Origin of the sequence: Vreelandella nigrificans (assembly GCF_002374315.1) — a bacterium.
Taxonomy (GTDB): domain Bacteria; phylum Pseudomonadota; class Gammaproteobacteria; order Pseudomonadales; family Halomonadaceae; genus Vreelandella; species Vreelandella nigrificans.
In genome coordinates, this window is record NZ_NWUX01000016.1 from 57672 (window position 1) to 102391 (window position 44720).

41 protein-coding genes (1 of these 41 only partly in view) are annotated in these 44720 nt (G+C 53.9%); 22 read left to right on the forward strand and 19 right to left on the reverse strand.

Annotated elements, in window-relative coordinates; translation table 11 throughout:
* Positions 1-314, forward strand: the end of a protein-coding gene (locus CPA45_RS15895; RefSeq protein ID WP_096653163.1) for a TRAP transporter large permease. Its footprint begins 982 nt before the window's first position; only the last 314 of its 1296 coding nucleotides appear in the window; its start codon lies off the left edge, out of view; its stop codon occupies positions 312-314.
* 323 nt (positions 315-637) lie between these two features.
* Here CPA45_RS15895 and paaZ read toward each other — a convergent pair whose 3' ends face one another.
* The 12 genes from paaZ to paaF all read right to left on the reverse strand — a co-directional run bounded on the left by paaZ (position 638) and on the right by paaF (position 13206).
* A complete protein-coding gene (gene paaZ, locus CPA45_RS15900; RefSeq protein ID WP_096653165.1) occupies positions 638-2680 on the reverse strand; it encodes a phenylacetic acid degradation bifunctional protein PaaZ in 2043 nt (680 codons plus the stop codon).
* A 112-nt stretch (positions 2681-2792) separates the two neighbouring features.
* A complete protein-coding gene (gene paaE / locus CPA45_RS15905; protein WP_096653167.1) occupies positions 2793-3875 on the reverse strand; it encodes a 1,2-phenylacetyl-CoA epoxidase subunit PaaE in 1083 nt (360 codons plus the stop codon).
* Positions 3876-3894: 19 nt separating this feature from the next.
* A complete protein-coding gene (paaD, locus tag CPA45_RS15910; protein ID WP_244287632.1) occupies positions 3895-4494 on the reverse strand; it encodes a 1,2-phenylacetyl-CoA epoxidase subunit PaaD in 600 nt (199 codons plus the stop codon).
* Positions 4478-5317: a 1,2-phenylacetyl-CoA epoxidase subunit PaaC gene (gene paaC / locus CPA45_RS15915; protein WP_096653169.1), complete on the reverse strand. Its 840-nt coding sequence runs from the start codon at positions 5315-5317 to the stop codon at positions 4478-4480. Before paaC ends, paaD begins: the two co-directional genes overlap by 17 nt.
* A gap of 11 nt (positions 5318-5328) precedes the next feature.
* Positions 5329-5610, reverse strand: coding sequence for a 1,2-phenylacetyl-CoA epoxidase subunit PaaB (gene paaB / locus CPA45_RS15920; protein WP_022521442.1), 282 nt, complete (start codon positions 5608-5610; stop codon positions 5329-5331).
* Positions 5611-5691: 81 nt separating this feature from the next.
* Positions 5692-6678 (reverse strand): 1,2-phenylacetyl-CoA epoxidase subunit PaaA, encoded by a 987-nt coding sequence (paaA, locus tag CPA45_RS15925; RefSeq protein ID WP_096653171.1) that lies wholly within the window; start codon positions 6676-6678, stop codon positions 5692-5694.
* Positions 6679-7001: 323 nt separating this feature from the next.
* The gene (paaK, locus tag CPA45_RS15930) at positions 7002-8315 is read right to left on the reverse strand and encodes a phenylacetate--CoA ligase PaaK (protein ID WP_096653173.1); all 1314 of its coding nucleotides are present in this window, start codon (positions 8313-8315) and stop codon (positions 7002-7004) included.
* Positions 8316-8395: 80 nt separating this feature from the next.
* Complete coding sequence (pcaF, locus tag CPA45_RS15935) at positions 8396-9601, reverse strand: 3-oxoadipyl-CoA thiolase (protein ID WP_096653175.1); 1206 nt, start codon at positions 9599-9601, stop codon at positions 8396-8398.
* A complete protein-coding gene (gene paaI / locus CPA45_RS15940; protein ID WP_096653177.1) occupies positions 9598-10080 on the reverse strand; it encodes a hydroxyphenylacetyl-CoA thioesterase PaaI in 483 nt (160 codons plus the stop codon). The genes pcaF and paaI overlap by 4 nt, the downstream gene beginning before the upstream one ends.
* Positions 10073-11623, reverse strand: coding sequence for a 3-hydroxyacyl-CoA dehydrogenase PaaH (gene paaH / locus CPA45_RS15945; RefSeq protein ID WP_096653179.1), 1551 nt, complete (start codon positions 11621-11623; stop codon positions 10073-10075). The genes paaI and paaH overlap by 8 nt, the downstream gene beginning before the upstream one ends.
* A gap of 1 nt (position 11624) precedes the next feature.
* A complete protein-coding gene (gene paaG, locus CPA45_RS15950; protein WP_096653181.1) occupies positions 11625-12416 on the reverse strand; it encodes a 2-(1,2-epoxy-1,2-dihydrophenyl)acetyl-CoA isomerase PaaG in 792 nt (263 codons plus the stop codon).
* A 16-nt stretch (positions 12417-12432) separates the two neighbouring features.
* Positions 12433-13206 (reverse strand): 2,3-dehydroadipyl-CoA hydratase PaaF, encoded by a 774-nt coding sequence (gene paaF, locus CPA45_RS15955; RefSeq protein WP_096653183.1) that lies wholly within the window; start codon positions 13204-13206, stop codon positions 12433-12435.
* A gap of 369 nt (positions 13207-13575) precedes the next feature.
* On the opposite strand from paaF, the gene paaN reads away from it, so the two are divergent.
* Positions 13576-15252: a phenylacetic acid degradation protein PaaN gene (paaN, locus tag CPA45_RS15960; protein WP_096653185.1), complete on the forward strand. Its 1677-nt coding sequence runs from the start codon at positions 13576-13578 to the stop codon at positions 15250-15252.
* Positions 15253-15263: 11 nt separating this feature from the next.
* Positions 15264-15878 carry a phenylacetic acid degradation protein PaaY gene (gene paaY, locus CPA45_RS15965; protein ID WP_096653187.1) on the forward strand — a complete coding sequence of 205 codons (615 nt, stop codon included), beginning with the start codon at positions 15264-15266 and terminating at the stop codon, positions 15876-15878.
* Between the two features lies 1 nt (position 15879).
* Here paaY and paaX read toward each other — a convergent pair whose 3' ends face one another.
* On the reverse strand, positions 15880-16806 hold the full coding sequence (gene paaX / locus CPA45_RS15970; RefSeq protein ID WP_096653189.1) for a phenylacetic acid degradation operon negative regulatory protein PaaX: 927 nt from the start codon (positions 16804-16806) through the stop codon (positions 15880-15882).
* A 229-nt stretch (positions 16807-17035) separates the two neighbouring features.
* Positions 17036-17923: a LysR family transcriptional regulator gene (locus tag CPA45_RS15975; protein WP_096653241.1), complete on the reverse strand. Its 888-nt coding sequence runs from the start codon at positions 17921-17923 to the stop codon at positions 17036-17038.
* 129 nt (positions 17924-18052) lie between these two features.
* On the opposite strand from CPA45_RS15975, the gene CPA45_RS15980 reads away from it, so the two are divergent.
* From CPA45_RS15980 to CPA45_RS16000, 5 genes are all read left to right on the forward strand, one after another.
* Positions 18053-19816 (forward strand): acyl-CoA dehydrogenase family protein, encoded by a 1764-nt coding sequence (locus tag CPA45_RS15980; RefSeq protein WP_096653191.1) that lies wholly within the window; start codon positions 18053-18055, stop codon positions 19814-19816.
* A complete protein-coding gene (locus CPA45_RS15985; RefSeq protein WP_096653193.1) occupies positions 19813-21009 on the forward strand; it encodes a CaiB/BaiF CoA transferase family protein in 1197 nt (398 codons plus the stop codon). The genes CPA45_RS15980 and CPA45_RS15985 overlap by 4 nt, the downstream gene beginning before the upstream one ends.
* Positions 21010-21073: 64 nt before the next feature.
* The gene (locus tag CPA45_RS15990; protein WP_096653196.1) at positions 21074-22213 is read left to right on the forward strand and encodes a TAXI family TRAP transporter solute-binding subunit; all 1140 of its coding nucleotides are present in this window, start codon (positions 21074-21076) and stop codon (positions 22211-22213) included.
* Positions 22214-22269: 56 nt separating this feature from the next.
* A complete protein-coding gene (locus tag CPA45_RS15995) occupies positions 22270-24228 on the forward strand; it encodes a TRAP transporter permease (protein ID WP_244287633.1) in 1959 nt (652 codons plus the stop codon).
* A gap of 80 nt (positions 24229-24308) precedes the next feature.
* On the forward strand, positions 24309-24662 hold the full coding sequence (locus CPA45_RS16000; protein ID WP_096653198.1) for a hypothetical protein: 354 nt from the start codon (positions 24309-24311) through the stop codon (positions 24660-24662).
* A gap of 76 nt (positions 24663-24738) precedes the next feature.
* On the opposite strand, the gene CPA45_RS16005 is transcribed toward CPA45_RS16000, so the two are convergent.
* From CPA45_RS16005 to CPA45_RS16020, 4 genes are all read right to left on the reverse strand, one after another.
* Positions 24739-25215 (reverse strand): LabA-like NYN domain-containing protein, encoded by a 477-nt coding sequence (locus CPA45_RS16005; RefSeq protein WP_096653200.1) that lies wholly within the window; start codon positions 25213-25215, stop codon positions 24739-24741.
* A gap of 173 nt (positions 25216-25388) precedes the next feature.
* Entirely contained in the window at positions 25389-25904 is a 516-nt protein-coding gene (locus CPA45_RS16010; protein WP_096653202.1) for an AmiS/UreI family transporter, read from the reverse strand.
* A 101-nt stretch (positions 25905-26005) separates the two neighbouring features.
* Positions 26006-27610 (reverse strand): methyl-accepting chemotaxis protein, encoded by a 1605-nt coding sequence (locus tag CPA45_RS16015; RefSeq protein ID WP_096653204.1) that lies wholly within the window; start codon positions 27608-27610, stop codon positions 26006-26008.
* 107 nt (positions 27611-27717) lie between these two features.
* Positions 27718-29175 carry a uracil-xanthine permease family protein gene (locus tag CPA45_RS16020; protein ID WP_096653206.1) on the reverse strand — a complete coding sequence of 486 codons (1458 nt, stop codon included), beginning with the start codon at positions 29173-29175 and terminating at the stop codon, positions 27718-27720.
* Between the two features lie 473 nt (positions 29176-29648).
* Between CPA45_RS16020 and uraH the strand changes: the two genes are divergently transcribed.
* From uraH to CPA45_RS16090, 14 genes are all read left to right on the forward strand, one after another.
* The gene (uraH, locus tag CPA45_RS16025; RefSeq protein ID WP_096653208.1) at positions 29649-30002 is read left to right on the forward strand and encodes a hydroxyisourate hydrolase; all 354 of its coding nucleotides are present in this window, start codon (positions 29649-29651) and stop codon (positions 30000-30002) included.
* 78 nt (positions 30003-30080) lie between these two features.
* The gene (locus CPA45_RS16030) at positions 30081-31286 is read left to right on the forward strand and encodes a urate hydroxylase PuuD (protein ID WP_096653210.1); all 1206 of its coding nucleotides are present in this window, start codon (positions 30081-30083) and stop codon (positions 31284-31286) included.
* A gap of 161 nt (positions 31287-31447) precedes the next feature.
* Positions 31448-32191, forward strand: coding sequence for a GntR family transcriptional regulator (locus CPA45_RS16035; protein WP_208858530.1), 744 nt, complete (start codon positions 31448-31450; stop codon positions 32189-32191).
* Positions 32191-32877, forward strand: a complete 687-nt coding sequence (locus CPA45_RS16040) for an aspartate/glutamate racemase family protein (protein ID WP_096653212.1) — start codon at positions 32191-32193, stop codon at positions 32875-32877. Before CPA45_RS16035 ends, CPA45_RS16040 begins: the two co-directional genes overlap by 1 nt.
* 111 nt (positions 32878-32988) lie before the next feature.
* The gene (gene puuE, locus CPA45_RS16045; RefSeq protein WP_096653214.1) at positions 32989-33927 is read left to right on the forward strand and encodes an allantoinase PuuE; all 939 of its coding nucleotides are present in this window, start codon (positions 32989-32991) and stop codon (positions 33925-33927) included.
* A gap of 3 nt (positions 33928-33930) precedes the next feature.
* Positions 33931-34707 carry an IclR family transcriptional regulator gene (locus tag CPA45_RS16050; protein ID WP_096653216.1) on the forward strand — a complete coding sequence of 259 codons (777 nt, stop codon included), beginning with the start codon at positions 33931-33933 and terminating at the stop codon, positions 34705-34707.
* 49 nt (positions 34708-34756) lie between these two features.
* The gene (locus CPA45_RS16055; RefSeq protein WP_096653218.1) at positions 34757-35593 is read left to right on the forward strand and encodes a bifunctional allantoicase/(S)-ureidoglycine aminohydrolase; all 837 of its coding nucleotides are present in this window, start codon (positions 34757-34759) and stop codon (positions 35591-35593) included.
* Between the two features lie 126 nt (positions 35594-35719).
* Entirely contained in the window at positions 35720-36208 is a 489-nt protein-coding gene (locus CPA45_RS16060) for an ureidoglycolate lyase (RefSeq protein WP_096653220.1), read from the forward strand.
* Between the two features lie 353 nt (positions 36209-36561).
* Positions 36562-38349: a glyoxylate carboligase gene (gene gcl / locus CPA45_RS16065; RefSeq protein ID WP_096653223.1), complete on the forward strand. Its 1788-nt coding sequence runs from the start codon at positions 36562-36564 to the stop codon at positions 38347-38349.
* Positions 38350-38515: 166 nt separating this feature from the next.
* A complete protein-coding gene (hyi, locus tag CPA45_RS16070; RefSeq protein ID WP_096653225.1) occupies positions 38516-39292 on the forward strand; it encodes a hydroxypyruvate isomerase in 777 nt (258 codons plus the stop codon).
* Between the two features lie 75 nt (positions 39293-39367).
* Entirely contained in the window at positions 39368-40252 is an 885-nt protein-coding gene (locus CPA45_RS16075; RefSeq protein WP_096653227.1) for a 2-hydroxy-3-oxopropionate reductase, read from the forward strand.
* Between the two features lie 187 nt (positions 40253-40439).
* Positions 40440-41768, forward strand: a complete 1329-nt coding sequence (locus CPA45_RS16080; RefSeq protein WP_096653229.1) for a glycerate kinase type-2 family protein — start codon at positions 40440-40442, stop codon at positions 41766-41768.
* Entirely contained in the window at positions 41765-43240 is a 1476-nt protein-coding gene (gene pyk, locus CPA45_RS16085) for a pyruvate kinase (RefSeq protein ID WP_096653231.1), read from the forward strand. The genes CPA45_RS16080 and pyk overlap by 4 nt, the downstream gene beginning before the upstream one ends.
* Positions 43241-43472: 232 nt before the next feature.
* The gene (locus CPA45_RS16090; protein WP_096653233.1) at positions 43473-44201 is read left to right on the forward strand and encodes a GntR family transcriptional regulator; all 729 of its coding nucleotides are present in this window, start codon (positions 43473-43475) and stop codon (positions 44199-44201) included.
* A 132-nt stretch (positions 44202-44333) separates the two neighbouring features.
* Here CPA45_RS16090 and CPA45_RS16095 read toward each other — a convergent pair.
* Positions 44334-44720: 2-oxo acid dehydrogenase subunit E2 (locus CPA45_RS16095; protein WP_208858531.1), on the reverse strand; the 387-nt coding region annotated here is incomplete at its 5' end.

The following is a 44720-nucleotide window of genomic DNA, read 5'->3' on the forward strand; positions in this document are numbered from 1 at the left end:
ACGTCGTGCTGGGATGCGTCTTTGAAAGTATGTCGATGATGCTACTTACGGTGCCGGTATTCTTCCCGGTAGTGGCGGGGTTAGGTTATGACCTAGTGTGGTTTGGCATTCTGGTGGTCATTGTTATCGAGATCAGTTTGATAACGCCCCCTGTCGGAATGAACGTATTTGTGTTGAGGGCCGTATTGCCGGACGTATCAACAGGCACTATCTTCCGTGGCGTTACGCCTTTCTGGGTCGCCGGTACTATACGGGCACTGCTCGTGCTTATATTCCCCGCTATTGTGCTTTTCCTGCCGCGATTGCTGTATTAAAAAGGCGCTATTAGTGCGGTTCTATGAACCTTCTCGCTAAACAAACGGATGACAGAGCGTATGCCCTGTCATCCGTTTTTTGTTGCCACTATTCGGCAGGCATGAGGCGAGGCAGGCGGCGTAAGCTAAACCGTTTCGCACACACCCAACCCAGCAGCGCTGCGCGCTGCTTTTGCGCCGGGCCGCCGCGGCGGGTGCGCTTCGCCTACCACGCACTACACTTTCTGAAAAAGTTCGAGGGTTGTATACATCGTAGCGCGGGTAACGCATGGCGAGGGACGAGCCTTAAGGCACCCGCGACGGTGGCTGTATTGGCTGGGGCGTTACTGCCGCTTTGCCACCAGCGTTAGAATGTCGTAGCTGGCGACTAGTTCATCGTTTTGATTGGTCACCGCTACGTCCCACATCACCACACCTTGTGGGTGGCCATCAGGAGATGTCCGGCCCTGATCAATCTTGCGCTTACAGGTTAGGCGGGCGCGGATAGTGTCGCCGACCAACACAGGTGTAATAAAGCGCAGCGTATCCAGGCCATAGTTAGCCAGTACAGGGCCTTCGCCTGGGTAAACGAATAGACCCGCAGCGGCAGACAGCACAAAGTAGCCGTGGGCAATGCGTTGGCCGAACTGGGTCTCTTTGGCGGCAATGTCGTCGAAGTGCATATAGAAGTGGTCGCCGGAGAGGCAGCCAAAGTTGACGATGTCGGCTTCAGTGACGGTACGGCGGTGGGTTAGCAGTGACTCGCCGACTTGCAGATCGTCAAAATGGCGACGGAACGGGTGGACGTCATTCTCGATAACCTTGGCGCCACGCACGTACTCCCCTGTCACCGCCGCTACCATGGTTGGAGAGCCCTGGATGGCAGTACGCTGTAGATAGTGGTGAACCGCACGAATGCCGCCGAGTTCCTCACCGCCACCTGCGCGACCGGGCCCGCCATGTTTTAGCATCGGTAGTGGGGAGCCGTGGCCAGTGGATTCCTTTGATGCCTGGGCATCCAGAATCTGCAGCCGGCCGTGCTGGGCGGCCAAAACGGGGATCATTTCAGCCGCAATGGCGGGGTCTTTTGTGGTCAGCGTGGTCACTAAGCTGCCCTTGCCCTTGGCGGCGATGGCCAGAGCTTCATCGATGCCGCTGTAGGGCATTAGCGTCGCGACGGGGCCAAAGGCTTCAATGTCGTGAGCGCCGCCGTCGTTCAGCGGATTACGGCTGATCAACAGGTGGGGAGTGATGAAAGCGCCGTTTTCCACACCCTGGCCGACAGGCTTGACGCTGCCGTCTCTGCCGAAGACGCACTCACTGGTCTCTAGTAGCTGTTCAATTGCATGATTAACGTCTCTCAATTGGTCACGGGAAGAGAGCGCGCCCATGCGCACGCCTTCCTCGTGGGGGTCACCTACCACGATCTTGGCAAGCCGCCCCTTAATGCTGTCTGCTAATGCATCCATGTGTTCAGCGGGCACTAACACCCGGCGGATCGCGGTACATTTTTGGCCCGCTTTGGCGGTCATCTCTTTGACGACCTCTTTGGCGAAAATCTCGAACTCTTCGTCTTCCGGGCTAATATCTGGTGCCATGATGGCGCTGTTAAGAGAGTCGGCCTCGGCGTTGAACGGGATGCTTTTCGCCATGATGTTCGGGTGGCTTTTCAGCTTCAGTGCAGTGCTCGCCGAGCCAGTAAAGGTGACAAAGTCCTGCTCTTCCAGGTGATCCAATAAGTCACCCGCACCACCGATGATCAGTTGCAGGGCTCCCTTGGGCAGTAGACCAGAGTCATTAATCACTCTTACGGCCGCTTCGGCCAGATAGCTGGTGGCGGTTGCTGGTTTAAAGATACACGGCATACCGGCCAAAAAGGCGGGGGCGAACTTCTCCAGCATGCCCCAGATGGGGAAGTTAAACGCATTAATATGCACAGAGACGCCGCGGCGGGGCACCAGAATATGGGTGCCATTGAAGTGGTTATCCTTACCTAGTTGGGTCACCGGGCCTTCATGGGCCACATTGCCGGAGGGCAGTTCCTTGCGGCCCGTGGAGGCGTAGGTAAATAGGGTGCCGAAACCGCCGTCGATGTCGATCCAGGAGTCGGCTTTGGTGCAGCCGGTATGGTGGGAGATGGCGTAGAGCTCATGCTTGTGCTCCTGGATATAGGTCGCCAGCTCTTTAAGAATGGCGGCCCGCTGCTGGAAGTCCAGTGCCAGCATATTTTTTACGCCGGTGTTGCGGGCGTACTCCACCGCTTCGGCAAAGTTGATGTTTTCTGCGTGAGTATGTGCAACGGTTGTGCCATTGATGGCGCTTAGCAGTGCTTTGGCTTCGGTGTTCCCGAACCACTGGCCTGCAATGTAACTCTGTAAAACTGGCATTGAGCGTTCTCCCGCCCGTCTTTTTGGGATCAGTTGTTGGTATGAGCTGTTGGTATGAGCTGTTGGTATCAGTTGTTGATATCAGGGTAAATAAAACCGACGTTACTGCCGGTTACACATCGTCATAGTCGAGTACGACCTTGTCGCTGATCGGGTAGCATTGGCAGGACAGCACGTAGCCGGCATCGATTTCGTAATCTTCCAGGGCGAAATTGGCATCCATTTCCACCTCTCCTTCGATGACTTTTGACTTGCAGGTGGAGCACACCCCAGCCTTGCATGAGAAAGGAATATCCGCGCCGTGCTCGTTACCTGCGTCCAGAATGCTCTGGGTATTGCGGGGCAGGTTATATTCAATGGTGCGGCCGTCGATGATCACTTTGATGTGTGAGGTTTCGGTATCCACTTGACCCACCTTCGCCGCCTGGCGGCGCTTGGCACCAGCCGTCGGTAGCCCCGCAGTGAACAGCTCAAAGTGCACTTTTTCCTTGGATAAACCGTGTTGGGTGAGAACATCACGCACTGTTTCGGTCATTTCTTGCGGGCCGCAGATGAAAGCAGCATCGAGCTTGGGTACGTCTACCCAGCGGTCAAACAGGGCGTTGCACTTGTCGGCATCTATGCGCCCGTTATATAGATCGATTTCTTGTTTCTCGCGGCTGAACACGTAAATAATGTTGAGGCGTTCCAGGTAGCGATCCTTGAGATCCTGAAGGCGTTCGCGAAACAGCGTTCCCGTGGTGGAGCGATTACCATAGATCACGGTAAAGCGGCTGTTTGGCTCGCTTTCCAGCGTGGTGGAAACAATCGACATAATGGGCGTGACGCCACTGCCGGCAGTCACCGCCAAATAGTGTCCTTCGCGGCTGGGGTCGAGCGGTACGAAGAACTTGCCTTGTGGTGGCATTACTTCCAGGTTGTCGCCGGGCTGCAGTTGCTGGTTGGCAAAGGTGGAAAAACTGCCGCCCGGCACCAGCTTGACGGCGACTCTCAGCTCATGTTCGTGGACACCGGTGCAAATCGAGTAGGAACGACGGACTTCCTCACCTTCGATGTCATGGCGCAGCGTTAGGTACTGCCCTTGGGTAAAGCGAAAGGCGTCCAACAGGTCATCGGGAACGTCGAAGGCAATGGAAACGGCATCATGGGTTTCCTTGCGCACATCCTTGACGGTTAGGGCGTGAAATCGGCTCATGGGAAATGGTCTCGTCGTTTTACAGACACTTGAAATAATCAAAAGGCTCCAGGCAGTCGCGGCAGCGGTAGAGCGCCTTGCAAGCCGTGGAGCCGAATTCGCTGACACGTTCGGTGGCATTGCTGCCGCATAAAGGGCAAGGCACTACCGGGTCGGGTTGGCCGGTTAGGCTACGCTTGCTGGCGCTTCCCACCGGCGGCGCGATGCCGTAGGCGCGCAATTTTTCGCGCCCAGTTTCGGTCAGCCAGTCGGTTGTCCAAGCGGGTGATAGGCGGCGCTGAATCAGCGGGTCTGAGTAGCCAGCAGCCACCAGCGCTTCATGGATATGCTGCTCAATAACTTCCGTGGCCGGGCAGCCGGAGTAGGTCGGCGTCACGCTGACCGCTAGCCGACCATCAACCCAATCGATATCCCGCACAATTCCCAGCTCAACCACGCTGACCACCGGTACTTCCGGGTCTGGCACTTCCTGCAAAACGGCCAGCACGGCTTCAACATCGCCTTCGTCACCGGCTGGCGGCAGGCCGCTGCGGTCGCTACCGATCAAGTCACTGGAGGGCCAGTCATCGGTAAGTCTGTTATCGATAGGCGCAGACGGATGGTTACCAGACGGTCGCATCGGGATATGCCCTCGGCAGATATTGCATTTCCGCCAATAGAAAGCCCAGGTGCTCGGTGTGATGGCCAACTTTACCGCCGGTATACATCCAGGCGTCGTAGGCAGGGCGTGACAAGGTGGCTTCTTCAAGTACCTCTTCCACGGTGACTTTCCAGCGGGTGGCCAGCGTGTCTGGGTCTGGCGCAATGCCGGCTTCCAGCATGGCCTGATCAATCTCGTCGATCTGCAATAGCTCGCCGGTGAACTGCCACAGATTATCGAGGGCACGCTGCATGCGGGCATGGCTCTCTTCAGTGCCATCGCCCAGGCGAATAACCCACTCAGAGGAGCGGCGTAGATGATACGTCGCTTCTTTTAGCGACTTGGCCGCCACTTCAGCAATGCGCGGGTCGTTGGCGTGGGTCAGCCCCTCAAGCAAGTGTACGTGCCAGGCATCGAATAGAAACTGGCGCCCCATGATGTCGGCGAAGTCGCCGTTGGGTTGTTCGACGAGCAACAGGTTACGGAAGTCTTGAGCGTCGCGACGAAAGGCCAGATGGTCGGCATCGATCTTGTCAGCCATCAGTTCAGAAGCCATCAGTTCAGAAACATAGCCCAGCCAGTTGCGTGCCTGACCGAAGAGGTCGAGACCCACGTTCATTAAGGCCAGCTCCTCTTCCAGCGCTGGGGCCTTGCCGCACAGTTGCGCGTGGCGCTGGCCGAGTATCAATGCGTTGTCGCCAAGGCGCAGCAGGTAATCGATCAACGGTGTTTGTGTTTTTTGAGCTGTGTTTTTCTGAGCCGAGCTTCGATGAGCCGCGCTTTGATGAGATATGTTTTGCATCACTGCCTCCCTTACATGTGGCCGACTTCTTTCGGCAGTTTGTAGAAGGATGCGTGGCGATAGACCTTATCGTTAGACGGGTCGAACAGCGGCTCTTTCTCATCGGGAGAAGAGGCCGTGATTTCGCTGGCCGGAACCACCCAGATGCTCACCCCTTCATTGCGACGGGTGTAAAGCTCGCGGGCGTTTTCAATGGCCATGCGGCGATCGGCGGCGTGTACGCTACCAACGTGCTTGTGATTAAGGCCGTGCTTGCTGCGTATAAAAACTTCGAAGAGGGGCCAGTCAGCCATGAGGAAAGCCTCTGTGGTCAAAGGAGCCCCGTGTCGCAGGGCTCTCGATTGTTTTAAGAATCAAAAATCAGGTCTTAAGAATCAGGCCGCTCGGCGTTGTCGTTTGGCGGCATGAGCCACGGCGGCTTCACGAACCCAGGCACCGTTATCAATGGCGTTACGGCGTGCCTCTACACGCTCGCGGTTGCAGGGGCCGTTGCCCTTGACTACATCGAAGAACTCTTGCCAATCGATTGCACCGAACTCGTAGTGGCCGGTCTCTTGGTTATATTTGAGATCCTGATCCGGAGCAGTGCAGCCCAGTAGCTCAAGCTGCGGCACGGTTTGGTCAAGGAAGCGCTGGCGCAGCTCATCGTTGCTGTGGCGCTTGATCTTCCAGGCCATTGACTGGGCGCTGTTGGGAGAGTTTTCGTCGGATGGGCCGAACATCATCAGGGCTGGCCACCAGAAGCGGTTAATGGAGTCCTGCACCATGGCTTTTTGGTCGTCAGTGCCTTCTTGCATCATGGTCAGCAGAATCTGATACCCCTGGCGCTGGTGGAAGCTCTCTTCCTTACACACACGAATCATGGCGCGTGCATAGGGGCCGTAAGAGGTGCGCTGTAGCGGTACCTGATTGACGATTGCAGCGCCATCGACCAACCAGCCAATCGTGCCCATATCAGCCCAGTTGAGTGTTGGGTAGTTGAAGATGCTGGAGTACTTGGCGCGGCCGTCGTGAAGCTTGTCGATCTCTTCGTCGCGGTCGGCACCCAGGGTTTCCATGGCGCTATAGAGATACAGGCCGTGACCTGCCTCATCCTGAATTTTGGCCATTAGCTGTAGCTTGCGCTTGAGCGTTGGCGCCCGTGTCAGCCAGTTGCCTTCCGGCAGCATACCGACGATTTCTGAGTGGGCGTGTTGCGAGATCTGGCGGATCAGGGTCTTGCGATAGGCATCCGGCATCCAGTTCTTTGGCTCTATCTTGATTTCATCATTGATGCGCTCCTGGAACTGGCGTTCCTCAGGGCTCATCTCATCAAGCGTTCTGAGCTTGCTGGTACCGGTTTCAACGAGCTGCGCGTACATGGAGACCTCCGCGGCGTCGGTATGTCAGGGGGTTGAACTTATCTTCTTTGAAGTATAGTGACACATAATTATTTATCAACAGGTATCTTTGTGTGTCGCTTTAAGACTTTGTGATAATGAATAATGAGAAAACTAACCAGATACAAAGGCATAGGCCACTTTTTAGGCGACACTTAACGTTTTGTGATTGTTAAATTTAGGAGGGTTTTAGGTATCAAAAAAGCCCTCGGAGGGGCTTTTGAGATGGCAGGACAAGTCTTTAGTTGATTGCCATATGATTCGAGCAATCTTAGTCAGGCCCCGTTAGGTGCCAGCGAATTGCATTAACGCAGATCTTTAACGCGTCTGGCCTTGCCCAACGAGCGCATAACGCTTTCTACCGGGCACACTTCAACCTGGCTGCTAATGCCAATGTAAGTCTTGATGGCGTGCTGAAGCTGTTGCGCGGCTTGTTCGCAGGCCACGGGGTCGCGGGCGATGTCATGATGATTCGCCTCTACACGTACAAGCACCGTGTCCATATTGCCTTGACGGCTGACTTCGATCTCGTAGTGGGGAGAAAGTGCCGCGATCTTAAGCAACTGCTCTTCGATCTGGGTTGGGAACACATTCACCCCGCGAATGATCAGCATGTCGTCGCTACGGCCTGTGATCTTGTCGATACGCCGCATGGGGCGTGCAGTGCCCGGCAGCAAACGGGTCAGGTCGCGGGTACGGTAGCGAATCACCGGCAGGCCTTCTTTGGTCAAGGTGGTGAATACCAGCTCGCCGTATTCGCCGTCGGGTAGCACTTCGCCACTGGCTGGGTCGATGATCTCGGGGTAGAAATGATCTTCCCAGATGGTCGGGCCATCCTTGGTTTCCAGGCACTCCATGCCCACGCCGGGGCCCATCACTTCCGACAGGCCATAGATATCCAATGCGTCGATACCCAGGCGCTTCTCAAGAGCAGTTCGCATGCTGTCGGTCCAGGGCTCAGCGCCAAAAATACCGGTACGCAGCGGCAGTGTGTGGGGGTCGATGCCTTGGCGCTCCATTTCGTCCGCGATGTTGAGCATATACGAGGGAGTGACCATGATGATGTCCGGCTGGAAATCACGGATCAACTGAACCTGTTTCTCGGTTTGACCACCCGACATGGGGATCACCGCGCAGCCCAGGCGTTCGGCACCGTAATGGGCACCCAGCCCGCCGGTGAATAGGCCGTAACCGTAGGCTACATGCACTTTGTCGTTGCGACTGCCGCCGGCAGCGCGGATTGAACGCGCCACCACATCGGACCACACATCAATATCCTTCTGGGTGTAGCCCACCACCGTGGGTTGCCCAGTGGTGCCACTGGAGGCGTGAATGCGCACGATCTCGCTCATTGGCGTGGCTAACATGCCAAACGGATAGTTGTCGCGCAAATCGGCCTTGGTGGTGAAAGGCAGTTTGGAGAGGTCTTCCAGCGCCTGAATATCATCGGGGTGCACCCCGGCCTTGTCGAAGGAGTGGCGGTAGAAGGGCACATTGTCGTAGGCGTGTTTCAGGCTCCACTTCAGGCGTTTGAGTTGAGTGGCGCGCAGCTCGTCGACGCTGGCAGTTTCCAGAGGATCGAGCGTTGCAGTGTCGATAGGTGTAGCGGGCTGAGTCATCGGGGCTCCGGTCAGGCAAGTTGTTATTGGACTAGTTTCTAAATGCGCCATGGTCAATTGGAATGGCTTTAGTAATGGGCTTATAAGCGCTCAATGATCAGCGCAATACCCTGGCCGACACCAATACACATGGTGCATAGCGCAAAGCGTCCTTGCCGACGCTCGAGTTCATGCAGCGCGGTGGTGACTAGCCGAGCGCCGCTCATACCCAACGGGTGGCCGAGTGCAATGGCCCCCCCGTTGGGATTGACGTGTTCGGCATCATCGCTAAGGCCCAGGTCGCGCATGACCGCTAACGCCTGGGCGGCGAAGGCTTCGTTAAGTTCGATGACATCCATCTGCTCCAGAGTAAGCCCGGTCTGGGCCAACACCTTGCGGGTGGCGGGAGAAGGGCCAAACCCCATGATGCGGGGCTCTACCCCAGCGGTGGCCATGCCCACCACGCGAGCGCGTGGTTTGAGGCTGAAACGTTCGGCCTGCTCGGGAGACGCCATTAGTAGCGCACAGGCGCCATCGTTAACCCCCGAGGCATTACCCGCTGTAACACTGCCACCTTCGCGGAAGGGCGTGGGTAGTTTGGCTAGCTGCTCTGCGGTGGTAGAGGCACGCGGGTGCTCATCGGCATCCACGACCAGCGGGTCTTGTTTACGCCTGGGGATTACGACGGGCACGATCTCTTCGGCCAGACGACCAGTCTCCATGGCGGCTGCGGTGCGCTGCTGGCTGCGCAGGGCGAAAGCATCTTGATCTTCCCGAGAAATACCAAATTGCTCGGCCACGTTCTCAGCGGTTTCGGGCATGGAGTCCACGCCAAATTGTGCTTTCATGGCGCGATTGATAAAGCGCCAGCCGATGGTGGTGTCGAAGATATCGGCTTGGCGTGAGAAGGCTTGTTCCGCCTTGCCCATCACGAAGGGTGCCCGGGACATGGACTCCACCCCGCCAGCGATCATCAGCCCTGCCTCGCCAGTTTTAATGGTGCGGGCGGCGTTGCCGATGGCGTCCATGCCGGAGCCACACAAGCGGTTAATAGTGGTGCCGGGCACTTCCACCGGAAGCCCAGCGAGCAGCGCGGACATGCGTGCTACGTTGCGGTTGTCTTCGCCCGCCTGATTGGCGCAGCCGTAAAAGATATCGTCAATCAGTGACCAGTCGACGCTTGGGTTGCGTTCCATCAGGGCGCGCATGGGGATGGCCCCCAGGTCATCGGTACGCACGCTTGAAAGTGCGCCACCGTAGCGACCTATTGGGGTGCGAACAGCATCAATGATTAGCGCGTCTTTCATCGGTTATCTCCAGCTGCAGTATTTTCTGCGTCAGTATCTTCCAAGCGGCGTACGCTGCCGCGAATTTTGTAGGAGCGCCCACGGAACAGGGCAACGGTATCGCCGCGCTGGTTGCGCAGCGTGATGTCATAAATGCCGGTGCGACCGCGGCGGCTGCGCTCTTCGGCGGTGGCGGTGATCTCGTCTCCCAGCTGGCCGGGGCCGAGATAGTCGATACTGCAACCGGAAGCTACTGTGGCTTCATCGTAGCTGTTGCAGGCAAATGCGAAGGCTGAGTCAGCCAGGGCAAACAGAAATCCGCCATGGCAGTTGCCGTGCCCCTGCACCATGTCTTGACGCACGGTCATGGTCAGTTCGGCGAAGCCGGGGGCCACGCGAGTAATACGCATGCCCAGCCCTTGGCTGGCATGGTCGCGGGAAAACATCGCGTCGGCACAGGCTTCCGCCAGCTGTTGTGGGGTCAGTTGGGTATCACTCATGAAAGCTTTCCTCGCTCAAGGCTTTGCGCCGCAGCAGGAACGAGCTGCGATAGCGCTCTTCGCCGTAGCTCTGCTGTAGATGCGTAAGGGTGCGGTGAACGAAGGGTAGGCCTAGAGAATCGGCCCAGGCCAAGGGGCCGCGGGGATAGTTGACGCCAGCCTGCATGGCCAGGTCGCCATCCTGGGCGCTGCAGACACCCTGCAAGACGGCGTCGGCGGCTTCATTGGCGAGCATGGCCACGGTGCGCAATACCACCAGCCCCGGCGTGTCGGTCAGCCAGGCCACGTCCATGCCCAGGCGCTGGAAGAAGGCGGTCGCTAGTTGGCGGGCCTCGGGTGATGTTGTGTGGCTGGCAGCAAGCGCGATAGCGCTGGCGCTACGGTAGTCCAGGCATAGGTCGAAAAGGACCAGGGCTTCCAGCCCTTCATTGACTGCGCGCTCGGCGGCGCAACGCCCATCGCTAAGGGCCAGAATCAGATCGCCTAGGTACAGGCGAGGGGTGCCATCTTGCTGCAGTGATTCGCGATGTACCACGTCGAGTCCGGCTTCCTGGGCGCGTTCCAGCAGCGGAGCGATGGTCCCATTCGCCCCCTGTACGACAAGCGCTGGCAGTTTTGTGTTTACTGGTGCTGCAAACTTGGGCTGCGGCTTCTCGGTGCCTTCACGCTGCCCTTCACGAGGGTAGTCATAGAAGCCTTGGCCGGATTTGCGCCCCAGGCGTTTGGCTTCTACCAGGGCGTGCTGCACCAGGGAGGGCTTGAACCGGGTATCGCCGTAGTAGGCATCAAACACCGAGCGGGTCACCGCGTAATTAACGTCATGACCGATCAGGTCCATCAGCTCGAAAGGCCCCATGCGAAACCCTCCGGCCTGGCGCATCAGTGCATCCAGGGTGGCGGCGTCGCTGGCACTTTCCTGTAACAGCCGCAGCCCTTCAGCGTAGAAAGGACGGGCCACGCGGTTAACGATGAATCCTGGGGTGGAGCTGGCGTGCACCGCGACCTTGCCCCAGGCGATGGCGGTGTCGAAAAGGGTGTCGGCAGCCTCGTTGGTGGTTGCCAGGCCAGACACCACTTCCACTAGCTTCATCACCGGCGCGGGGTTGAAGAAGTGCAGCCCCGCCATGCGTTCCGGGCGTTCAAGGTTGGCAGCAATGGAGGTGATCGACAGCGACGAGGTATTGCTGGCGAGCAAGGTACCCGGCGAGCATAACGCTTCGAGCTGAGCAAACACCTGACGCTTAATCTCAAGGTTCTCGACGATAGCTTCGATAACCAAATGGCTGTCGGCTAAGGCATCGATAGCGTCGGCAGGCTGCAGGCGAGCGATAATGTTATCCACATCGCCTTGGGACATCTTGCCCTTGGCAACGCGCTGTTCCAGCTGGCGGCGAATATTGTCGATACCCGCTTTGGCGGCACCCGGTTGATTGTCATGGAGAATCACCTGGTGGCCAGCCTGGGCGGCAACCTGAGCGATACCGGCACCCATGGCACCTGCACCGATCACACCAATAACGGCGGACGTGGGAAGGGCTGGCATATCACTCTCCCTTGAAGGTGGGGCGACGTTTCTCGATAAAAGCGCTGACGCCTTCGCGGTAATCTTCGGTGCGCCCGGCCAGTCGCTGAAGATCGCGTTCCAGGTCGAGCTGTTCGTTGAAACTGTTATCGCTGCTGGCATGCAGGGCGCGCTTAATCAGTGCCAGGCCACGGGTGGGTTGAGTGGCCAGGTGGCGCGCCATGTTCATGGCCTCTTCTTGGAGCGCCTCATCGTCGACGCAGCGCCAGATCATGCCCCACTGTTCGGCGGTCTCAGCGGGGAGCTTGTCGCCCAGCATCGCTAGGCCCTTGGCGCGGGCCATGCCCACTAGGTTAGGCAATGTCCAAGTGCCGCCAGAGTCTGGAATCAAACCGATCTTGCAGAAGGCCTGAATAAAACTTGCCGAGCGGGCCGCCAAGACGATGTCGCAGGCCAGGGCGATATTGGCCCCAGCGCCAGCCGCTACACCGTTCACCGCACAAATAGTGGGGAATGGCATGTCCTTAAGAGCACGCAGCATGGGGTTGTAGCGTTTCTCCAGCGACTCGCCGAGGTCGGGTGCTTGTTCGCCGGGCGCGACGCTACGGTCGGAAAGGTCCTGACCGGCGCAGAAACCTCGGCCGTTGCCGGTCAGTAACAAAGCGCGAACACTTGAATCCTGGCGCACGGCTTTTAGTGCCGTGCGCATTTCTGCATGCATCTCAGTGTTGAAGCTGTTCAGGCTTTCGGGGCGGTTCAGCGTGATACAGGCGACGCCGTCTTCTACGCTGTAAAGCAGGGGCGCTTGGCTCATGGGTCATATCCTTGTGTCAGTGCCCTTGAAAAGTGGCAGGTCGTTTTTCTTGGAAGGCGCGAATTCCCTCTTCGCGGTCGGCGGTGCCTGCCAGCAAGGTGAAGGCATGGCGCTCAAAGCGCAGGCCGGTGGCTAGGTCAGTATCCATCGCCTTGTGCAGTGACTCCCTTGCCAGGCGCACAGCTAACGGTGCCTTGGTCGCAATGCGTGTTGCGATGGCCATGGCGCGCTCTAGCGTCAATTCGGGTTGGGTAATTTCGCTGACCAAGCCCGCGTCAAGCGCGCGGCGTGCGGAGATCGGCTCGCCAGTGAGTACCATCTGAGAGGCTAGTGATTTACCCACCGCCCTAAGCAGGCGTTGGGTGCCGCCAGCGCCGGGCATAATGCCCAGATTGATTTCCGGCTGGCCGAACTGGGCATTTTCACCGGCAATGATGATATCGGCATGCATGGCCAGTTCGCAGCCACCGCCCAAAGCATAGCCGTTGACGGCAGCAATGATCGGTTTACGAAAACGCGTGATGGTGGCCCAGTGGTTCTGACGGGGGTCTTCCAACATACCGACCAGATCGCGTTCGGCCATTTCCTTGATATCCGCACCGGCAGCGAACGCCTTTGCGTCGCCAGTAATCACCACGGCGCGAACCCTATCGTCATTATCAGCATCGCTTAGGGTATCGGCTAGCTCGCTGAGAAGCTGCGTATTAAGCGCATTCAGTGCTTCTGGGCGATTCAGCGTGATGCATAAAACGCCGTCCAGGGGTGGGATTATTGTTAGCGTAGTCAGCATTTTTTCCTCAGTTCGGCCTGTGGCACACAGGAGGGGCTATCTGCCGAGTATAGGTTTATTTTGATACGCATCAATGGTGTGGATTGGCTTTTAATGTGTCGCTTGCTGAGCGTGTGGATGGTTTTTGCTTTTTTTACAGTGGGTTGTGTAATTTTTTAAGAATAAACAACAGCTGTTAGACCATGGTATGAATTATCGTTTTGTAGGCCAGAAAGTTACTTCAGCGCTTGAAGCTTTGGGCGGTTCTAGACATTTCTCGCTAACTATTAAGTGGATGGTGCCTAGGAAAGCGTTTGATGTTTTGTTACATGAAATATAGTCTTTGCAAATATAGCGTATCAAAAAAATAAGTGAGTGCAGGAGCGCCCCATGACGCAAGCAGCGCAGCAAATGTTCGACCGTCACCGTGAGACTCTGGATCAAGCCGTTACGGCTATCACAAACCGCAGCTTTTGGACGCCTTATCCAGAAAGTATGCGGACATACCCCGAGGATGCTGTGAAAGCGGCACCGTCTAAATTCGAGTCACTGCTCAATCAGCCGTTTGCGCTGCATGCCACTGGTAGCACTCAACAAGTGGGGGGCGAAGTATCCCCCTATGGTTTTGAGCTGGGTATTACTTATGAGCAGCCAAACCCCCAAGAGTTGATCGCGACCATGCAAGGGGCAATACGCGACTGGCGGGATGCCGGGACCGAAGTGCGCGTCGGGGTGTGTCTGGAAATTTTGTCGCGGCTGAATGCCATAAGCCCGGAGATCGCCCAAGCGGTGATGCATACCAGCGGCCAGGGGCCGATGATGGCGTTTCAGGCCGGTGGGCCGCATGCTCAGGATCGCGGTCTTGAAGCCGTGGCGTACGCCTGGCAGGCGATGGCTCAGATTCCCGCTACCACGAAATGGGTCAAGCCCCAGGGCAAGCATGATCCCATCGCCATGGATAAGCGTTTTCATATCGTGCCGCGTGGTATCTCGTTGGTAGTAGCCTGTTCTACTTTTCCCACCTGGAATACTTATCCAGGCTTGTTTGCCAGTCTGGCGACCGGCAACCCGGTCATTATTAAACCTCACCCTGGCGCGATTCTGCCGGTGGCGATGACTACCCGTGTTGCTCAACAGGTACTTGAGGAAGCCGGCTTCGACCCCTGCTTGGTGAGCTTGGTGCCAGACACTGTCGATGCGCCGCTCACCAAGGCGTTGGCGCTTGATCCTGCCGTTAAGTTGATCGATTTCACCGGCTCCAACGCTTTTGGTGACTGGCTGATAAAGAACGCCACCCAGGCCCAGGTCTTCGCCGAGAAAGCTGGTATCAACACGGTCATTATCGACAGCGTGGATAACCTTAAGGCCATCACGGCGAACCTGGCTTTCTCGCTGAGCCTTTATTCCGGCCAGATGTGTACGACCCCTCAGGCTATCTATGTGCCCAGAAGCGGTATTGAAACAGCGGATGGCCATGTGAGTTTTGACGACGTTGCGGCAGCGCTTGCGAAAGCCGTCCAAGCGTTTCTGAGCGACAACGACCGAGCCTGTACGGTGCTGGGTGCCCTCCAGTCGCGGGAGACACAAGCACGGATTGATGAATGCCGTGGCTTAGGCGAAATAGTGCTGGATAGCGAGCCGCGAGCGCACACTCAATTCTCCAACGCCCGTATTCACACGCCGCTTATCCTCAAAGTAGATGCAGAGCAGAAGGCTGCCTATAGTGAGGAGCGTTTCGGGCCCATCAGCTTTGTTATCGCGACTGAGAACACCGCGCATAGCATTGAACTGGCGCGTGACGTGATCCGGGAAAAGGGCGCGATAACCCTAGGTGGCTATACGACTGATGAGGTTGTGGCCGAGCAGTTCGAAGAGTTGGCGATGGAAGTGGCAACCCCGCTCTCGTTGAACCTGGATGGGGGAATATTCGTCAACCAGTCGGCTGCTTTTAGTGACTTTCACGCCACAGGTGGTAATCCTGCGGCGAATGCTTCCCTATGTAATCAAGCCTTTGTCGCCAGCCGCTTTGTGGTGGTGCAAAGCCGTCGCCATAGCCAATCCAACTAACGGAGAACGTGATGCCTTACTATCGACTTGAAGGGGTGACGCCGGTGGTACACCCGACCGCCTATGTCCATCCTACTGCGGTGTTAATTGGCGATGTAATCGTGGGACCCGGCTGTTATGTGGGCCCCGGTGCGGTGATGCGCGGTGATTTCGGTCGCCTGGTGCTGGAAGAGGGCGCGAACCTTCAGGATACCTGTGTGATGCATGGCTTCCCTGGCTGCGTCACCAAGGTTGAGAAGGATGGCCATATCGGCCATGGCGCGGTACTGCATGGCTGCGTGATTGGGCGTGATGCCATGGTCGGTATGAACGCCGTGGTGATGGACGGCGCCAACATTGCTGAACGCTCTATCGTTGCGGCGGCAGCGTTCGTTAAGGCAGGCTTCGAGTGTCAGCCACAGTCGCTGGTGATGGGGGCACCTGCAAAGGTTAAGCGTGCGCTGAGTGATGAGGAATTTGCCTGGAAACAGCAGGGTACCCAGGAGTATCAGCGCTTAGTGAGCCGTTGCCGTGACAGCTTGGAGCCCTGTGAACCGCTGACAGAACTTGATGCTGATCGCCCAACCTTGCTGGCCGGTGATACACAACCTAAGCAGCAGACGCTGGATAAGTCGCCACAGCCATGAACTATTCCAGCCCGCCGAAGCGCTGGTAGAAGCTGGGGCCGGGGGCTGGTAATGGGCCCTCGGCGGTTTCCAGGTGTTGGTCTAGCCAGCGCTCTGCGCGTTCGTAGAGCAAACGATAGAGGTTGCGGCAGAGCTGATGGGCGTAGCGTCCTTCCCATGCCGTGGGGAGTAGTTCGTCAGGCAGAATGGGGTCGCGTAATTGAACCTTGCGATACTCGTGAATAAGTAAGGTGCGGGCAATAAAGCACTCTTCCTGCCCTAGATGGTTCTCTGTGTTGAGCGCATTCCATAGGGGGCGAAACTTGACGAGAAAGCGTTGGTAGAGCTCAGCTAGTTCATCGAGGTTCCAGCTGTCTCTGACCTGGAGACGCAGTGGCTTGCTGGTCATGGGCTCCATGGTCTGAGTTTGCATCACGATAGCATCATCGGCCGCATCCAGCTCCTGTAATGCCACCATGGTCTCTGCACGTGATAGCGTGGGATGTGCCAGAACACCTTGGGCAAAACTACCAAACCCTAGCCACTCTAGTTCATCACGAATTTGCTGGCGCCTGTCTGGAGGAAGTTGTGTTAGCAAGACCAGCGTCCATTGCCCTGACCAAGATGGCTGGGCACCGTGATAAACACGCTTGAAGGCTTGTTCGAAACGACGCCGCCCCGGGCCGCTTAAACGATAGTAGCTGCGACGGCCAACCTTCTCACCGCGTAGCCATGTTTCATGAGTTAATCGATAGACAGATGTACGCACCAACCGCTCATTGATGCCGATTGGCTCCACCAGTTTCGATAGGCTACCTAACCACACTGTGCCACCACGCGGCACGATAGAGTCGCCATAGACGGTAATAATCAGTGAACCAGCGCGAATTGGTCGACGCTGCTGGAAGTCATCAATAAGCGTAGCGACACAGTCTGTAGCTGACGACATGGTGAAAGCGGATTCCCTTTGCGGTGGTACTGTCGGTTAAAATGACAGAAAATTTAACTAGTATAAAAGATTATCGTATCACGTTTTTTTATGGCTTGGCCTGAGTCGTTGCCAGTGTTAGCCCACAGCTCAGTAAGGTGGTTATGCACTTCTCTTAAGTGCTATGCAAAAGGTGGGTAAAGTGAATTTAATTAGCCGCGTTCTTTAAAAGATAATGGCATCTCCATCGCTATGAGTGGAAGTCGTGGAGAATGCTAACCAGCAGTTCAAGATTTTCTGCTTTATTATCTTTTAGCCAAATGCAGTGTGACTCATGTGTGATAGAAACATCAGCCAAAGGAAGGAAGCTGACGTTAGAAAACTGTGTGTCCATCAGTGATTTCGGTACCAGTGCGACTCCCATGCTGTTGGCGACCAATGCGATCACTGTCAGCCATTGTGACACCTCATGTGTCACATTAGGTGTTAGGTCGGCAACGTGGAACAGGCCCATGATACGGTCATAGTAGTGAGGGGAAAGATCACGGCGAAACGTGATGAACGAATCGCTACACAGATCTTTGAGGTAGATTGATTGTCGTTGTGCTAACGGATGGTGGCTGGGTACGCAGCCCAGCAATGGCTCACTAGCCAGTGCCAGTTTTTCCAGCGTATTAGGAAGCGGCATGGCATGAATAAAACCGATATCGAGCTGTCCAGACTCGATACCCTCAACTTGATCGGATGAATTTCGCTCAAGCAGCTTTACCTCAATTCCAGGGTGTGTCGATTTAAGTTGCTGTAAAGCAAGTGGCAAACCGCGGAATAGCATGGCGGGAGTAAAGCCGATTCTCAAAATACCCGAGGCGCCATCTGCGATGCGTTGCATCATGATGCGTGATTCTTCCAGATCCTCGAGCAAGCGCCTTGCCTGCCGCTGAAACACCTCGCCTGCGGTGGTCAGCTTAACGCTCTTGCTGCTGCGTTGTAGCAATTTGACGCCCAGGTCCTCTTCGAGCTGTCGCAGGCTCGTGCTAAGCGGTGGCTGTGAAATATGCAGCTTTTCAGCGGCACGACCAAAGTGGAGCTCTTCCGCCAGGGTCAGGAAGTAACGTAGCTGCCGAAAGGTCAACGCCATAAGTGACTCCTGGAACGCCAACGATACAAAAAAAGCTATCAGTGCATCCAAAATCAGTATTGGCTGCGCCGTATTAACGGCTTCTAGTATGCAGGAAACGTTATCGAAAATATAACAAGGAGAATCGATATGTCCACTGCGATACATCGCAATATCCCCGATAACCGTGGGCACAATGCATTTGCCAGCGACCCAGAATTATCCTGCCTACTAGACGTTTATCTTGCCCCTGCGTTGCGCCAACATACGGCGCCTTTTTTTCATGAAATGGGCGAGCTGGTCGGCGATGAACTTGAGGCATTAGCATTGGCCGCGGATCAAAACCCACCGGTACTTCATCTGCGTACACGCAATGGGGCTGATGCCCAGCACATAGATAAGCACCCGGCCTACCTACGACTTGAGCATTACGCATACTCCCATTTTGGCTTGGCGGCTATGTCACACCGTGGCGGAGTGCTGGATTGGCCGAAGCCGATGCCACCTGCCGTCAAGTACGGCCTGACGTTTTTGTTCGTGCAGGCAGAGTTTGGTTTGTGCTGCCCGCTGAGCATGAGCGATGCGCTGACGCGTACCCTGCGTAAATTCGGCTCACCCGAGTTGGTCGCCCAGTTTATTGAACAGCTGACCACTCAGGATGAGGAGCAACACTTTCAGGGCGCGATGTTCATGACCGAGCAGGATGCAGGCTCTGATGTTGGTGCGATTACCACGGAAGCTCGTTTCGAGAGCGGCCAGTGGCGTCTTTATGGGGATAAGTGGTTCTGTTCCAACCCCGATGCGGATTTGGCGATGGTGCTTGCACGGCCACAGGGCGACCAAACTGGCACCCGTGGGTTAAGCCTGTTTTTACTGCCTCGCTGGTTGCCTGATGGCAGCTTGAACCACTACCGCATCCTGCGCCTTAAGAACAAGATGGGCACTCGTTCCATGGCCAGCGGTGAGATTGTTTTGGAAGGTGCTGAAGCTTATGTGGTGGGCGAGCAGGGCAAGGGCTTCAAGCATATGACCGACATGATCAACATGTCACGGCTCTCCAACGGTGTGCGCTCCGCTGGGCTTATGCGACGCACCATCAATGAGAGCCTGTTCATTGCGCGTAACCGTTATGCGTTTGGCCGCCGCCTGATTGAGCTGCCGCTGATGCAGCGCCAGCTGCTCAAAATGATGGTGACTGCCGAGCAGGGACGCAGCATGGTGTTCCATACGGCTGAGTGCCTGCGCCGAGCTGATCAAGGCGACCAGGAAGCTGCCCAACTGTTACGTATCCTTACGCCACTGATCAAGTTCCGTACCACACGCGATGCTCGGAAAGTGGCTGGGGATGGGATGGAAGTGCGGGGTGGGTGCGGTTATATCGAAGAGTGGTCGGACGCACGGGTTGTACGTGATGCCCATTTAGGTTCGATTTGGGAAGGTACGAGCAACATCGTTGCTCTCGATGTTTTTCGCGCTATCCGCCGGGAGGGTGCCTTGCCCGTGCTAACCGAATACTTGCATCGCCTGATCAATGAGTCAGCTTTGAACACGCAACAGCAGAGCTTGTTAGCAAGCGTGGTGGACCAAGGCGTTCGATCAGCCCAGCAAGTGGCAGACAGTGCGGATGCCGAGCATGAAGTCCGGCGCATAGCGAGCACGCTTTACCACATTGCCTCGGCAGCTTTTCTAGCCTGGGAAGCGGCACAGCAAGGCGATAATCAACGCCGTGCAGCACTGGCGGCGCTGGTGATGCGTTATCGTTTGCTGCCGCAGAACCCATTGGCTGTTGATGAGACGCCTTCACAGCTGCTTGTCGAACTGTTGACCGAACAACCGATGAGCACCACCAGCGTTGCGGAACTCGTCGCAAGTTTAGGCGTTACTACACATCCTCAAGAAGAGGGAGTGTCATGAGTCTTAGCAATGCCTCATTAAGTGGGTTGCGCGTGATTGATTTAAGCCGAGTGCTTGGTGGCCCGTATTGCACGCAAGTATTGGCGGATCACGGTGCAGACGTCGTCAAAATAGAGCCACCCTGCGGAGATGAAACTCGTGGTTGGGGGCCTCCGTTCCTGGGGGATGCAGCTTCCTACTTCCACGGCTTGAATAGGGGTAAGCGAGGCATGTCGCTTGATTTGGGCCAGGAGGGGGGGCGTGCTCTATTACTGGAACTGCTTGAGAATGCCGATGTGCTGGTTGAGAACTTCAAACCAGGCACGCTGGAAAAGTGGGGGCTGGGTTATGACGATTTGAAAGAGCGTTTCCCACGTCTGATTCACTGCCGGGTTAGCGGCTTTGGTGCGGATGGGCCCATGGGGGGCTTGCCTGGCTACGATGCGGTCATTCAGGCCATGGCGGGCCTGATGAGTGTCAATGGTGAGCAGGGGGGTGACCCGCTGCGGGTAGGGCTTCCCATTGTGGATATCGTGACGGGGTTAAATGCGGTCATCGGTATTACCCTGGCATTGCATGAGCGGGCACACAGTGGTCAAGGACAATTTGTCGAAGCAGCGCTGTTTGATTCGGGCCTTTCGTTGATGCATCCGCATTTCCCTAACGTATTTTATGGTGGCCCGGCTCCCCAGCGTACTGGCAACGCCCACCCGAATATTGCGCCTTATGAGGTATACAAAACCGCGACGCAGCCGCTGTTTTTGGCCGTGGGTAACAATGGCCAGTTTGCCAAGCTATGTGATGAACTGAACTGTTCGGCATTGACCAAAGACCCTCGTTTTGTTGATAACGGAGCGCGCCTGGCAAACCGTGATGCGCTGCGCGACGCCTTGGAAGGGGCTATGCGGGGCCGGGATGGTCTGGCGTTGGCAGAGCACCTTATTGGTAATGGCGTGCCCTGTGGCCCTGTGCTGGAAACGTCTCAAATTCTGGCGCATCCACACACCGCGCACCGGGAAATGATCGTCGAACTGGGTGATTACAAAGGCACAGGCTCACCGATCAAGCTTAGTCGTACCCCTTGTCGCTACCAGCGCCCACCACCCACCTTTGCACAACATACGGAGGACATACTTAGAGATATCGGCACTAGCCCAGAACGTATCGCACGCTTCATTGAACAAGGCATTACACCTACAGAAAAGAAACGCTAAGTACGGCTTGTTTTTATTGCCTCAGCGTATCACTAACAACTCCAACAATAAGTGAGATGTCATCATGAAATATAAGACACTTAACGCCAGTATTATCGCCGCCTCTTTTTCATTTTCGATGTTTACATTGAGCGGCGTAGCGGCCGCTCAAGAGCTGCCGGATACCATGACCTGGACAGCCTACGATGTTGGTTCCCAGGGGCATTCTGAAGCATCGGCCATTGCGGATGCCTTTGGCCGTGCTTACGACACGCGTATTCGTATTCAGCCCGCCGGTTCTGCCATAGGGCGGTTGCAACCGCTTGTATCAGGGCGGGCGGATTATGCCTTCCTGGCCACCGAGTCATTCTTTGCATCAGAAGGAACCTTCGACTTTGCTGAACGCCGTTGGGGGCCTCAGGATCTGCGCGCGGTGGCTGGCCGACCCTCCTCTTTTGGGATTCCGACCGCTGCCGATGCAGAAATCCATAGTCTGGAGGGTCTGCGTGGTAAACGCGTCGCGTACACCGCGGGTAACCCCTCGGTTAGCGTCAAGTGTGATGCCATTCTTGCTTTCGGTGGCCTCACGCGTGATGACGTTGAAGCAGTGATGTTCCCAGCTCACAGTGCTGCCATGAGTTCGCTGGTACAGGGTCAAGCTGATGCAGTATGTACGACAACAACGGCAAGCCAGCTCTACGAGCTTAAAGAGTCTCCCCGAGGACTGCGTTGGGTGGATATCCCCGCTGACGATGAAGAGGGGTGGGGGCGCATGAATCAGGTGGCGCCGGTATTCCAGTCGTTCACCGAGACCATTGGTGCGGGCTTATCTGAAGACACCCCAGCTAACATGCTGGCTTACCGCTATCCCATCATTGTCTCCATGGCGGACAAGGATGAGGAGGAGGTGTACGCCATGATTAAGTCGTTGGATGAGTCCTACGACCTTTATAAGGACGCTACCTCGGCGATTCATCGTTGGGTGATCAGCGATTCCGGTGTGCCACCCATTGATATTCCCTTCCATGCCGGTGCCGTACGCTATATGGAAGAAAAAGGTCTCTGGGACAAAGACATGCAGGCCTGGAATGATGCACGCATTACGCGCCTGGAAGCCTTGCAGGAGGCTTGGGAGTCGACAGTTGAAGACGCCAGCGGCCTTGACGATGACGCCTTTAAAGCACGTTGGGAAGAGCGCCGTCAGGCTACGCTTGACGCACTTTAATTCCGATCCAGCTGGGGCTGTTACCCCAGCCACGCTCGAGCTTAAAGGTAACGGCCATGAGTCATAATAGCGATTACAACCCAGTACGGCTGAACAGGACGTCCCGCGCAATTGTTATGTTATTGGGGTTGGCGGGCCTACTAATGGCCATCAATCAAACCTTTTCGTTGTCCTTGTTTGGTTTTTCCCCTCTGGGGAATGCATTTCTTTACTATCTGATCGGTGTTTTCCTTGCATCAGCACTACTGTGTTACCCCGCCCGGGAAGCGGATAGGCACCACTTGCCTTGGTATGACTGGGGGTTGGCAGCTACTGCATTAGGCTGTGCTACCTATCTGGGTATGAACGGTCTGCGTATGATGCAAGAGGGATGGGAGTTTTTTGCGCCTACTGAAGCAACCGCTACTGCCAGCGTAATGGTGTTATTGGTGCTCGAAGGCGTCCGGCGGTGTGGCGGATGGGCTATTTTTGCGGTGGCTTTAGTGTTTGGTTTATATCCGATTTATGCGGGACACATGCCAGGGTTTTTATGGAGCAACCCTTTCACGCTAGGAGAAACCATTCGCTCCCATGTAATGGGTGTGGAAAGCATTGTCGGTGTGCCCATGCAGGTCGTTGCCAACCTTATTATAGGCTTTGTGGTGTTTGGCATCGCCCTGACGATTACCGGTGGTGGTAAGTTTTTTATGGACTTTGCCACCTCGCTTATGGGTAAAAGTCGTGGCGGGCCTGCCAAGGTTGCTGTGATTTCCAGTGCGTTCATGGGCAGTTTGTCGGGCAGTGCAGTGTCCAATATTCTGACCACTGGTGCGATTACTATCCCGGCAATGAAGCGCAGTGGCTATTCGAAGGAGTATGCGGCTGCCGTCGAAGCCTGTTCTTCCACAGGCGGCACCTTGATGCCCCCCATTATGGGAGCCGTAGCGTTCATTATGGCCTCCTTTCTGGGCGTCAGTTATTCCGAAGTGATGATTGCCGCCTTATTGCCAGCGATACTGTTCTATATGGCGCTTATTCTGCAGGTGGACAACTACGCTGCTCGTAACGGTTTGAAAGGCATGCGTGCCGACGAGATCCCCGGCATTTGGCCAACACTGAAGTCTGGTTGGCCCTACCTGTTAAGCCTAGCGTTGCTGATTTACATGTTGTTGGTGATGCGCCTTGAAAGCTATGCGCCTTACTACGCAACGCTGGTATTGCTGGGCATCTCACTGTTTCGCCGCCATCAGCAGCTCAATATCCAAACAGGTCTGGATTTTTTATTTCAGCTGGCAAAAAGCATTGGCAACTTGGTAGCCGTGTTGGCAGGTATTGGTCTTGTCGTTGGAGGACTTTCTTATACTGGTGTCGCTGGATCATTTTCACGCGAACTGCTGCTTTATGCCGACGGTAGTATTCCGTTGATGCTGGCGGCGGGTGCCATTACCAGCTTTGTTCTCGGAATGGGGATGACGGTCAGTGCCTGCTATATTTTCCTGTCTATCCTGCTCGCCCCCGCGCTGGTATCTGCTGGCCTCAACCCCATGGGTAGCCATCTATTTATTCTCTATTGGGGAATGCTTTCCTACATTACGCCACCAGTGGCATTGGCCGCTATAACTGCGGCTGGGGTGGCAGGGGCTAATAACACCAAAACCAGTCTTCACGCGGTGCGCCTGGGCGGCATCTTGTTTGTGCTGCCTTTCCTGTTTGTGCTTAATCCGGCGTTGATCCTGCAAGGTGAGCCGCTAAGGGTTGTTATATCGTCCATCACCGCTTTGGTGGCTATCTGGCTGGTGGCTGCTGCAATGGAGGGGTACCTCTACCGAGTCGGTGTCATCGGTCATTTTGCGCGTGTCTTCTTCCTACTACCCGCAGGGTTACTGATCTACCCCGGCTGGGTCACTGATTTGATCGGGTGTGGCTTGTTGGCATCGTACTACGTTGCTCACTATGTAACCCAACGTACAAGGCACCACGTAGCCAAAGAGATAGCCACCTTTAAAACCAGCCTTCGGCCGCCGCCAAGTAGGTGATGTGACCAGCCTACTTTTGACTGGGGACTGGGGTCATTAACACTGGTGAAGCCCAAAGAACAGTCGATGGGAGCAACGCAATGAGGTCAATACCAAAACGCACCGGCTGTATGGCAGCGATATTACTTATAATAATCCTTATGAGTGGATGTCGCGGGCAGCAAACAGTAACGGTGCCACTGCCAATATTGGTGAAAAACCCTGCTGCCTTTGATGGCCGTCAAATAATTACCCACGGCGTTGTGCGGTACTTTCACGACCCTTTTCATTATTGGATCGAAGATGAATATCTGAACCGAGTTGAGATATTCCCTCACCAGAAAATAGCCCCGTATTTAGGTAAAACCGTGGAAGTAGAAGGCCAGTTTTACTTCTCACTGCATGAGGGGAGACGGCTTACCCTAACGCGGGTCGATCAGTTGCAAAGTGAATAGTGAAGAAAAGGTCTGCCTCACACCGCAAGTGCACCACTATTATCGGGTCTTCAGGAAAGTGGCTTTACAGCAACTTTTAACCCAACAACAGCTCGTTATCTATCGCGATAAACTCATTGGCCGCACTCATTAGTGACGCTGCTGTCAGTTGGGGGACGCCATAAACCTCAACTTTTTTCCCATGCTTAACACGAATTTTATTTACCAAAAGATCAAAGTCGCCGTCACCTGATACCAGCACAATCACATCGGCCTGTTCGGCGTACTCCATTGCGTCTAGAGCGATGCCAACATCCCAATCACCTTTTGCGGAGCCATCTGATCGTTGAATAAAGGGTTTTAGCTTTACATTAAACCCAATAGCTCTGAGTATGTTTTGAAACTCTCGCTGTTTTTTGTCACCTCTGTCGATGGCATAGCAAACAGCTTTCACAACGTCTCTATTAGCCGTTGCTTGGGCCCAGAACTTGTTGTAATCAAAATTCCTGCCGTACGCCTCACGTGTGGTGTAATAAACGTTCTGTATGTCCACAAGTATCGCAACTTTCATCATAGATATAATCTTTTTTATCAATCATTATTAGGCTAAATGATTTAGTGGATATAGCCAGTAAAAGCCTCAGTGCTCAATGTGTTAAAAGCGATGCTGGTCTCTCCCTCAATACTAACACCGTGCTCACTCTGAGCAATGCCGATTGAGGGTAGAGCTGGGTGGTAGTTCACTGCTCAATTGATAATTCCTAGCAGGATCATTACCCCTGGAATCCAGCCGGTAAAAATAGCGCAAAAAATGGTATAGGTTGCAACGGGTCGTTGAATGGGTTTCGCCAACGCTAATAGGTAAAAGAAGCTGAGCCATAAGAGAGACCATGCAAGCCAATTTATGGTATTCCACAGTTTAAAGCTCGTCGCTTCTCCAGATACTGAGTGTGCACCAATAATCGCAGCGGTGATGCTAACAAAAAGACAGAACCAACCTAGGCCTCTCCCATCTGCTTTCAACCACTGGTTGGCGCCTACCCAAAGGTAGGTGATGGAAAACAGCAGCGTAAAAGCCCCCGCACTAATGGCGATTGTGTTACTAGGGTCTGTAAATATTAAGTGGAGGGCGATAATAAAGCTCAGCAGCCCAACTAATACGTTGATGACTGATACTTCCTGGTTGCTGATTTTGCCCAGGAGCCAGATACCATTTATGAATAGAACAGCGCCTACATAAAGTAGTGTAAGACCCAGTATCATGGTAGCTCGCTCCAACGCTCTGATTTTTAGTTAGCTTTAATTTTCTAGCTTGTGTTTTTAAGGGTTTATTAATTTAAGTATTGCTAGATAAGTATTGCTGATTAAACAGTGCTTGTTTGCGCAATAAGCAGCGGTGATTCATTAAGCTTGAACCGAGCAACAATCGCGGTTAGACGTTCTGCCTCATGCTGCAGCTGGATAGCGGCGGTACTGGCTTGTTCGACCATTGCGGCATTTTGCTGGGTAGTTTGTTCCATGTCGTTGGTCGCAATATTAACTTCTCTAATGCCTGCACGCTGCTCTTCGGTTGCGACAGCGATTTCATTCATCAAGGTGGTGACTTGCTTCACCGATGCCATAATTTCCGCCATAGTTTCGCCTGCTTGGTCAGCTTGCTGTGTTCCGGCTTCCACCATGTTGACCGATGTTTCAATCAGTTTTCGAATATCCGTTGAGGCGTTAGCACTACGGGTGGCTAGCTGGCGTACTTCGCTGGCAACCACGGCAAAGCCACGGCCATGCTCCCCCGCACGTGCCGCTTCTACGGATGCATTGAGCGCTAAAATATTAGTTTGGAAGGCGATGGAGTCGATCAACTCAATAATGTCGGTTATTTTCCGTGAGCTCTCGCGAATGTTGTGCATGTGGCTAATGACATTGGTGACCACGCTGCCACCTTGCTGGGCGCTATCCTCGGCTGCTCGGGCAACTTGTCTTGCCTGGGCGGCATTGTCGCTATTGCGCTCCATTGTCGAGGTCATTTCTTCAATACTGGAAGCGGTTTCGGTTAAAGAGGCGGACTGCCGTTCAGTGCGTGCTGCGAGGTCTTGATTGCCTTTCGCTATCTCTTGGGCGCTGGTAAGTACCTCGCTACTGCTATCTCGGACGGTGGTAACAGTACCTAGTAAGCTCTGCTGCATATGGCGCAGAGCGGCGAAAAGTACACCGATTTCATTTCGGCCACGGATCTCCACTTCTCTAGAAAGATCACCTTTAGCCATGCTCTGGAAATGTTCGGTAATGCGGTGCATGGGGCGTATTAAATTAGCGCCTACTCCCCAATACACAACCAGGCTGACGATGAGCGCAATAAGAAAGACGGTAATGATGGTGATAGTGGATATGCTGATGACGGAGTCAAAATTGGACAGCAGCTCATTCCCTTCTTCTTCTACGTGATGAAAGAAGCCCACGGCATCTTGATAGAAAGTGGCATAAGCTTGGTAGGCGGCATCGCGCTGTTGGCGATAAGTCGCCACATCGCCTTGCTGTAGAGCCGCTACCTGTAGCAGAAGATGCTCATCCAGCATGCTATCGAAGCTTGCGGCGATGGGGGCAATAAGAGTGTTATGTGCGGCATTAGCGGGTAGTGATAGGAAGACCGTAAACACATCACGAGCATTGTTGAGCGAGCTATGCAGATCCGAGGCGCGTTGCTGCCTCTCTTCCGTGGTAAGCGATGTTTGAGGCTCAATTAGCTCTTCATAAAGTCGCGCCATGCTAAGACGCGTATCTTGTAGCGTTGAGTTAGTTCTATTAAGAGTGGATTGCTGGTTAACATTGACATTAGTGAGCTGCTCAATACTTTGCTGGCTATGATTGACGGCATAAAGCCCTGTGCTGCTGAGGACAAAAAGCAGGAGCAGGAAAGAGAGCAGGACCAGCGACCAGCTAACTCTTAACGTCATATTATCTAGTAAACGCATCGGTATTCCTAAGTTTTGCCATATGGGCATTAGCCATAAACGCAAAATAGAACTGCCGACGAGTGCAGCAGTTCTATTTTCTGGTTGTTGGTGCTCGTGCTCGTTAATTAACTTGCATTGCCGTTATGTTGGGAAAGCTTTTGGCTAAGTTTGTTACTTTCCGCTTTAGCCGCTTCCTCATCCGCTTTGGCGATGGCTGCGCGCTCTTTGGCCTCATCCGAAAGTGATTTGTTAGGTAATATGATGTTAAGTGTAAAGGCTGTGATTGCCGCTACTACAATGGGGGCGCCGCCAATCAGGTTCCTCACGATGGCAGGGAACTGCTCTATCGCGGCTGGAACCGTTGCAATACCTAGGCTTAGCGCCAGTGCAAGGCCTACGATCGTCATGTTGCGGGCAGTCATCTCATCTTTGATCAGCAGTTGAATACCCGTCATAGTGATCATGCCAAATACGGTAATCGTTGCGCCACCGAGCACTGGGTAGGGGATAGTCGTCATGATTGCCCCGAACTTCGGGCTAAGGCCCGCCAGAATCATAAAGATACCGGCCAATACCAATACATAACGGCTGATCACTTTGGTCATCGCTACAATGCCAACATTTTGGCTGAACGTAGATGTAGGTAGTGCGCCAAAGAAAGAACTTACAGTGGTGGTAAGACCATTACCCAGTAAACCGCCGGTTAACTCTTTAGTCTTCAATTCACGGTTCATGCCGCCGACAGTAGTGGCTGAAAGATCACCAATGGTTTGTACCGAGTTGATAATGCAGATGACCATCATGGAGGCGATAGCAGCAGCATGAAACTCCATTTGGAAAGGCATCACTTTGGGCACTGCCACCCAGGAGGCATTTGCTACATTCTCAAAGCTGACCATCCCCAGGGCGAGTGAAAGAAGGTAGCCCACCACGATACCTACGATAATAGCGGAAAGTTTGACGACTCCCTTACCGAATTGCGCTGCAACCAGTACCGTCACTAGGGTGACCATTGCTACCAGCCAGTTGATAGGGTCGCCAAAATTTGCTGCGTTCACATTACCGCTGCCCGCCATGTAGCGAATAGCAATATCGTAAAGCGATAAGCCGATAACCAATACGACTGTTCCGGCAACGACGGGCGGAAAGAGGTGACGAATGTACTGGATGAAGTAGCCCACCACTACCATCGTCATGCCGCCAATCAGCTGCGCGCCAAGAATCCCTTCAATACCATACTGAGCGCCGACCGCGACTAATGTAGGCACATAGGCAAATCCTACACCGAAGATTGCTGGCAGTCGGGCACCGAATTTCCAAACCCCATAAAGGTGGAAAACGGTACATATACCTGATGCTAGTACGGCGATCTGAATAAGCAGCAGTTTCTCTTCTATGCTCGCACCCACGACGCCTGCGACGATAATGGGCGGAGTGATGACGCCAGCGATCATCGCCAGCAGGTGCTGAAGAGAGAGGGGGAGTGCTTTCAGAAAACGAGGTTTTCCATAGAAATCAAACAGAGAGGTATTGCGCTGATTAGGTGGCTTCCGCTGATCGGAAGAGGCTGAGACTTCACTCATAACTGCATCTCCTTTGTTTTTGTATTCAATAGTCATTAGCTATTGTGGATATTATTGGTTCGTACTGTACACAAAATGTCAGTAAATGATAAATATTTTTGCGGGATTTATTCGTGACTCTGCTGCCTTTGTAATTTTTGATAAGCAGGCTTTATAGAGGGTTGGCTCACGGTGTTTTCCCTAGAGGTAGACCCAACTGGCCCAAGGCCAGCTATTTTTTAGGGCAATGTACTGCTTAGGCAATGAAGCGAATCAGGCATTTTCTATCGCTTGGCGGGATGCGTGTAGGACGACAATGCCAGGTTGCGACTACAAAAAATAAAAATGTATACAAAAATTCTTTGAAATGTTGATACTAAGAGTATAAAAATGTTGTCAGTATGTGCTGAAATGCTGTGTAGCATGCTCAGCTACTTCGTTGCCAATTATGCGCCGCCAATGGTGGCGTCGTTAGACAGCCTCAGGAGAAACTGATGGGACGCCTTACGACTCATGTTCTAGATACCGCCCAGGGATGCCCTGGAGAAGGCATTAAAATCGAGGTTTATCGTTTAGGAGGAGGATTACGCCAGCTTCTTAAGACGGTTGAAACTAATGATGATGGCCGTTGCGATGCACCAATACTTGAAGGCAGTGAGCTAGTAACGGGGGAGTATGAACTGGTGTTTCATGCTGGCGACTATTTGATGCGCCAAGGGGTGAAAGAGCAAACGCCTAGTTTCTTGGACATTATTCCTCTTCGTTTCGGGGTTAATGATGCATCGCAGCACTATCATGTGCCGCTATTGCTATCACCTTATGCCTACTCGACTTATCGCGGCAGCTGACGATCAACCGCTTAACGACAATAAAAGTTACTTGTATATAGCCGCCCAACAATAAACAAACGAGGCGAGGTGCCCCTCATGCAAGCCTATTTAATTGAATTTGGAAACTTTATGCTGCGTTGGCTACACGTCATCGCTGCTATCGCCTGGATAGGCGAGTCTATCTATTTTGTGATGCTGGATAACGGCCTCAAAACACCGAAAGATGAAAACTGCCGCAAGAAGGGTGTGTTTGGTGAAATGTGGGCTGTACATGGTGGCGGCTTCTACCATAACCAGAAATATGCCACTAGCCCAGAAAAGCTACCGGATGATCTGCACTGGTCGTTCTGGAAGGCTTACACCACTTGGCTATCTGGTTTTGCCCTGTTCATTATTTTGTATATGGTCAATCCAGGTTTTTACTTGGTGAACCCCAACAGTAACTGGGAGTGGGCAGCGAACCTTACCGGTTGGCAAGCCAACATCCTGGCATTGGCCTTCCTGTTGCTAGGTTGGGTCGTTTATAACGAGATGTGTAAGCGTATCAGCCCTAATATGGAACGCGATGGTTTGCTGAGCATCGGCGTGGCGGTCATGATGGTTGTGGTTGCCTACTTAAGTACTCAGATGTTCTCGGGCCGGGCGGCCTTCCTGTTAACGGGGGCGGTAATGGCAACCGCGATGTCTGCCAACGTGTTCTTTTGGATTATTCCTGGTCAGCGCCGCATGGTAAAAGCGATGAAGGCTGGCGAAACGCCCAACCCGCTTGATGGTAAGCGTGGTAAGCAGCGTTCAGTTCATAATACCTACTTCACGCTGCCTGTCGTATTGCTGATGATCAGCAATCACTACTCCTTTGCTTACACCCATGAGTACGCCTGGGTGCTGATGACACTGTTTATCTTTGCTGGGGCGTTGATCCGTCAGTACTTCGTTTTAATGCACGCGGGTAAAATACAGCCTGCTTACCCGGTGGTAGGTGTCGCGCTTATTCTGGTGGCCTTTTGGATAGCGATGCCGTCCCAAGCAACATCTTCCAATGCGCAGCTAGAGGGAAGTGGTCCTGATATCACCGAGGTAACCGCACTGGTTAATCAACACTGTGTGGCATGCCACTCGCAGTCGCCCACTCAACCCGGTTTCTCAGCACCTCCAGCTGGGGTGGTGTACGACAGTATTGAGCAGATCTTGCTCCAGAAGGAGAGAACCCAGCAGGTTGTGCAGAGTGGTTATATGCCGCTTGGCAATATGACCAATATGACGGATGAAGAGCGGGCAGTTATTCAAGCTTGGTCGGAATAGCCTTAGCACCGCCTCGTTAGTTGTACTGCTAGCACAGCCCGCCCTATGGCGGGCTGTGTGCTTTTTTAGGCGCTTCTTTTGCATGGTTGCTACATGCGGTGAAAGTCGCACCTTAATGCGTATACAATAGTATATGAATAAGGCATACAAGGAGACTTATCATGGAGCAAGAATTGAGCCTAATAAATGGGGCGAAACCGCAGCCCAAGCGCTTAGGAAAAAATGGTGATGGCGATGAGCGCCATGAGGTCATTTACCGGGCTATCAGTGATGCCATTATCAAACAGCAGCTGCAACCTGGTGCTAGGCTGCGAGAGGATGCGCTAACCGAGGTATTTAATGTCAGCCGAACGGGCATACGTAAGATTCTTCAACGTCTAGCACTTGAGCAACTGGTAACGATCACCCCACGGCGGGGCGCCAGTGTCACTCGTCCAACAGCGGCAGAAGCCCGTGATGTATTCGCTGCTCGGAAGATGGTGGAGTGTGGCTTGATGCCCGAAGTAGCGCTGCATATTACCCCGCAGGATGTCAGCGAACTACGTGATATGGCCAAGCGTGAACATAAAGCTCTCAAAGCCGGAGAGCAAAGCACGGCGATTAGGCTTTCAGCGGCTTTTCATGAGCGCTTGGCTCAGCTCTCGGGTAATGCCACCTTGGCAGCCTTTGTTAGCCAGCTCTGTTCACGTTCATCGTTGATTCTGGCGGTTTACGGAAGTGCTGGGAATCTGGGGTGCGAGTCCCACGACCATGAGGACCTAATTAACTACCTGGCCGAAGGTGACGGTGAAAAAGCTAAAGCGTTTATGAATCATCATCTGATGGAGATTGAGGCTTCGCTTTCGATTGTTGAAGAAGAAGCGGTAGCGCCCGACCTGCATCAAATATTTGGTATGACTTCTTGATGAAACACTTGCTGCTGTTAAATGGCAATACCAATCTGGCGATGACGGAAGCGATGGCCTCTCGTGCCCAGCAACTGTTGGGGGATGCCGTGAAAATCTCGACGATGACGGCGAACGAGAGCGTTGCCTACATCGGTTCACAGCGAGACTGCGTGGCGGCGGCCGCCGCTGTAGTGAATATGGCCGAGCACTGCTTTTCACCCACGTCTACACCGCCGGACGCCCTGTTACTGGCCTGTTTTGGTGAGCCAGGCATGGCCGCGGTGCGAGAATTCAGTCCTGTGCCTGTTGTTGGCATGCTGGAAGCGTCTGTGCTGACCGCCATGCAGTTGGGGGCGCGTTTTTCGATCATTACCCCAGGTAGGCGTTGGCCGCGGATGATTGAAGATACCCTTAACGGGCTCGGGGTGAGTCGGCACTGCCTCGGGATTGATGCTGTTGTGATAGACGATTTAGCGCTGCCCGAACAGCGGGAGCAGGCAAAAATAAGGCTGCAAAAAGTGATTGATGAACAGTGCTCACGGTTGGCGCCGGATGTCATCATCATCGGCGGCGCGGCCTTGGCAGGATTGCGTGATGAGGTGGCGCACCCACCATCAATCAAGCTGCTCGACTCTCTGGATGCGGCTTTGGCTCAGACGAATGCGTTGATGACCCTGCCTAAGGTTAACGAACCTTTCGGGTAGGCTTGCACGTTTGGTGAGTACAGTTTATCTTCTTGTTGTATACAAAATTGTCGGTAAAGATTTCCCAAAGAACAAACCGGCACGCCGTTCCACAACAAGGAAACTGACATCATGTATTCTCCCGACTACCCCCGTGATCTGGTCGGCTATGGCCGTACCCCCCCTCATGCTAACTGGCCCGGTAAAGCGAAAATAGCCGTGCAGTTTGTGCTGAACTATGAAGAGGGCGGAGAGAATTCAGTGCTGCACGGTGATGCTGGCTCCGAGCAATTTCTTTCAGAGATATTAGGCGCGCCCGCCTTCCCTAACCGTCATCTCAGCATGGAGTCGATTTATGAGTATGGCTCGCGGAGCGGAGTGTGGCGGATCTTGCGTGAGTTTGAACGACGGGGTTTACCGCTGACTATTTTTGGCGTGGCGATGGCATTGGAGCGTCACCCTGATGTTGCACATGCATTCAAAGAGCTTGGCCATGAGATCGCCTGCCATGGCTATCGCTGGATTAACTACCAAGAAGTGCCTGAAGCGGTAGAGCGTGAGCACATGCAGCGTGCAATTGAGGTGTTCCAGAAGCTTTACGGCGAAAAGCCATTGGGTTGGTATACCGGCCGCGATAGCCCCAACACGCGTCGTTTGGTGCTAGATCAAGGGGGCTTTCTGTATGACAGCGACTACTACGGAGATGACCTGCCGTTCTGGACGCGTGAGCAGGATAGCCAGGGTGATACTCACACCCATTTGGTGGTGCCTTATACACTTGACTCCAACGACATGCGCTTTGCTTCACCCCAGGGCTTTAATACGGCTGATCACTTCTTTACTTATCTGCGCGATGCATTCGATGTCTTGTATGCCGAAGGTGATGAAGCGCCGAAAATGCTTTCTATCGGCTTGCACTGCCGGTTGATAGGTCGTCCTGGCCGCTTCCGCGCCTTACAGCGCTTTCTTGACCACATTGAAGCCCATGAGCGTGTCTGGGTGACTCGGCGTGTTGATATTGCACGTCATTGGGCTGAGCACCATCCCGCGCGTTTTGAAGTGAGCGAGTGAGTCATGAGGGGCAAAGATGAACAAAAACGACTAATCCCAGCGCTTGAGCGGGGGCTGATGATATTAATGGAGCTTAACCGCCACCACCGCGAGATGAGCTTTGCCGAAATCGTCAAGCGCGTCGGGTTTCCTCAGTCTACGACCTATCGAACAGTACAAACGCTGGAGCATATGGGATTTTTGCGTCACCACCCTGTGACCGGACTGTATTCGCTGGGCGTTAATGTGTTGCGGCTAGGTTTTGAGTACGTGGCTTCACTGGACGTAGTTCAAGTGGGACAGCCAGTGATTGAGGCGTTGTGCGAAGTAACGGGCTGCTCAAGCCATATTGCGATTCGCGATGGCCGAGATGCCGTTTATGTGGCACGGGTGGGGGCCTCCAATGCAACCGTCCGCCGCGTCAGCGTCGGCACACGTCTACCACTGCACCGCACTGGATTAGGTCGAATGTTGCTGGCTGAACTGTCATATGATGAGTTCGAGGCTCTTTATCCATCGGGTGAGTTGTTAGACAACAAGCCAGGGACGCCAGCGAATCGTGACGCCTTATGGGAGTTAGTGCAGGAAGATCGCCGCCGGGGTTATGTTATTGCGGACTCCTATTTTCATTTTGGTATCTCGTCGATTGTCTATCCCCTTTATAACCAAGATGGGGTGATGGAGGGCGTGGTCAGCATTATGGTGCCCGTGCACGAGATTCCTGCAGACACCCACGGTCGGTTACAAGAACTGGTGGCTGAGGCAGCAGTGAATATTTCAAGCATGCTAGGCCATGGCTAAGTCAGTTGAGTTGATGTCTCACAATATGCCAACGATAAAAGGAAAGATGATGACCAAGCGCAATTATTACGCTCCGCAGGGGGGGCACCCGGCACAAACACAGCTGTTGTCGGACCGCGCCGTATTTACCGAAGCCTATGCAGTGATACCTAAAGGTGTCATGCGTGACATCGTGACCAGTAATTTACCATTTTGGGATAAAACCCGACTGTGGGTGTTGTCGCGACCATTGTCGGGGTTTGCCGAAACATTTTCCCAATACATTATGGAAGTCTCCCCCGGTGGCGGTAGCGAAAAGCCAGAGCCCGATCCAGCAGCAGAAGGGGTGCTGTTCATCGTTGAAGGCGAGCTAACGCTCACCTTGAAAGGTGAAAAACATATCATGCAGCCTGGCGGTTATGCCTTTTTACCCCCCGGTACCCGCTGGGAGGCGCATAACAATGCTGAGGAGCCGGTGCGTTTTCATTGGGTGCGCAAAGCTTATGAGCAGGTTGAAGGTATTGAGGTACCTGCGCCCTTCGTTACCAATGAGAACGATATTGCGCCCACGGCGATGCCGGGAACTGACGAAAAGTGGGTCACCACACGCTTTGTCGATCCTAACGACATCCGTCATGACATGCATGTCAATATTGTTACCTTGCAGCCTGGCGCGGTTATCCCCTTCGATGAAACGCATGTCATGGAGCACGGACTTTATGTGCTGGAAGGCAAAGCGGTTTATCACCTGAACCAGAATTGGGTAGAGGTCGAGGCGGGTGACTTTATGTGGCTGCGCGCCTTCTGCCCGCAGGCATGTTACGCCGGTGGCCCAGGACCATTCCGCTACCTGCTCTATAAAGATGTTAATCGCCATATGAAACTGGGTGGTGTGGGCCCGCGCTAAGTCTGCTGCGTTATAGCTACGCCCTAGCTGTAGTTGAAAAATAAGCAGTGGTTGAAATCAGCAGTAGTTGAAATAAACAAACGGGCGGAATACGCAGGCGGTTAATACACACATAGGAGCAAGCCGATGCTGGAATTAAAAGTACAGCCTTTGACGCCGGAGGCCTTTGCACCTTTTGGTGACGTGATTGACACGCGTACAGCGGATTATTTTCCCATTAATGCTGGGCGTACGCGTCGTTACCATGACCTGGCGAAAGTTGAAACATTGGGTGAAAATGCGCGTGCGCTGATCAATATCTTTGTCAGTCAGCCGATTGAGATGCCCCTGGCGCTGGATTTCCTTGAGTGCCACCCGCTGGGCAGCCAAGCCTTTATGCCACTACATGAAGAACGCTTTGTGGTGGTAGTGGCGCCGAAAGGCGAAACAATTGATAGCCAAGACGTGCGGGCTTTTGTGACCGATGGCCACCAAGGCGTTAACTACCATGCCGGTACCTGGCATGCGATCCAGTCGGTTCTGGAGCGAGAAGGGCGCTTCCTGGTGGTGGATCGTGGCGGAGAAGGTAACAACTGCCTTGAGTATCCGCTCGCCATCAAGGTTGTTATCGACTGATGCGTTAGCCGCCTATCGTTATTTATCTATTGTAGTTACTAAGATATTAGCTATTAACCCATAGCTATTTGTTAATGAGTGGACTGGTAGCCAAGCTGCCGGTCCCTTACCCATGCCTGCTGATCCCGCCCAGCGTTTTGCTCTTTCTTTTGTATGCAATTTCTAACCTAATATTAATCTAACACATTGATTAATATTAGGTTGCGTTCTTGCTATGTGATTATATGGAAATATTTTCCATTAATTATTGACAGTGGTTCGCCTGGCGCATACTTTGAATACAAGAACAAATACCAAATTGAATACAAAAAATGGATACAAAAATAGTATTCAACTGTTGAGGAGAAGTTGTAATGGCTAAAATGACCGCTGCAGAAGCCGCCATTCACGTCCTGAAAAAAGAGGGTGTTGATGTTGCCTTTGGTGTGCCGGGCGCCGCGATAAACCCCTTTTACGCGGCAATGCGTAAGGTAGGCGGTGTTGATCACGTGCTGGCACGGCATGTGGAAGGTGCGTCGCACATGGCAGAAGGGTATACCCGCACAACTGCTGGCAATATCGGGGTATGTATCGGTACCTCTGGCCCTGCGGGCACCGACATGATCACTGGGCTCTATTCCGCTAGTGCCGACTCCATCCCGATTTTATGTATCACCGGGCAAGCGCCGCGCGCCAAGATGCATAAAGAGGATTTCCAGGCAGTCGATATTCAGGCAATTGCTGGCCCCGTAACTAAATGGGCTGTGACGGTGATGGAGCCTGCACAGGTGCCGCGGGCGTTTCAGAAAGCTTTTCAGCTCATGCGCTCTAGCCGTCCTGGCCCGGTGCTGATCGACCTGCCGATCGACGTTCAGATGAGCGAGATTGAATTCGATCCAGACTCCTACGAATCACTCCCGGCTTATAAGCCATCAGCATCCCGTGCCCAAGTTGAAAAAGCACTGACGATGCTCAACGAAGCTGAAAAACCACTGCTGGTCGCAGGGGGTGGCATCATCAATGCAGATGCCTCAGAGCAGCTTGTTGAGTTTGCTGAACTGACCGGCGTGCCGGTAATTCCGACATTGATGGGCTGGGGCACCATTCCAGACGATCACCCGCTGATGGCCGGTATGGTGGGGCTGCAGACTTCTCATCGTTATGGCAATGCAACCATGCTTGCCTCAGATTTTGTGATGGGGATTGGTAACCGGTGGGCTAATCGCCATACTGGCAATATCGAAACGTATACGAAAGATAGAAAATTTGTACACGTAGATATTGAGCCAACCCAGATAGGACGCATCTTTGGGCCCGACTACGGCATCGTTTCGGATGCCAAACTGGCGCTAGAGCTATTTCTTGAAGTTGCGCGGGAAATGAAAGCGGACGGCAAGCTAAAGAACCGCAGCGCCTGGGCCGAGGAGTGTCAGGAGCGCAAACGCACCCTGCTACGCAAAACACACTTCGATAACGTGCCGGTTAAGCCCCAGCGTGTTTACGAAGAAATGAACAAAGTGTTCGGCAAAAATGCACGCTACATCAGCACCATTGGGCTTTCCCAGATTGCTGGTGCCCAGTTCCTACACGTTTACAAGCCTCGCCACTGGATCAACTGTGGTCAGGCGGGCCCACTTGGTTGGACTATTCCTGCGGCGCTGGGCGTCTGCCGCGCTGACCCCGAGGCCGAAGTCGTCGCGCTGTCTGGTGATTACGACTTCCAGTTCATGATCGAAGAGCTGGCAGTAGGGGCGCAATTTAATCTGCCCTATATCCATGTACTGGTGAACAACTCCTATCTTGGGTTGATTCGTCAGGCACAGCGTGGTTTCGACATGGATTATTGCGTGCAGCTGTCGTTCAAGAACATCAACTATACCGATGAAGAAGCGGCGTTGGCTGAATATGGTGTCGACCATGTGTCCGTTGCTGAAGGCCTGGGCTGTAAGGCATTGCGTGTTACCAAGCCTGAGGATATCGCACCGGCTCTTGAGCAAGCCCGTGAACTGATGCGTACACACCGTGTGCCGGTGGTTGTGGAAATCATCCTTGAGCGTGTCACCAATATCTCAATGGGGACCGATCTTGATGGGGTCAATGAGTTTGAAGAGCTAGCCGAAAATTTGACTGATGCACCTAGCTCTATCGCCAGCCTGACCTGAGTTTCGCCCTGGTCGCGACGCGCTCAACACCAGGGTGAAGTACCACAGTAATGGCCATAGCTGTTGCTACAACTGTCGCCACAACTGTCATCACTACTGTCATCACAACTTCCGTCACAACTTCCGTCACAACTTTCGCTCCACGGTAAGAAGCAAGGAGATCTACATGTCCAAGTTTGCTGCAAATCTCAGCATGTTGTTCACCGAAGTGGACTTCCTCGATCGTTTTAAGGCCGCCGCTGAGGCTGGCTTCAAAGGGGTTGAATACCTTTTCCCCTATGACTATACAGCTGCGGAAATTAAGCAGCACCTGGATGCCAATGGTTTGACTCAGGTGTTGTTCAACCTTCCGGCAGGCGATTGGGTAGCCGGTGAGCGTGGCATTGCCTGCCATCCGGACCGTGTGGAGGAGTTCCGCGCTGGCGTTGATAAGGCGATTGAGTACGCTCAGGTGCTGGGCAATACCCAAGTCAACTGCCTGGTCGGTATCCAGCCAGATGGTGTTAGTGATGATGAGGCTCGCAAGACGGTGGTTGAGAACCTACGTTTCGCTGCTGAGAAGCTGAAAGCCGCTGGCATTCTGCTGATCGCCGAGCCAATCAACACCCGTGATATCCCAGGCTTTTTCCTCAACCGTACTGAGCAGGCGCTGGCTCTGTTTGACGACGTTGGTAGCGACAACCTGAAGCTGCAATACGACATCTACCACATGCAGATTATGGAAGGTGATCTAGCGCCCACGATAGAAAAGCATCTGGCACGAATTGCCCACGTACAGCTTGCGGACAACCCGGGCCGTCATGAGCCAGGGACCGGTGAAATCAACTACCCCTTCCTGTTCGCGCATCTTGAGCGCTTGGGCTACGACGGCTGGATTGGCTGTGAATACAAACCCCAAGCGGGAACGTCACAAGGCCTGGGCTGGCTGGATAGTGCACGTTAAGCACTCCAGGTGCACAAGAACGCACAAGAACGCATTGAGCTGGCTTGTGCTGAATGAGACTGAAGGAGAAAGACGATGAGCAAGATAGGTTTTATTGGTTTGGGCATTATGGGTCGCCCCATGGCAGGCCACCTGCTCGACGCGGGCCACTCCTTGGTAACCGTAAAGCGCGGCACACTGGATGCGGCGCTTGCCGAAAAAGGCATGCAGGAAGTGGCAAGCCCGAAAGAGGTTGCCCAAGTCGCCGAGGTGATTATCACCATGGTGCCGGACACCTCGGACGTGGAAACTGTACTGTTCGGTGAAGATGGCGTGATCGAAGGTCTTCAACCCGGCACCTTGGTCATCGATATGAGCTCTATTGCGCCGATGCAGACCCAGGCGTTTGCCAAGCGCATTACTGAGGCTGGCGGCGAGTATGTGGATGCCCCGGTGTCTGGTGGTGAAGGTGGTGCCATTAATGCTGCGCTTACTATTATGGTCGGGGCGACGGATAAAGGCTTCGAGCGTGCTAAGCCACTACTTGAAGTTGTTGGCAAGACTATTACCCATATCGGCGGCCACGGCGCTGGCCAAACCTGCAAGGTAGCCAACCAAATCGTTGTTGCATTAACCATAGAGGCCGTTGCTGAAGGCCTGCTGTTCGCCTCTAAGGCGGGTGCCGATGTGGTCAAAGTGCGCGAATCGCTGCTGGGTGGGCTCGCCCAATCGAAGATCCTTGATGTGCATGGCGAGCGCATGATCAAGCGTACCTTTGACCCAGGCTTCCGGATCCGCCTGCACCAAAAAGATCTTAACCTGGCCTTGGAAGGTGCGCGTAGCCTGAACCTTTCATTACCGGGTACCGCCAATGCGCAACAGTTGTTCCAGGCGTGTGCTGCTAACGGTGGTGCTGACTGGGATCATGCTGGCATTTTACGTGCTTTGGAGAAATTGGCGGATCACGAGGTGGGTGAGTAATTCTAGGTTCCTGGGTGCGGCGTTATTGAGTGAAGGCGGGGCTCTGCCCGCTACTCGCCGCTGCTATTACATGTGACGCGTTGCTTTTCTCCGGTGGTAGCTTTCCTTTGTCCTGCCATTTCTCTACCACCGGGCTTTTTTCCCCATTTTTCTTGTTTGCCCTGGCTCTTGCCTGAGGAGTCTACCGATGAATGCCGTTTTTCGTTTAGCCCCCTTCACCAGTGAAGAAGCCTCTCGCCAGTGGCTGAAGCGCCTGGCTGAAAAGGCTGTCGCTGCGGTGCATCCCGATAGCTTGCTACCCGACCAACTGCCTGACAAACCTGCTGGACGCACCGTTGTCGTTGGTGCTGGAAAAGCCGCTGCAGCCATGGCGCGTGCGTTGGAGTTAGCCTGGGAGGCACGATCCTCTGGTGAGCCATCCGATTTGGAAGGCCTAGTGGTGACCCGTTATCAGCATGGTGCCGAATGCCAACGCATCGAGGTGTTGGAAGCATCTCACCCAATGCCAGATGCACTCGGTGAGCAGGCTGCTAAACGAATGTTGGCGGCAGTAAAAGAGCTGGGCGAAGACGACCAGGTGATTGCGTTAATTTCCGGAGGTGGATCTGCGCTAATGGCGTTGCCTGCCGATGGAATCAGTCTAAAAGATAAGCAAGCAATCAATAAAACCCTGCTGCGCTGCGGCGCGTCGATTCGTGAAATCAACACGGTGCGTCGTCACTTATCTGCGATTAAGGGCGGCCGTTTAGCTGCTTGCGCGCACCCAGCCCGTGTATTGACGTACCTAATCTCTGATGTTCCGGGCGATGAGGCATCATTAATTGCCTCTGGCCCTACGCTACCTGATCACTCCACACCGCTTGATGCGCTCGCGATCCTCAAACGCTACGCGATCGAAGTCCCCGATAACGTGCGCCAACACCTCATGGCCGAGCATAACGCACCACAAGCCGGTAGCCCTGGGTTTGCTCGCGACCAACATATCATCCTCGCACGTGCCTGTGATGCGCTAGATGCTGCGCGACGCAGCGCTGAAGAGAGCTCTGGAAAAGACGGGATTGATATCAGGGTATTGGGTGACGATTTAGAGGGCGAGGCCCGCGACTTGGGTACTGCTCAAGCACGTATGGTGCTCAAGCTACAAGATGAAATCACACGGCCCCTATTGGTGCTTTCCGGTGGTGAAACCAGTGTTACTGTAAAAGGCGACGGGCGTGGTGGACGCAACGTCGAATACTTATTGGGGCTTTTCGATAGCCTCAAGGGAGCGGAAGGTATTTACGCCCTGGCAATTGATACCGATGGGATTGACGGCTCGGAGGATAACGCGGGCGCACTGATTGGCCCCGAGTGCTGGAAACGCGCTGAAGCTATACAGCTGTCCGCGCAAGAGTACCTGGCTCGCAATGATGCCTATAGCTTTTTTGCCGCCCTTGATGACCTGATCGTGACCGGGCCAACCCGTACGAACGTCAACGATTTTCGAGCCATTCTTGTTCTCCCGAGGCAGTCATGAAACCAACCGCATATACCCCGATTCGACGTACAAAAATAGTTGCCACGTTAGGCCCTGCGAGTGACCGTGAAGGCGTACTGGAGAAGATGTTGCGGGCTGGGGTTGATGTTGTTCGGCTCAATTTCTCCCATGGGTCGGCTGAGGATCATCGTCGGCGTCTGAATGAAGTACGTGAGATTGCCCAGCGGTTAGGCAGAAGCGTGGCAGCACTGGCTGACCTGCAAGGCCCTAAAATTCGCATCGCTCGCTTCAAAGAGGGAGCAGTGGTACTTGAAGAGGGGCAGCCCTTCGTACTCGACATGCTATTGGATGGCAATGCGGGTGACGCGTCCCGTGTTGGCTGCGACTACAAAACATTGGCGGATGATGTCAGCGTTGGAGACCGCCTGCTGCTTGATGATGGCCGTTTGGTACTTGAGGTTAGCGCCATTCGGGGTAAAGAAGTCCACACCCGGGTTATCGTTGGCGGTAAGCTTTCCAACAATAAAGGTATCAATAAGCAAGGGGGCGGGTTATCGGCAGCAGCACTTACCGATAAGGATAAGCAAGATCTCAAGACTGCGATCGAAATTGGGGTGGACTATCTGGCGGTATCTTTCCCGCGCAGTGCTGCTGATATGCAGGAAGCTCGTGAATTGCTGGGTGACGCGGGCAAGGAAATTGGCCTTATCGCCAAGATTGAACGTGCCGAAGCAGTCGCTGACGAGGCAACGTTAGATGGCATTATCACTGCTTCTGAGGCGGTGATGGTGGCGCGAGGCGACTTGGGGGTAGAGATCGGCGATGCACAGTTGATTGGCGTGCAAAAACGTTTGATCAAGCGGGCGCGCAGCCTAAACCGTGCAGTTATCACCGCCACCCAAATGATGGAGACGATGATCAGTGCACCGCTGCCCACGCGTGCCGAGGTGTTCGATGTTGCCAATGCGGTACTGGATGGCACTGATGCGGTGATGCTCTCCGCTGAAACTGCGGCTGGTGACTTTCCTGTAGAAACCGTTGAAGCAATGAACCGAGTGTGTCTGGGGGCTGAGCGCGAGCGTAGTGCTCAAGAGTCTGGCCATCGCATGCATCAGGGTTTCTCTAAAATTGACGAAACCGTGGCGCTATCCGCCATGTATGCCGCCAACCATTTGCAAGGGGTGGCTGCTATCGCTTGTATGACCTCAAGCGGTTTCACGGCACTCATTGCTTCGCGCATCCACTCTGGCTTACCCATCGTGGGACTTGCGCACAGCGAGATTGCCCAGCGGCGTATGGCGCTATACCGTGGCGTGGTCTCTCTAGCGTTTGATACCACTGAGATGAAAGCGGAAGAGCTCAACGACCGGGCTTTGGAATTACTGGTCACTCATGGCATTGCTGCCCCGAATGATCACGTCATTCTTACCCGTGGCGATCATATGAATGCCCATGGCGGTACTAACACCCTGAAAATATTGGATGTAAAGCCTGAGCACCAGCGTAGCTAAGTGTTGTTGCATAAATTTGTATAAACAGTTGCACAAGTTAGTATCAGCCGCCGCACAAGTGCTTATGATTATCAGTACTTGTGCTGCTAAGTCATTAGTACTGATAAGTAAACTGATAAGTAATTAGTACTGATAAGTAATTAGTGCTGTTAGGAAGCCAAAACATTGTGCTGTTATAGTGGCCGGGGTAACAATGCGAAAGTTGAATGAGGACCACCTGGAGAAAGGCATCATGAGCCTCGGCTGGCACAATAAACCTTTGAGCACTTCCAAGCGAGGTGGATATAACGACCAGACGATCGTTGAACATATCCGCAACGCGGTACTGATGCAGCGTCTGCCGCCGAATACCAAATTGCCAGAAATCACCCTGGGAGAAGTATTTGGCGTTAGCCGCTCGGTGGTGCGCAAGGCGCTAACGCGGCTTGCTGCTGAGCATGTCATCAATCAACGCCCCAACCAAGTTGCCCGTGTTCGAGCACCCTCTGTCGAAGAAACCCGCGAGACGTTTTCAGCGCGCAGGTTGATTGAGGGCGAGATAGTGGCACTGCAGGCGGGTAAGCTTGATGCCATCACAATGGCAGCACTGCAAGAACAAGTAGCAGATGAAAAGCAGGCCTATGCCAGGAAGGATGAACCAGCGCGCATTGAGCACTCGTTGGCTCTTCACCATCTGCTTGCTGAACATGCTTCCAATCGCATTTTAGGCACCATGCTGACCGACCTGATTCTGCGCACCTCTATTGTTATTGCTTTATATAAGCGGCCAACGCTGGCCTCGTGTTACCTGGAAGGTGACCATGCCACGCTATTGGTACATCTTGCTAGCGGTGATGCCGAGGGGGCCAGGCAGTGCGTACATGACCACCTTCACAGTTTAGAAGCTCTGCTTGATCTCTCACCGAGAGGTGTAAACACCGACCTGAAGGCTATTCTAGGTGGCCAATCCGTTTCTTTCTGACGCATTAACCGCACCACTCCGTTGGCCCATCACTCATCGGTGCACAATTCACTTTCTAGCATTTTGCGCCAATGCCTCAAAACACAAGCGGCGCCCTAAAAGGGCGCCGCTTGTGGCTTGCTCCAACAATGCTTACAGCAGTAAACGACGGATATCCGTCAGCATATCCGCTAGGAAAGCGGTAAAGCGTGCGGCATCCGCACCGTTGATTGCACGGTGATCATAAGAGAGCGAGAGCGGCATCATTAAACGCGGCTGGAAGGTACTGCCATCCCAAACCGGCTTCATTTGCGCTTTCGATACCCCCAGAATCGCTACCTCCGGTGCATTAACGATCGGCGTGAACGCTGTACCACCGATAGAGCCAAGGCTCGAAATAGTAAAGCAACCACCGGTCATCTCATCACGCTTGAGCTTCTTGGTTTGTGCTTTTTTACCCAGTTCCGCCATCTCCTTGGCAATTTCAATCAAGGATTTCTTATCGGCGTTGCGTACAACCGGTACCATCAGACCATCGGG

Coding starts and splice junctions, on each gene's coding strand:
- paaZ (WP_096653165.1), bottom strand. CDS start 2,680: ATGCCAGTTTTACAGAGTTACATTGCAGGCCAGTGGTTCGGGAACACC.
- paaE (WP_096653167.1), bottom strand. CDS start 3,875: ATGAGCCGATTTCACGCCCTAACCGTCAAGGATGTGCGCAAGGAAACC.
- paaD (WP_244287632.1), bottom strand. CDS start 4,494: ATGCGACCGTCTGGTAACCATCCGTCTGCGCCTATCGATAACAGACTT.
- paaC (WP_096653169.1), bottom strand. CDS start 5,317: ATGCAAAACATATCTCATCAAAGCGCGGCTCATCGAAGCTCGGCTCAG.
- paaB (WP_022521442.1), bottom strand. CDS start 5,610: ATGGCTGACTGGCCCCTCTTCGAAGTTTTTATACGCAGCAAGCACGGC.
- paaA (WP_096653171.1), bottom strand. CDS start 6,678: ATGTACGCGCAGCTCGTTGAAACCGGTACCAGCAAGCTCAGAACGCTT.
- paaK (WP_096653173.1), bottom strand. CDS start 8,315: ATGACTCAGCCCGCTACACCTATCGACACTGCAACGCTCGATCCTCTG.
- pcaF (WP_096653175.1), bottom strand. CDS start 9,601: ATGAAAGACGCGCTAATCATTGATGCTGTTCGCACCCCAATAGGTCGC.
- paaI (WP_096653177.1), bottom strand. CDS start 10,080: ATGAGTGATACCCAACTGACCCCACAACAGCTGGCGGAAGCCTGTGCC.
- paaH (WP_096653179.1), bottom strand. CDS start 11,623: ATGCCAGCCCTTCCCACGTCCGCCGTTATTGGTGTGATCGGTGCAGGT.
- paaG (WP_096653181.1), bottom strand. CDS start 12,416: ATGAGCCAAGCGCCCCTGCTTTACAGCGTAGAAGACGGCGTCGCCTGT.
- paaF (WP_096653183.1), bottom strand. CDS start 13,206: ATGCTGACTACGCTAACAATAATCCCACCCCTGGACGGCGTTTTATGC.
- paaN (WP_096653185.1), top strand. CDS start 13,576: ATGACGCAAGCAGCGCAGCAAATGTTCGACCGTCACCGTGAGACTCTG.
- paaY (WP_096653187.1), top strand. CDS start 15,264: ATGCCTTACTATCGACTTGAAGGGGTGACGCCGGTGGTACACCCGACC.
- paaX (WP_096653189.1), bottom strand. CDS start 16,806: ATGTCGTCAGCTACAGACTGTGTCGCTACGCTTATTGATGACTTCCAG.
- CPA45_RS15975 (WP_096653241.1), bottom strand. CDS start 17,923: ATGGCGTTGACCTTTCGGCAGCTACGTTACTTCCTGACCCTGGCGGAA.
- CPA45_RS15980 (WP_096653191.1), top strand. CDS start 18,053: ATGTCCACTGCGATACATCGCAATATCCCCGATAACCGTGGGCACAAT.
- CPA45_RS15985 (WP_096653193.1), top strand. CDS start 19,813: ATGAGTCTTAGCAATGCCTCATTAAGTGGGTTGCGCGTGATTGATTTA.
- CPA45_RS15990 (WP_096653196.1), top strand. CDS start 21,074: ATGAAATATAAGACACTTAACGCCAGTATTATCGCCGCCTCTTTTTCA.
- CPA45_RS15995 (WP_244287633.1), top strand. CDS start 22,270: ATGAGTCATAATAGCGATTACAACCCAGTACGGCTGAACAGGACGTCC.
- CPA45_RS16000 (WP_096653198.1), top strand. CDS start 24,309: ATGAGGTCAATACCAAAACGCACCGGCTGTATGGCAGCGATATTACTT.
- CPA45_RS16005 (WP_096653200.1), bottom strand. CDS start 25,215: ATGATGAAAGTTGCGATACTTGTGGACATACAGAACGTTTATTACACC.
- CPA45_RS16010 (WP_096653202.1), bottom strand. CDS start 25,904: ATGATACTGGGTCTTACACTACTTTATGTAGGCGCTGTTCTATTCATA.
- CPA45_RS16015 (WP_096653204.1), bottom strand. CDS start 27,610: ATGCGTTTACTAGATAATATGACGTTAAGAGTTAGCTGGTCGCTGGTC.
- CPA45_RS16020 (WP_096653206.1), bottom strand. CDS start 29,175: ATGAGTGAAGTCTCAGCCTCTTCCGATCAGCGGAAGCCACCTAATCAG.
- uraH (WP_096653208.1), top strand. CDS start 29,649: ATGGGACGCCTTACGACTCATGTTCTAGATACCGCCCAGGGATGCCCT.
- CPA45_RS16030 (WP_096653210.1), top strand. CDS start 30,081: ATGCAAGCCTATTTAATTGAATTTGGAAACTTTATGCTGCGTTGGCTA.
- CPA45_RS16035 (WP_208858530.1), top strand. CDS start 31,448: ATGGAGCAAGAATTGAGCCTAATAAATGGGGCGAAACCGCAGCCCAAG.
- CPA45_RS16040 (WP_096653212.1), top strand. CDS start 32,191: ATGAAACACTTGCTGCTGTTAAATGGCAATACCAATCTGGCGATGACG.
- puuE (WP_096653214.1), top strand. CDS start 32,989: ATGTATTCTCCCGACTACCCCCGTGATCTGGTCGGCTATGGCCGTACC.
- CPA45_RS16050 (WP_096653216.1), top strand. CDS start 33,931: ATGAGGGGCAAAGATGAACAAAAACGACTAATCCCAGCGCTTGAGCGG.
- CPA45_RS16055 (WP_096653218.1), top strand. CDS start 34,757: ATGACCAAGCGCAATTATTACGCTCCGCAGGGGGGGCACCCGGCACAA.
- CPA45_RS16060 (WP_096653220.1), top strand. CDS start 35,720: ATGCTGGAATTAAAAGTACAGCCTTTGACGCCGGAGGCCTTTGCACCT.
- gcl (WP_096653223.1), top strand. CDS start 36,562: ATGGCTAAAATGACCGCTGCAGAAGCCGCCATTCACGTCCTGAAAAAA.
- hyi (WP_096653225.1), top strand. CDS start 38,516: ATGTCCAAGTTTGCTGCAAATCTCAGCATGTTGTTCACCGAAGTGGAC.
- CPA45_RS16075 (WP_096653227.1), top strand. CDS start 39,368: ATGAGCAAGATAGGTTTTATTGGTTTGGGCATTATGGGTCGCCCCATG.
- CPA45_RS16080 (WP_096653229.1), top strand. CDS start 40,440: ATGAATGCCGTTTTTCGTTTAGCCCCCTTCACCAGTGAAGAAGCCTCT.
- pyk (WP_096653231.1), top strand. CDS start 41,765: ATGAAACCAACCGCATATACCCCGATTCGACGTACAAAAATAGTTGCC.
- CPA45_RS16090 (WP_096653233.1), top strand. CDS start 43,473: ATGAGCCTCGGCTGGCACAATAAACCTTTGAGCACTTCCAAGCGAGGT.